At 61.7% G+C, this 57,671-nt stretch carries 49 protein-coding genes and 2 pseudogenes (1 of these 51 running past the window's edge); 16 read left to right on the forward strand and 35 right to left on the reverse strand.

Going from position 1 to position 57,671, the window contains the following annotated elements; all coding sequences use genetic code 11:
* The 13 genes and pseudogenes from E0T84_RS20970 to E0T84_RS21030 all read right to left on the reverse strand — a co-directional run.
* The coding region (locus E0T84_RS20970; protein ID WP_138745439.1) for a PPE domain-containing protein at positions 1–824 on the reverse strand (824 nt) is incomplete at its 3' end.
* Positions 821–1,867, reverse strand: coding sequence for an NlpC/P60 family protein (locus E0T84_RS32755; RefSeq protein ID WP_081285479.1), 1,047 nt, complete (start codon positions 1,865–1,867; stop codon positions 821–823). The genes E0T84_RS32755 and E0T84_RS20970, both read right to left, overlap by 4 nt.
* Before the next feature lie 22 nt (positions 1,868–1,889).
* The gene (locus E0T84_RS20980) at positions 1,890–2,231 is read right to left on the reverse strand and encodes a hypothetical protein (protein WP_064925411.1); all 342 of its coding nucleotides are present in this window, start codon (positions 2,229–2,231) and stop codon (positions 1,890–1,892) included.
* A gap of 48 nt (positions 2,232–2,279) precedes the next feature.
* A complete protein-coding gene (locus E0T84_RS20985) occupies positions 2,280–3,167 on the reverse strand; it encodes a hypothetical protein (protein WP_064925409.1) in 888 nt (295 codons plus the stop codon).
* Between the two features lie 11 nt (positions 3,168–3,178).
* Positions 3,179–3,487, reverse strand: a complete 309-nt coding sequence (locus E0T84_RS20990) for a hypothetical protein (protein WP_064925407.1) — start codon at positions 3,485–3,487, stop codon at positions 3,179–3,181.
* Between the two features lie 86 nt (positions 3,488–3,573).
* Complete coding sequence (locus E0T84_RS20995) at positions 3,574–5,961, reverse strand: hypothetical protein (RefSeq protein ID WP_138745440.1); 2,388 nt, start codon at positions 5,959–5,961, stop codon at positions 3,574–3,576.
* Positions 5,962–5,989: 28 nt separating this feature from the next.
* On the reverse strand, positions 5,990–7,015 hold the full coding sequence (locus E0T84_RS21000; RefSeq protein WP_131813062.1) for a hypothetical protein: 1,026 nt from the start codon (positions 7,013–7,015) through the stop codon (positions 5,990–5,992).
* 306 nt (positions 7,016–7,321) lie between these two features.
* Complete coding sequence (locus tag E0T84_RS21005; protein ID WP_064925402.1) at positions 7,322–7,819, reverse strand: hypothetical protein; 498 nt, start codon at positions 7,817–7,819, stop codon at positions 7,322–7,324.
* Positions 7,816–8,682 carry a hypothetical protein gene (locus tag E0T84_RS21010; RefSeq protein WP_064925400.1) on the reverse strand — a complete coding sequence of 289 codons (867 nt, stop codon included), beginning with the start codon at positions 8,680–8,682 and terminating at the stop codon, positions 7,816–7,818. The genes E0T84_RS21005 and E0T84_RS21010 overlap by 4 nt, the downstream gene beginning before the upstream one ends.
* Complete coding sequence (locus E0T84_RS21015) at positions 8,682–9,194, reverse strand: GNAT family N-acetyltransferase (RefSeq protein ID WP_064925398.1); 513 nt, start codon at positions 9,192–9,194, stop codon at positions 8,682–8,684. Before E0T84_RS21015 ends, E0T84_RS21010 begins: the two co-directional genes overlap by 1 nt.
* A pseudogene (locus E0T84_RS21020) lies at positions 9,191–9,496 on the reverse strand (DUF1778 domain-containing protein); the annotation flags it as partial. The gene E0T84_RS21015 and the pseudogene E0T84_RS21020, both read right to left, overlap by 4 nt.
* A gap of 167 nt (positions 9,497–9,663) precedes the next feature.
* Positions 9,664–10,008: a hypothetical protein gene (locus E0T84_RS21025; protein ID WP_138745441.1), complete on the reverse strand. Its 345-nt coding sequence runs from the start codon at positions 10,006–10,008 to the stop codon at positions 9,664–9,666.
* Positions 10,009–10,221: 213 nt separating this feature from the next.
* Positions 10,222–11,595 carry a hypothetical protein gene (locus tag E0T84_RS21030; protein WP_064925393.1) on the reverse strand — a complete coding sequence of 458 codons (1,374 nt, stop codon included), beginning with the start codon at positions 11,593–11,595 and terminating at the stop codon, positions 10,222–10,224.
* A 423-nt stretch (positions 11,596–12,018) separates the two neighbouring features.
* Between E0T84_RS21030 and E0T84_RS21035 the strand changes: the two genes are divergently transcribed.
* From E0T84_RS21035 to E0T84_RS21045, 3 genes are all read left to right on the forward strand, one after another.
* Positions 12,019–12,576: a type IV toxin-antitoxin system AbiEi family antitoxin domain-containing protein gene (locus E0T84_RS21035; protein WP_064925419.1), complete on the forward strand. Its 558-nt coding sequence runs from the start codon at positions 12,019–12,021 to the stop codon at positions 12,574–12,576.
* Entirely contained in the window at positions 12,573–13,424 is an 852-nt protein-coding gene (locus E0T84_RS21040; protein ID WP_207548660.1) for a nucleotidyl transferase AbiEii/AbiGii toxin family protein, read from the forward strand. Before E0T84_RS21035 ends, E0T84_RS21040 begins: the two co-directional genes overlap by 4 nt.
* 206 nt (positions 13,425–13,630) lie before the next feature.
* The gene (locus E0T84_RS21045; RefSeq protein WP_064925391.1) at positions 13,631–15,304 is read left to right on the forward strand and encodes a hypothetical protein; all 1,674 of its coding nucleotides are present in this window, start codon (positions 13,631–13,633) and stop codon (positions 15,302–15,304) included.
* An 18-nt stretch (positions 15,305–15,322) separates the two neighbouring features.
* Here the strand turns inward: E0T84_RS21045 and E0T84_RS21050 are convergent, their stop codons facing one another.
* Positions 15,323–15,652 carry a hypothetical protein gene (locus tag E0T84_RS21050; RefSeq protein WP_131813061.1) on the reverse strand — a complete coding sequence of 110 codons (330 nt, stop codon included), beginning with the start codon at positions 15,650–15,652 and terminating at the stop codon, positions 15,323–15,325.
* A 235-nt stretch (positions 15,653–15,887) separates the two neighbouring features.
* Between E0T84_RS21050 and E0T84_RS21055 the strand changes: the two genes are divergently transcribed.
* Positions 15,888–16,784 (forward strand): FtsK/SpoIIIE domain-containing protein, encoded by an 897-nt coding sequence (locus E0T84_RS21055; RefSeq protein ID WP_131813060.1) that lies wholly within the window; start codon positions 15,888–15,890, stop codon positions 16,782–16,784.
* A gap of 403 nt (positions 16,785–17,187) precedes the next feature.
* Here E0T84_RS21055 and E0T84_RS21065 read toward each other — a convergent pair whose 3' ends face one another.
* Positions 17,188–17,988 carry a hypothetical protein gene (locus E0T84_RS21065; RefSeq protein WP_064925385.1) on the reverse strand — a complete coding sequence of 267 codons (801 nt, stop codon included), beginning with the start codon at positions 17,986–17,988 and terminating at the stop codon, positions 17,188–17,190.
* Positions 17,989–18,121: 133 nt separating this feature from the next.
* On the opposite strand from E0T84_RS21065, the gene E0T84_RS21070 reads away from it, so the two are divergent.
* Entirely contained in the window at positions 18,122–18,613 is a 492-nt protein-coding gene (locus E0T84_RS21070; protein WP_064925383.1) for a hypothetical protein, read from the forward strand.
* A 46-nt stretch (positions 18,614–18,659) separates the two neighbouring features.
* Here the strand turns inward: E0T84_RS21070 and E0T84_RS21075 are convergent.
* Positions 18,660–19,169 (reverse strand): annotated as a pseudogene (locus tag E0T84_RS21075) (exonuclease domain-containing protein); the annotation flags it as partial.
* 165 nt (positions 19,170–19,334) lie between these two features.
* Entirely contained in the window at positions 19,335–19,544 is a 210-nt protein-coding gene (locus E0T84_RS21080) for a hypothetical protein (protein ID WP_064925380.1), read from the reverse strand.
* A 252-nt stretch (positions 19,545–19,796) separates the two neighbouring features.
* Here E0T84_RS21080 and E0T84_RS21085 point away from each other — a divergent pair, with 252 nt between their 5' ends.
* Positions 19,797–20,216, forward strand: coding sequence for a histone-like nucleoid-structuring protein Lsr2 (locus E0T84_RS21085; protein ID WP_064925378.1), 420 nt, complete (start codon positions 19,797–19,799; stop codon positions 20,214–20,216).
* 416 nt (positions 20,217–20,632) lie between these two features.
* Here the strand turns inward: E0T84_RS21085 and E0T84_RS21090 are convergent, their stop codons facing one another.
* The 11 genes from E0T84_RS21090 to E0T84_RS21140 all read right to left on the reverse strand — a co-directional run bounded on the left by E0T84_RS21090 (position 20,633) and on the right by E0T84_RS21140 (position 37,054).
* The gene (locus tag E0T84_RS21090; RefSeq protein ID WP_064925376.1) at positions 20,633–21,154 is read right to left on the reverse strand and encodes a hypothetical protein; all 522 of its coding nucleotides are present in this window, start codon (positions 21,152–21,154) and stop codon (positions 20,633–20,635) included.
* Positions 21,155–21,181: 27 nt separating this feature from the next.
* Complete coding sequence (locus tag E0T84_RS21095) at positions 21,182–21,469, reverse strand: DUF4031 domain-containing protein (RefSeq protein WP_064925374.1); 288 nt, start codon at positions 21,467–21,469, stop codon at positions 21,182–21,184.
* A gap of 31 nt (positions 21,470–21,500) precedes the next feature.
* Complete coding sequence (locus E0T84_RS21100) at positions 21,501–24,683, reverse strand: FtsK/SpoIIIE domain-containing protein (RefSeq protein ID WP_138745442.1); 3,183 nt, start codon at positions 24,681–24,683, stop codon at positions 21,501–21,503.
* Between the two features lie 143 nt (positions 24,684–24,826).
* Entirely contained in the window at positions 24,827–25,447 is a 621-nt protein-coding gene (locus E0T84_RS21105; protein ID WP_131813059.1) for a hypothetical protein, read from the reverse strand.
* 26 nt (positions 25,448–25,473) lie between these two features.
* A complete protein-coding gene (locus E0T84_RS21110; protein WP_064925368.1) occupies positions 25,474–27,060 on the reverse strand; it encodes a hypothetical protein in 1,587 nt (528 codons plus the stop codon).
* 2 nt (positions 27,061–27,062) lie between these two features.
* On the reverse strand, positions 27,063–28,436 hold the full coding sequence (gene mycP / locus E0T84_RS21115; RefSeq protein WP_064925366.1) for a type VII secretion-associated serine protease mycosin: 1,374 nt from the start codon (positions 28,434–28,436) through the stop codon (positions 27,063–27,065).
* Positions 28,437–28,450: 14 nt separating this feature from the next.
* The gene (gene eccD, locus E0T84_RS21120; protein WP_064925364.1) at positions 28,451–29,935 is read right to left on the reverse strand and encodes a type VII secretion integral membrane protein EccD; all 1,485 of its coding nucleotides are present in this window, start codon (positions 29,933–29,935) and stop codon (positions 28,451–28,453) included.
* Between the two features lie 2 nt (positions 29,936–29,937).
* Positions 29,938–30,525 carry a hypothetical protein gene (locus E0T84_RS21125; protein WP_064925362.1) on the reverse strand — a complete coding sequence of 196 codons (588 nt, stop codon included), beginning with the start codon at positions 30,523–30,525 and terminating at the stop codon, positions 29,938–29,940.
* A gap of 20 nt (positions 30,526–30,545) precedes the next feature.
* Entirely contained in the window at positions 30,546–31,706 is a 1,161-nt protein-coding gene (locus E0T84_RS21130; protein WP_064925360.1) for an AAA family ATPase, read from the reverse strand.
* A gap of 346 nt (positions 31,707–32,052) precedes the next feature.
* The gene (locus E0T84_RS21135; protein WP_048895757.1) at positions 32,053–34,074 is read right to left on the reverse strand and encodes a hypothetical protein; all 2,022 of its coding nucleotides are present in this window, start codon (positions 34,072–34,074) and stop codon (positions 32,053–32,055) included.
* A complete protein-coding gene (locus tag E0T84_RS21140; RefSeq protein ID WP_165608876.1) occupies positions 34,064–37,054 on the reverse strand; it encodes an ATP-binding protein in 2,991 nt (996 codons plus the stop codon). Before E0T84_RS21140 ends, E0T84_RS21135 begins: the two co-directional genes overlap by 11 nt.
* A gap of 565 nt (positions 37,055–37,619) precedes the next feature.
* On the opposite strand from E0T84_RS21140, the gene E0T84_RS21145 reads away from it, so the two are divergent.
* Positions 37,620–38,387, forward strand: a complete 768-nt coding sequence (locus tag E0T84_RS21145; RefSeq protein WP_064925356.1) for a hypothetical protein — start codon at positions 37,620–37,622, stop codon at positions 38,385–38,387.
* Here E0T84_RS21145 and E0T84_RS21150 read toward each other — a convergent pair.
* A complete protein-coding gene (locus E0T84_RS21150; protein WP_064925354.1) occupies positions 38,374–39,270 on the reverse strand; it encodes a hypothetical protein in 897 nt (298 codons plus the stop codon). The two genes, E0T84_RS21145 and E0T84_RS21150, sit on opposite strands and share 14 nt — an antisense overlap.
* Before the next feature lie 31 nt (positions 39,271–39,301).
* On the opposite strand from E0T84_RS21150, the gene E0T84_RS31890 reads away from it, so the two are divergent.
* From E0T84_RS31890 to E0T84_RS21165, 4 genes are read left to right on the forward strand one after another with little or no spacing between them, the layout of a single operon-like run.
* Complete coding sequence (locus tag E0T84_RS31890) at positions 39,302–40,729, forward strand: hypothetical protein (RefSeq protein WP_165608875.1); 1,428 nt, start codon at positions 39,302–39,304, stop codon at positions 40,727–40,729.
* Between the two features lie 58 nt (positions 40,730–40,787).
* Complete coding sequence (locus tag E0T84_RS21155; protein ID WP_064925349.1) at positions 40,788–42,557, forward strand: AAA family ATPase; 1,770 nt, start codon at positions 40,788–40,790, stop codon at positions 42,555–42,557.
* A gap of 11 nt (positions 42,558–42,568) precedes the next feature.
* A complete protein-coding gene (gene eccB / locus E0T84_RS21160) occupies positions 42,569–44,035 on the forward strand; it encodes a type VII secretion protein EccB (RefSeq protein ID WP_165608874.1) in 1,467 nt (488 codons plus the stop codon).
* Between the two features lie 38 nt (positions 44,036–44,073).
* A complete protein-coding gene (locus tag E0T84_RS21165; protein WP_064925345.1) occupies positions 44,074–45,177 on the forward strand; it encodes a hypothetical protein in 1,104 nt (367 codons plus the stop codon).
* Positions 45,178–45,800: 623 nt separating this feature from the next.
* Here the strand turns inward: E0T84_RS21165 and E0T84_RS21170 are convergent.
* The 4 genes from E0T84_RS21170 to E0T84_RS21185 form a co-directional block, all read right to left on the reverse strand.
* The gene (locus E0T84_RS21170) at positions 45,801–46,223 is read right to left on the reverse strand and encodes a hypothetical protein (RefSeq protein WP_064925344.1); all 423 of its coding nucleotides are present in this window, start codon (positions 46,221–46,223) and stop codon (positions 45,801–45,803) included.
* A gap of 403 nt (positions 46,224–46,626) precedes the next feature.
* Entirely contained in the window at positions 46,627–47,334 is a 708-nt protein-coding gene (locus E0T84_RS21175; protein WP_064925342.1) for a hypothetical protein, read from the reverse strand.
* Positions 47,335–47,347: 13 nt separating this feature from the next.
* On the reverse strand, positions 47,348–48,283 hold the full coding sequence (locus E0T84_RS21180) for a ParA family protein (RefSeq protein WP_064925340.1): 936 nt from the start codon (positions 48,281–48,283) through the stop codon (positions 47,348–47,350).
* Between the two features lie 2,323 nt (positions 48,284–50,606).
* Entirely contained in the window at positions 50,607–51,125 is a 519-nt protein-coding gene (locus tag E0T84_RS21185) for a transglycosylase SLT domain-containing protein (RefSeq protein ID WP_249383701.1), read from the reverse strand.
* A gap of 40 nt (positions 51,126–51,165) precedes the next feature.
* Here E0T84_RS21185 and E0T84_RS32395 point away from each other — a divergent pair, with 40 nt between their 5' ends.
* Positions 51,166–51,312: a hypothetical protein gene (locus E0T84_RS32395; RefSeq protein WP_249383702.1), complete on the forward strand. Its 147-nt coding sequence runs from the start codon at positions 51,166–51,168 to the stop codon at positions 51,310–51,312.
* A gap of 298 nt (positions 51,313–51,610) precedes the next feature.
* Here E0T84_RS32395 and E0T84_RS21190 read toward each other — a convergent pair whose 3' ends face one another.
* Together E0T84_RS21190 and E0T84_RS21195 are read right to left on the reverse strand one after the other, a co-directional pair.
* A complete protein-coding gene (locus E0T84_RS21190) occupies positions 51,611–53,668 on the reverse strand; it encodes a hypothetical protein (RefSeq protein ID WP_131813056.1) in 2,058 nt (685 codons plus the stop codon).
* A 159-nt stretch (positions 53,669–53,827) separates the two neighbouring features.
* Complete coding sequence (locus E0T84_RS21195) at positions 53,828–54,118, reverse strand: hypothetical protein (protein ID WP_064925330.1); 291 nt, start codon at positions 54,116–54,118, stop codon at positions 53,828–53,830.
* A gap of 205 nt (positions 54,119–54,323) precedes the next feature.
* Between E0T84_RS21195 and E0T84_RS21200 the strand changes: the two genes are divergently transcribed.
* The 4 genes in view from E0T84_RS21200 to E0T84_RS21215 are tightly spaced (at most 13 nt apart) and all read left to right on the forward strand, a layout consistent with a single transcriptional unit that may run on beyond the window.
* Positions 54,324–54,713 (forward strand): hypothetical protein, encoded by a 390-nt coding sequence (locus E0T84_RS21200; RefSeq protein WP_138745444.1) that lies wholly within the window; start codon positions 54,324–54,326, stop codon positions 54,711–54,713.
* Complete coding sequence (locus E0T84_RS21205) at positions 54,710–55,411, forward strand: hypothetical protein (RefSeq protein WP_138745445.1); 702 nt, start codon at positions 54,710–54,712, stop codon at positions 55,409–55,411. The genes E0T84_RS21200 and E0T84_RS21205 overlap by 4 nt, the downstream gene beginning before the upstream one ends.
* A complete protein-coding gene (locus E0T84_RS21210; protein WP_064925325.1) occupies positions 55,408–57,444 on the forward strand; it encodes a type IV secretion system DNA-binding domain-containing protein in 2,037 nt (678 codons plus the stop codon). The genes E0T84_RS21205 and E0T84_RS21210 overlap by 4 nt, the downstream gene beginning before the upstream one ends.
* Positions 57,445–57,457: 13 nt before the next feature.
* Positions 57,458–57,671, forward strand: the 5' end (the start) of a protein-coding gene (locus tag E0T84_RS21215; protein WP_371726189.1) for an NUDIX hydrolase. 254 nt of this gene lie beyond the right edge of the window; only the first 214 of its 468 coding nucleotides appear in the window; it begins with the start codon at positions 57,458–57,460; its stop codon lies off the right edge, out of view.

Below are 57,671 nucleotides of genomic sequence, written 5' to 3' on the forward strand. Positions count from 1 at the left end.
CCGCCGCTCACCGCGGCGAAAGGACTGTAGGAGCTGAGCATGTCGTTCCCGCTGCCCGAACCCATACCGTTGCCCATGCTGTTGAAACTCGACATCAACTGCTGCGCCATCTGCTGGGGACCAGAGAATGCTTGCTGAAACGGCTGCAGTAGTTGCTGGGGCGCTGACATCGCCTGCTGCATCGGCTGCATGAACTGGGACGGGTCCATCGACTGCTGGTTGGCCACCGAGCCAGGGGTGTTCTGCGCCATGCTCGATACGGCTTGCTGTGCAGCATCCAGTGCCGGTTCGGCCGGATTGACCAACGGTGGCGGCGGCGGCTTGGGCACCGGGGCTGAGGCTGTAATCACTTGTGCGTCATACAGACTCATAAGTGAGGCATTCTGGACCTGGTGCTCCACATACTCGGTGTCGAGGAACGTGATCACCGGGGTGTTGATGCCCATGAAGTTCGTGGCGACCGCTGTGGCCTGGGAGATTCGGTTCTGGATCGACTTCGCCGATGGGACCATGGACCCGCGCGTCGACGAGTAGGAAGCGGCGACCACCGCAGCCGCAGCGGCCAGGCGTGTGCATTCAGCCACCATGGCCTGCAGCCACCCGCTGTATTCGGTGATTTTCGCCTGGCGGGCAGCCACAGTCAGCCCCGGCCACAACGCATCCATGGCACCGGTGTGGGCCAGCAGCACTCCTTCCTGGATCTCGAAGTTCGCCGCCAGGGCCGTGAATGCGCCGGCCGCGGCCAGATATGTCGCGGGGCCCAGTCCGGCCTCCATGCGCCCAGCATTGATTTCAGGCGGGTAGGTCGCCCAAGGCTCGGTCACGCTGCCTCCGAAAGGTAGCGCCGGAACTCCGTGCCCGGGGCCACCGGCCGCACCCGCACCTTCTCACCGGACTGCGGCGCTTCAGCGACCATTCCGTCACCAAGGTAGAGCTGAACGTGCGTTGGCCCTCCGCCACCAGAAAACGCTGACGGAGGAAACGCCAAATCCATTGCCCGAGGCGAAGAAACAGGCGACCCCCCGGCATACTGCGACTGCGAGGTCGACGACCCCAACACATCGCTCCCAGTCACCTGGAAATAGCCCCACCGGGTGTACCCCGAGCAATCCACACCCTGCTTCTTCCAGTCACCATGGGCATCGGCAGCTCCGCCGCCGTCGCGAATACCCTGGGAGGGACCTGGGTCTCCCCCATGCCCCCCGCCCCACGCGTAGTCCACAGCCCCAGACGTCTGTGACACGAACGAATCGAGGCGCGATTTCAGGTCTGTCGGCGTACCCGGACTATCGGTTATCGACCCCACCGCACCCATCGGCGTGGCTGATCCGCCGCCGGGAAAACCCCCTCCAGCGGGCAACCCACCACCGCCGAGCATCGATGTCAGCGGCGACAAAAACTGCTGCGGCAACGATTGCGCCGACGACACCGCCGACTGCAAAGGTTGCATCAAACCTGACGCCGCCTGCATCGGCGCATTCGCCATCCCCGGCACAGGCATATTTGATTTGAACGCATCCAACGGCGATCCACCCCCAAGGGCGGACCCTTTCCCGCCACCAGAAAATCCGTTGGGACTGCCACCGCTCTTACCAGAACTGCCCTCGCCACCTAGTTTCGTAAAAGCGTTGGCAGACTTGCCGTCCCCATCAACGATGTCACGGGCCCCGGTTAGCGAATTTGAAACTGTCCCCTTGCCGTGCGCCTGAGCATTCGAAGCATGCCCGTTCGAAGAATCGACAAAACCGTCCATCCCAGAGCGACCAGGACCAGTCCCCGGCGGCGCCGGCGTTTCCGCAACTCCACCGAGCCGACCCAGGTTCCCATTTACTACCGGCGAATCAACAGTTGTATCAGGACTAGTCATGCCAGATCGTCCTCATTCACGCTCAGGTAGCGGTGCCGTATGAAAAGTTCATCGACGAATCCGCCTCGTCCTCATCCACACCACGAGCGTGTTCTTCGAGCACGTTGGCCAGCCTCAATAGCTCCGCTTTGACCGCCTGCCCCTTGGTGTGCGCATCGTGGACACCGGCCTCCAGCGCCGACGCGGTATCGGCGTAAATACCCGCCGGAGCACCATCAAGGGTGTTCAGCGAAGCTTCCCGCCGATAGGTCTGCAACAGGTCGTCCTGTTCGCCGAGAAACTCGGTCACCTCTGAATCGGCGATATCACGCAGCTTTTGAACAGTGGCCCGCAATTGCCCTAGATCAACGGAAGTGTCCACCATGGGACTATCCTATCCGCCGCAAACCACCAACCTGTCGCTTAAAAAGGTTCAGGCAATTTTTGCGCGCTGTTGATAATGCGCAACAAATTCGGCGATCTCTTTCTCCCACCGGCCCGCCGTCGCCGGCATATACGTGACGTGGCAGTTGCCATCCAGCCGCCAACTCGGCACGCTCAACACCGCACCACCGTCGAGCTCCACCAGCCCGATCGCAGCGTCCTTCGACTCGACTCTCCGGTCATGCGACCACACCGAGACACACACTTGCGCGGCGGCCAACGGCTCCTGGGCCAACAAATCGAGCAACCGTCGACCCCGCTCGGCCCCCACCCCGGCGTCACTGAGAACTCCCGACGCGGCCTCAAGCCCATCAGGCTCGCCGGCTCCCACCCGCACCCGCGACACCGCCGTCAACGCGGGCAGGCCAACCGTCACTTCCTGCAGGCCGCCATACGGCCGCCCAGGAGAAAGCGCCTCCCACAGCAACCGCGCCGCCTGCACGACCGGGTCGGCATGTGCACAATCCACACCGGACAGCGACACACATCCCCGGTACTGCACAGCAGCCGAAACCACCTCATCGGTGACCGCCACAACAAACTTGGCCTGAGGAATCACCACAGACGTCGCCTCGGCCAGCTCACGCCACTGCGGAGCAACATCATCAACAGATACGCTGCGCCGCACAGCATCGCGATATAGCAACACAGTGCCGAACAACTTCACCGCGGGCGCCGCGAACGCCTCCAATACTGGGCGCCTGGACTCCTCCAGCACCAGCTCCCCGGCCCGTTCGACAGCGACACCGGTGTTCAACAAGTCACTCCGCAGCTGATCATCAAGAGCACTGCCACCGGTGACGGCGCCCAGCACTGCCGGGAACGGCGGCACCAAACCCACACGGTGCAGGTAGTCCCAGTGCACCGCGGTAAACATGGCCGACCCGCCTACGCGACAGCGAACGGCGTCGCCGCCGCCACATCGGTGGCCACACCACCAAGCTTGTTCGACTGCGACACCGACAGATAGGCCAGCAGGTTGGCCCCCGATGCCTGGCACAACGCGTCGAGCTCGGCGATCTGCGCCTGCATCGCGGTGGTGGCCGTAGCCGAAGCCAACTCCATTCCCGGCGGGACCACCGAATGCGCGATACCTGTCTGCGCCAAGTTCGACGCCATGTTAGCCAGGTTGAAGCCCTGCAACGCCGAGAGCAACCCCTCGATTTCGCCGACACCCAAGAGTCCGAAGTCCATCATCACTCCATTCTAAAGCGACTGAATAGCCGAACACTCCACTAAAGCAGCAAATTCTACCTGCCAAACATGCCCGTAAACAGCAAACATCACGCCGCAGCGCCCTGCGCCGATGGCAACGTCTGGCGCCGCAAGTACTGCGCGTACCACGACGCCCGATCTAAATCGCCAGCCAGCAGGGCTTCACGCGCAGACGAATACAAGAACCCAGCAATACGCTGATCGTATCCACGCGGCGAAGACCGCAGCACCGCCTCACCGGTGTCCGACCACCGCGAAGCGAACATCGACGCCGACTCCAACCGAGCCTGCCCCTCACGCCGCAACCGGATCGTCGGCAACCGCCAATGCCGCTCCGCCACACCCAACAAATATCTGATCTGATCCTCAGTGAACGTCTCAGTCTGCAACGAATACGCCGGGGCAGTCTCACGCGGCGGCGTGTACAGATACCGGATCGCCCAAGCAGCATCCATCGACATCGGAGTGAACGGCACTGCCGGGTCAGCGATTTCACGATTCCGCGTGAAAGCACACACGTGCTTGATCATCGACCGGTTCAGCCAAGGATGCCGATCAATCCCCGCAAGCAGCTTCGCAACGGTGTCCGCATTCCCGGCCCACTCAGACCGAAACCGCTCACCAAGATTGAAGTTGTGCAACAAAATCGACGCCTTCGGAATAGTGATATCCGCCGGCATGATCGACAGGTCATCACCCGTCGCGATCGCCACCGCGACAACAACACCATCATCAAGCAACGCCGTCGCAACCGAAGCAGGCCAACCAATTTCACGCATCTGCGTCACAATCGACGCGGTATTCAAAATCGTGATCCGCTGCTCCACCGGCAGCTGCGCAAGCCGATCAGGCGCTGCAGCCGAGACCGCCAACATCGCCGGCGGCCCCAGCAAGTTCAACACCCCCGCAGGAACCGACCCCAAACTCGCCGGAACCGGAGCGACACCCGCCACCACCGGCGGAGCACCCACAGGCGCAGGAGCCGGAGCAGGAGCCGGCGACACTGGCGCAGCAGGCGCAACAGCTGGTGCGGCCGGCCCGCCAGTCGGCGGCACCGCAGAAGAAGAACCCGGCGCACCCGGCGCCGAACTCACCGGACCCGACCCCACCGCGCCAGGCGTCGACGGAACCACCACAGACCCCGCATTCGGCGAAAACGCCAGGGGCGCACCGTAACCTGCCCCGCCAACAGTGGCTGCCGCAGTGCTGATCGGCTGCGCCACCGCAGGTACCGCAGCCGCGGGACTTCCGGCCAAGCCACTGACACCACTAGCCGCCGAACCCAACCCATTGACCACACCACTAGCAGCCGGGGCGCCCGCAAGCTCGGTCATCGCCACCGAAGGACCACCAGCCGGACGCGCAGAAGCCACCGGAGCGGCCGGCGAAGGACCAGACGCCACCGACGGATTGCTCACCGGCACAGCACCTACAGCCCCACCACCAGTACCGCCACCCTGATTGCTGCCGCCCTGGCCGCTCTCCGACGACGACAAGTCGCCACCACCGTGGCTGCCACCAGAATTCTCCGACGACGCAGCCAACAGATCCTTCACCGAATCATCCGACAGAAACGTCGACTCCTTACCACCCAGATTCTGAGCCATATCCATCGCCTTGGACGCCAACTCCTGCCCCGGCAACTGCGACCCCATACCCCCACCAGCTGGCGCCCCACCGGCAGGCGCCGGCATCTGCTGCGGCATACCGCCCATCAAGGCGCCAGGATTAATGGGACTTGCGGCATTTGAAAGCTGCTCTGCACCAGCACCATTGGCAGCATCCACACCCGACCCGCTACCTGCTTCGAGCGCGTCTGCACCGGGAGGGGACCCGAAACTCTCTGCCGCCGCATCCTTCTCTCCAGAAAACGACGCCGCAACTGCATCAGGTGCACCACCACGACCTCCGCCAGTTCCGCTGGTCTCCGCGAGGAATTGCTCGTGTAGTGCGCCGAGTGATGTTTCGGCGTCGGTCATGGACTTCTCGAGTTGGTCGTTGAGTGAGGCGATGTCTTCGCGGGTTTTGGTTTTGGTGTCGTCGATCTTCTTCTGGTATTCCTTCTGGGTTTCGGCGTTGGCCAGGATTTTCAGGTTCTCCCAGACCCCGATCTTGGCCGAGGCCATGCTGCATGCGGTGTTGATGTTGTTCTTGCACGTCAGTATCTGCATTCCGAGCGATGCGAAAGTCTCGGCGAGCTTCTGGCAGAACTGCTCGCCGGCATCGTGGCTTTTTGAGAGTTTGGAGAACTCTTCGCGGGTGGCATCGGCGAGCATGCCCTGGAAGTGTTCGTCACCCAATCCTGTGATGGCGCTTGTGTATTCCGAGGACATTAGGTTGTGGTGCAGGACCAGCTCGCCCATGGACGCGGCGGAGGTGGCGAACTTCTCTTCACTGTCTGTGGGGAAGTTGTCCTGGATGAGGTTGTACGGGTCGGGTACTTTCTCGACGGCCATCGGGTTTTGTCCTTGTCTCCCAGGGGTTTTACTTCGGGAATGCGAAAAGTGGAGGGTTGGGCACGAACCCGTCAGGCATCTTCGCGCCGACCGCCGAGTCAGGCATGAAGTGCTGATTGTCGATGTAGGCGTGGCTGGCGTTCACTACATACACGCCGTTGTCCAGGCGCAGCGACATGACACCCACAGTCCCGATGCGGCCAGAGCCGTAATCGGCGGACCACACCGGCGTTCCGGGAAAAGCGTCACCGATCGAGTCCGCCCACTGCGGGTTTTTCGGCTCAATTCCGACGTAGTTTTCGCGGACCCATTTCACGTCGCCGCATTCGGTAGCGAATCCGATGGTCTGCGCGACCGGCCAGCACCATGTCTGCCCGTGGTCTTGCGCATCCAGAATCCGCTCGGGCGGGAACCCAGCCGCCGCTATCGACTGGTTTCCGACGAGCGAGGTGGCCGGGGCCGGCCACGTCTTTGTGTTCGCCGTGAATTCTGCGAGATCAGGGAACGGTGCGGGGTCTGTGGCGTTGTATACGTACTCCGCCGGGTACTGGTTGTCGGTGATCCTGCCGATCTCCACCCGGGTCGTCTTCAGCTCCCCGGACTCGGTCAACTTCGTGACGTCGACGAAGACCGGTGCGTTCTCTTCGCCACGCGCGCAATGTCCGGCGGTGAGGTAGTAGCGGATCCCGCCCACACCAACGAGCGGAAACCCGGCAGTGCAGCGGGCCGGGTCCGGCCCGGATCCCACGTAGATTGGCACTCCTCCGGCCAACGCATTGACCGGGGCCGCCTTGTCCGTCGACAGCGGCGGCCCGTGGTACTCGACGCCGCTGTCCTCCGGTGCTGTCGACTTCACTGCGTGCGCGTCGTCGACAGTGGTCGTACAACCGCTCAACGCAAGAGCAGCGGCCGTAGCCGCCACCAAACTCTTCGCAAAGCGCCCGCGAATCCCCCTGGCTTTTACCATGCTTCCAAGGCTAAAGCACTGGTAAGCGCCATAGTCCGCTAAAACGTGTTCGCTGGCATTCAATGAAATACGCCCCGAAGCGGGCATAGAGCGCGAGCGTGCCTTAGCCAAACGCGCATAGCTGCGACCCGACTCCCAGCTAGCGCGCCCACTCGCACGCTACGCATCTGTTTGCCACAAATTGATAGCCAGGCAGCACGAGTGATCTCTGCCTGCAGCCGAGCAAGTGCGTCCGGCTCGATCTGATCGGAGTTCGCGGCGCTTCAGCGCGCTGAGCTTGCCAGGATGGTTGCCGAGCACCGCCGCATCAAGGCCGGGCCGAGACCGGGGTGGAGCAGATCGCCGCAGCTGGGTTCCCCGTGTCGCCACGGGTGACAGTCCCTCACTGGCGCGTCAGTCTTGAATGCGGTACGGCACGCCGTCAACGTAGGAGCGGAACCGACTGCCCCCTTCGAGGTCGTCGACGATGCCGGCCACCGCGACATCGAGGCGGGTCACGTCGAGGCCGTCGTTGCCACCGCCCAGGGGAAGGTAGGCGCGCCCACCGTCGGCACCGAGGTAGTTCACTCGATGAATGAGCGCGCCAGCCCAAAAGATGTCGGCGTTCTCGACGGTGAAGCGCTTGTCGGGGAACGTTGCCCACTCGAATTTCAGGTCCTCGTTGCGCCACCGGGTGCCCTTGACCTCCGGCATCCCGTAGGCCATGGTCAGGTTGACGTCGGCGGTGTAGACAGCGACCACTCGGTGGCTGTCCACCGAGACCTGTTCGCCGCCATCGCGATCCGTGGATACCTCGAACCGGTAGCGGTAGGTCACCCCTGCGGGTTCCACCTTCACCCACTCGGCTGCGCTCGAGTTCTCGATCCGGTCCCGCAGTTGGTAGAGGTTCACTCCCTGGTCCCATCCCTTTCCTTCGTGCTGCTGTTTTCACAGTCGCGTTTATGTGCCGAGAGCAGGTAGCTGACGGCCTCGACAACATCCGGGCCGATCTCGTTCATCGCTTCGCCGACGACCAGCCACTGCGGTGCGCCGTCTTGGTCGACGTACCGAAACACCTGTTCGAACGCAAAGACCGGCTTCAGCGTCACCTCTGTCTTCCCTGGGGCGGTGGGTCGGGCGAACTCGACTCGTGCCAATATCGATCCCTTGGCGACGACGCCCCGGTTCACGGTGGAGATCACACCGCCGGGCGGTTCCGGATCAACAGTGACACCGCCCATGTCGACCTGGCTGTTGGCCACGATGTTGAGCAGCTGGTGCTTGTCGGTGTTCGACAGGAACTGCAGGATGTGCAGCGGATGCAGCGTGCCGGTGCCCACGGCGTTGAACGGTTGGCTGCTCTTGAGTACGTCGAACACCTCCGGCCCGTACCAGTCGCGGCGAGCCTTCGCCCACTTGGCGTAGCTCTGCTCGGTCGAACGCAACGCAAACGCCACCTCGGTCGGTCTCTTCTCCTGAATGTGCGCGGGGGTGATCGCCCACACGGCGTGATCCAGCGCTGCGCGCAGGTTGTGGATGAAGTCCCCCAGGAGCAGCGCGGACTCGGTGTAGTCGAGATCGGACTCCAGCACCCACTCCGCCCACGCCGTGCGGGAGGTGTACTCATCGCTGTTGTCGCGCCGGCGGTACTGCCGCTCGGTCGCCTGCTGCTCGGCAAGGACGTCAACCAGCCGATCGCGGATCGCGAAACCGTGTTCGAGCTTGCGGAACGCCGACCGCCCCAGCAACTCCGTGTCGATGGTCTCCTCGGCCATCAGAGTCCACCACTGCGGTCGATCAGTGCGCGGGCATCTTTGATCAACAGCAGCAGGTGCAGCGGGTCGGTCGGTGAGGGCTCGAAATCGAAGTGCGTGTAAAACGCCCGGGCCTGCTCATGCAGCGCGTGAACCAGCAGTGCCCGCACCCCGATGATCTCCGCAGCCGCCACCGCGCGGGCGATCGCATCCCGCAGCAGCTGCGCACCCAACCCCTTGCCCTGTTCCTTGCGGTCGATCGCCAGCCGCGACAACAAGATCACCGGCACCGGATCGGGCATGTTGCGTCGCACCCGTCCGGGTGTGCCGGCGCGCTCCACCGCCGCCGAGGCCAGTGCATAGAACCCGACGACGCGGCCGTCCCGGCGCGTCACAAAGCACCGGGAGGCGCCCTCGACGTGGTTGGCCAGAGCGCGTCCCCGCAGGTACTGGTCCAGGGTGGGCTCGCCGCTGTCGAAGTCGGCGACCGCATCGTTCTCGCTGATCGGTCGGGGCGCGCTGTAGCCGCTCACTCGTCGAAGATCGAGGGCTCCGCGAACAACTTCTCCAGTCGCGGCTTGTGTGACACCGGCCGGTCCAGCACCGAAAGAAATTCCGACCAGGCCGGTGCGTCGAGCATGAACAGCCGGCGATCGGCGAGCACGTCGCGGGCATGAGCCAGCGTCGCGGTCACCGTGAAGTTGGTCAGATCGGTCCCCTCCGCTTCGGCGGCACGACGAATCAGCGCGTCCTGATCAGCAGTCAGGCGCACCGCGAACCGCTCCGTCTTCGTAGCCATACACACCATTGTGTGCCCATCAGGCACACAATGCAACGGGGCATTGACCCGCGTCTTGACCAGCGGCGATGCAATCCATACCGCTGCCTGCTCGCTCGGTGAAGCGTTCAGGTCTTACGCCAGGCCGGTCAGCGCTTCCCAGGATCGGCGGTTGTGCTCGTGGATGGCGTGGAGCTCGCGGTCCTGGTCCATGCTGGTGGTGGTCAGTCCTCGGGGCCGGCGGACGGCGGCGGTGTTGGTCTGGATGAGTCGGGCTCTGCCAGCCAGGTCAAGATCTGGTCTGCCTTGCCGCTGTCGCGTTGGGTGAGTTCGCCCTTGGGCAGGTCGGTGCGCAGCGGAGTCGATGCGGATCCGTACATGCGGGTTGCGCCGGTGACCGCGCCGGCCGGCGCATAGCCGATGATGATCACCCGCTCTGATCGTTCGTAGATCCGGGCGTTGGATGCGACATCGCCGAACGCCTCCGACCAGCCGTGCTCGGCGGCCGTGGCCGCGATACGGTCCCGCGCCGAACGCTGCTCGCCGCTGGTCTCACTGTTGTCGCCCATGATTCCCTCCGTTGGCTATCGGGACGTTATCGGATGCTGTGCGGGCCGCCGATCGGGCCATCTTGGCCAAACTGGTGGCTGACTGACCGCGGAATGCCTCTGAACGTCGAGACAGCCGAAGGCCTCTCTCACCGGACAAGCGCGCCACGCCGGCGTCGTCGTGAGGGCGGGCGGGGTTCGACGAGGCGGAGCTTGTCCGCGCGGCCGACGTAGTCAGCGTGCTCGTCGAGACGCCGCGCTGGTGATCTCAGGAATCAGGTAGTCGACTGCCGCCGCGACGCGTACTGGCGAACCGCCGAACATTCCGGCTCGTAAGGGCGCCCAGCTTGCGCCAGCGCTCACGGCTTTGTCGAAGTACCGTCCGACCGGGCTGCCCTCGAAAGTGGGGCTCTCAGCAATAGTTTCGACGAAGCGACCGAGCCAGGGGTCAGCATAAGGGCCACCGGACAGTCGCAGGTCAGCCAAGATCATCGAGAACAGCATCTCGGCCTCATCGAACAAATCGGGGTAGCGGTGACGTCCTACGCGACCGTTCAGTGCCTCGAAGAGGAACTTCGAGAACGCAAATGGAACATGGCGGACCGGTCCGGCCGCAATCTTGCGCAGCAAGTCGTCGGGCATTTTCCCGCCGCGCGCCAGATTGGTGCGCAGCGCGACGATGTCGGCCTCTTCGGGCACTGACTCCCAAGGCCCGAGCCGCAGTATCGCCGGCACACGCTCGTCTCGCACCAACGACATACTGACTTGCGCGTCGGTCGTCAGTGCCCGCACTGCCCCGTAGTTGGCGCCGTCGATCGCCGCAATAACGCCGGCGTACATCACCAATGTTGCTGGCAAGGACGCCAGGGACTGCAGGCGTTCGTTGTAAGTTTGGACCATTTGAACTGTGCCTGCCGGTGTGCCGTGGACCGTGTCGACGATAGCGAGGCTGGTCCACTGCCACGGCTGCCCCAGCAGCGTGATCGCATCAGCCAGGGCCTTGTCATGCTCAGAGCGGCCGTGGCGGCACCCCACGCTCACGAGGTCAATCACCGAGGCGGCAACATCCTGGTAGCGCTGCGCGGTCGCCATATACTCGCGGAGCGCAGCGTCGGGCGCACGATCCTTGAAAACCCTTGGAAACTTTGAGAATTCAGCGATTGCGGTGTGCACTGCGGTCTCGGTCAGATCAGCGACAGCGATATAGTTCGGTCCTACCAGCGCACTCTTGTATCGGTCGAGGAGGTCAGCTAACGGGGCGCCGGGAGGGGCAGCGGTCACACCGTCTTCAGTCCACCGGATCCCGTAGGTGATGGCGCCGCTTGGCGAGCCGTCGGACCGGCGCGTCACGCGTCTGGGAACCCCGCACGCAGCGGCGAATTCATGCAGATCCATGTTGGGGTCGAGATGCTTGAGGACTTGAGCGGCAACCCACATGACATTGGTGCGGACGTTCTCAGTCTCTTCGGGATTCAGCTGCTTTTCGCTGCGCTTAGACGGGTTCTCGTCGTCGCGCTGATGACCGGCACGGTCCAGACGATAAGGGGAATCTGACCAGTCATGAAAGGAAATTTCGGCGGCGAACTCACGCGCAATACGGCTCAACATTCATTCCTCCTACAGGAATCCACACCACCTCCCTACGAGGCGGTACGCGACCAAGGTACGCCGATAGAGCAAGCCCTGTCCAGCAAACACGACTGGCGCGTTGACGGTGGCTGCCTCTACGGAGGGTCGATCCCCGGAACGTGGGACCAGGTCAGCACCGCTCATTTGCTCAAGCTGCTCAGCGACGAGGAGTACGAGAATGTCCGCTCCGCCGTCGAAGGCCTGGCTCAAACTCGACGTTGACGGTGTCGAGCAGCCCCGTTGCGAAGTGACAGCCCAATGGAACAAATTGTGTGCAGATACATTTATCTGTAGGCGAATCGTTCCGGCGGCAGTGTAGACCTCTATCGGAACGAACCGTACACAGGTATGATTATCTGTACGCGTTTCGTTTCTTATGTGCGACTTAAGGAGGTGAACCCCGTGGAAGCACTGACCCCGAACACCGCCAAGCTACGGGGACTGTCGCGCAGCGCGCTCTACCGCCGCGCGAACGATGGCCGGATGGACCGTATTGCACGGGGGATCTACCTCCCCGCGGAGGCGCCGGCTGCCGACTGGGACCAACTCGAAGCCGCGACCCGCCGTCCCGACGCGACGATCTGCCTGACCTCCGCTCTGGCCTACCACGAGTTGACCGACGCGATCCCCTCCACACTGGACGTCGCGATCCCGCGAGGAGCGCGCCCACCGGCCAGTACAGGTGCCATCACGTGGCACCTGTTCGATCGGGACACGTTCGAGATCGGCCGCGAGCAGATCACGATCGCGGGATCGGACCAAACGATCGGGATCTACTCCCCGGAACGCTCGATCGCCGACGCGTTCCGCCTCCGCGGCGAGGTCGGACACGAGCTGGCGCGAGACGCGCTGCGCGAATGGCTGCGCCGCGGGGGAAAGCCCGCGCGGTTGCTCGACATCGCGACCCGACTTCCGCGAGCCAAGACCCCCGCTCTGCGCGCGCTGGAGATGATGGGTTGAGCGACGGCGACGAGGTGTTCCGCCGCATCCAGTCGGCTGCCCGCTCAGCCAAGGACAAAAGCGGTCCCGTCGTGCCGACCCAGGAGTACCTGATTCGGCACGTCCTCGAATCGTTCCTGGACCGGCTCACTCGCACGCCACACGCCCGCGACTTCATCCTCAAAGGCGGAATCCTATTGGCCGCCTACGGTGTTCGCCGACCGACGAAGGACGCCGACGCCAACGCCATCAACGCCGACGTCACCGCCGACCACCTCATCGACGTGGTCCGCGACATCGCCGCTGTCGCCGTCGACGACGGAGTCAACTTCGACATCGACGCGATCACCGTCCAGGACATCCGCGAACAAGCCGAATACCCCGGCTTGCGCGTGCGGGTTCCCGCGACGATCGGGCCGTGGAAAGGCGGGGCACTGTGGGATGTTTCCACCGGTGACCCGATCGTGCCGGCGCCCAGGCCGGTGACTATCGAACGAATTCTTGGCGACCCGATCACGTTACTCGGCTACGCCGCTGAGACCAGCTTGGCCGAGAAAGGAGTGACGATTCTCGAGCGCGGCATTACCAGCACCCGCTGGCGCGACTACGTCGACATCGTCACACTAGGCCGGGCGGGCTTCGACGACGCAGAACTTCTCCGCGCGGCCCGGGCCGTCGCGCGCTACCGAGGAGTCGTGCTCGGTCCAGTTGCGCCGCTCCTGGAGGGCTACTCCGCCGTGGGACAGGCGAAGTGGGCCGCGTGGCGGCGCAAGGAGGGCATCGAGTCCCTCTGCGAGGAGAACCTCGATGACCAGGCCGCGTTGGTCGCATCCTTTCTCGACCCGGTCTTCTCCCTCGGCCCCGGGTAACTGACCGAAGCCGCGGTCACAACCAGATAGTCCCGCGTCTGACACGGCGGACCGCCTGAGCCGTGCGCGGATGCGTGTCACTCTCCCGCCTCGAAGCCACGGACATAGGCTCCAACAAACCGATCCGCCGCGGTGTGGGCACATTGTCGACACACGTTCGTCGACAATGCTTGCTCTTACACGGACCGCGGCGTTAGCGTGACGTTATGCGCAAGCCCGCGTTCCTGAAATCTGGCAACTCTTCGTCCCAGGTTGGCGAGACCAGCACCGTCGAACCGTTAGCACCTGACGAGTACTGGCGGGAATTGACTCGGTGGTTCGAGCCGCGGTTGTCGGCTCGGAAGTTCGGCGCACTGGTCGGGTTGACGGAGGCCAGTGTCCGGCAGAACCTCGCCCGCGGCACAGCGGGATTCCCTCAGCCGATGAACCGGGGATGGCGCAACGAATGGTCGGAGGCCCAGGCCTTCGAGCTGATCCGCAGCCGCAAGCCGCGTCGTGGCCGTCGCACCGTCGACGGGATTCCACGGCTATACCACGACGGTAACGGTCTGGGTCCTGCAGAATTTGTTGCGGCCGAGGTGATTACGCTGCTCGATCAGCGCGACCGTCCTCGTGAATGGGTGATCCATCGCTGGCAGCCGGCCGACGACCGCGGCGTCGTGGCGGTGGCCTATGTCGAACCTGACTATCCCGAATCGTGGTGGGCGCTGCGTCTACTCGCAGAGCTCGGGGGCGTGAGCGCGGTCGCAGTGATCACCGATCACGAGGACCGCACCTCAGTGTCCACGGTGATGCAGGGCCAGATCGTCGTTGCCGAACCTGGCCCAGACGGGGTGCCGGTGGCCCGGACGGTCGGCTGGTTCGACTTGGCCCATCTGCTGCGCGTGAATATCCCGTGGTGGCCGTACGGCTTGCGGGATCTGGACGCGATGGCAGCGTGGCGTCCCGGCGCGGCCGCACAGGCGGTCAGACCGCGCACTGAGTGGTATGACGAACAGATCCTGTCCCGACTCGTTCCCGAGGGGCCCTCCCCAATCGCAGCGGAGTGCCGCCGTCTGGTTCAGATCCTCAACCGGCGGATCGAATCGCGGATCTACACCGCCGACGACGTGGACATCCCCGGCGATGTCATGCGCCCCGGTATCACGCAAGCGGCGTTTCCTCGGTATGCCATGCACGAGGTCCCCGCAGCACCGGAGCATCACGAGTTGGCGACACTGTTCTCGGTGAGGGTACCCAGCGTGGCCGCCCGGTTGGCCGCCCGCGATCTGTTGCGACGAAACCCCGACATCCGTCAGTACGTGGACTACACGATCCGCTCTGAGCCCGATCGCGGGCCGTTGGCCACCGAGTGGGTCGACCAGCTAGAACCCCTTGCGGAGGATCCGCAGACTCTGGGAGCGACGTTCGCCGAGATCATGTTGTCGGGCTCGGACGATCACCAGTTGACGTGGTGGACATCTCGACAGGACCCCAATTGCTGGGTGATCAAGACCGCTGATGGGGTCGTGTATGCGACGGTCGGAACGAAGGTGCCCGCGACGGGACATCTCAGGGAATTTGAACTGCAGGTCGGCCGAGGCCGCGCGGCGTACTTCCGTGACAGCGCTGGCGTGGTGTGGCCGATGCCTCCGCGCGGCTTCGCCTACCACAATTGTGGGTACAACGGCACAGGGCCGATCGAGCTGGCTGAGGCGGTGACCGTGTTGCGCAAGGAGGCGGCAGTTGATCTGGTCGCTCTCAAGAAGCCGCCTCTGGTGTCGGGTACACCTCTGCTGAAGCGGATCGTAGAGACAACGTCGCCGTTGGTGGTCTTCGCTGCCGAACTCGACGAGTTACTACCGCTTCACCAACAGCGGCCCCGCCAGGAATCCGACTAGAAGCCGGCGGGTCATTCATCACTCATTGCGCGGCGGGGACGGCCAGCCTTCAGCGCCGGCGGCGGCAGCGGCCTCGCGGGTCGTGATGAACGTGCCGAAATGCCCGCCACCCAAGTTGCCCCACCCGGGGTCGATTTCGCCGCGGCCAAAGGCATCAATCAGCGCGTTGGCGTCCTTCGCAAGATGGGCATGGTCGCAGTTGGCGCCGTCGTTCACGTAAAGGGTTGCGCCGTTGACGCGGTGACAGATCAGAGAGGCGCAGACCGTCCCCGGGGTTGGGACCTGTGGACGCTCATTCCAAGGGCGGACAGCGGCCCGTACCTCATTTTCAAGTGCCACTTCGACCATCTCCTTTTGTCAGGTTGAGCCACTGATCGGTTCCCGCTGTAACGGTAGCGCCAGGCGGCGACATCACGTGCTGAAGCCACCGCGAGGCCGGAGCAGTATCAGCACATATTGACGACATCCCGGATGGCTGGGTTCCGAACGCAGCTTTGGTGCTGGCGCTCGTGTCATTGCTGGGTTCTACTGTTCCGGTTAGGTTCCCGAGTTCTGCTCGGGTAGGTGATTGAGGGGGTAAGTCGTGACCAGTCAACGAAGTCGAGATGAAGACAACAAGGCGCCGGGGTTTTTTAAGCTGCACGGGTTGGAGGGGCCGGAGTTTGATCTAGCGGCTCGCTGGGCGGCACATGATGGTCCGGGTGGGGATATGAGTGTTCCGATCGGATTTGATGCCAAGGGGGCGGTCGTCGCGCTCGACTTTTCTCGGTGGACAAGCCTTGATGATCACGTTCTGGTGGTCGGGGCACCTGGCGCCGGTACGACTACGCTATTGCGGACGCTTGCGCTCTCGCTGTGTATCACCCAGCACCCTTCGCGCGCTGGAATTCTCGCTGTGGAAGGTAAGTCGGGCAAGCAGGAATACGCTGAGCTGGGTTCAAAACTCCCCCATTGCCTAGGCCATGTCACATTTTCCGATGATTGTCGTGAATGGACGGCGCGTCGGCTGACCCAAGCTCTGGCGGGACAGGTTGATCGACGGGAGAGGTTCCTGCAGGCCACGGGCATGACCAGCATTGAGGGTTATCGAAATGCACTGAGAGCCAGCCAGGTTGATGATCCGGATCGGACTGACGCGCCCGAAGTGCTCGTCCTGGTCGACAATTTGTCATGGCTGCATGGCAAGGACTTCGATCAGGCGGTTCGCCTTCTTGCCGCTCACGGTCACCGTCTTGGGCTGCGGATGGTGGTCGGTGCCCCATACCAGCTATGGGAATCGTTGGAACCTACCGGTTATTTCGATAGCTTCACGGCCAGGGTCGCGCTGGGCTTGCCCCAGCGGCAGGCTGCGGCCGTACTCGGCACCGATGTTCCCGATGATCTTGGTTCGCCCGGGGATGCCTACGTCAGATGGCTTGGCGCACAGCCGATCCGTGTCATGATCCCGACCGCTGACACGCCAGTTGCGAAAGCGCTTTGAGCCTTGAAGGTCTCAGGTGGATGAGTGGGTCTCGCGTTCTCGCCGACGCCGTTTCCGGCGCTGCGGCGGCGCCGGGTGACGGCATCGCGTTCAGCTTGCCTTCCGGAGCCTGACAACGTCGTGGTGAGCACATCCGATGCGATCGGCCGCTTCAGCGACTGAGAGATCGAGGTTGAGTAGTACTTGCATTTCATCCAAGGAGAATGTTGGTTCGGCGTCCCACGGTGCCTCGTCCCACCCCGCGTCATCGAAGCCTGAAAACAACTCGCCGCTCATGATGGACCCCCGCGAAAAGCATTGCTAATAAAGGATGTAGGCGCCCCGCTGCAGTACTAGATCATACAGGCAGAGCGCCTATCCTTCTGCCGGATCTTTGCGGGAGACGACAATGTCCAGGGAATGGTCACTGCCCCGCAGGCCAGTGCCACGGCCCTTGGGCGCGGAACGGCACCCACGAGTTCTCATCGATAGACAGGTGCGTCTCGCCGCCGTCCATCCGTCGCAGTGCGCCGTCGGTAGACAAGACGCGACACCAATCGTCGACCGAGCCGAATTCGTACTGGAGCTGCGGGTCTGGCACGAAATCACCGACGTCGATGTCGCGCCACCGCTTTTTGGCCCACCCGAGTCCAAACGATTCTGTGTCAGGCCATGGATCGTCTATACCGCGCTCTCGGCCGCGGCCGGCAAGCTCGGCAGCGGTGAACACGTTGACATAACCGAGATCGGCTAGCCGTTCACGAATTGTCCTCTCGAAATCACTGATCGCACCGTCGAGCAGGAATCCCCGCAGTGCGACGTTGACTGCCCACCATAGGGTGTCGAATGCTGGTCTTGCGATCCTGCGTGCTTCAAGTAGGTCGAACAGCGCCAGGGCGTAGGAAGCGAACCATCGCACAGCCGTGTCAGGGCGTGATTCCCATGTCCAGGCCAGGACTTTTCCCAGGCTGTCGCCTGCGTTTCGGTAGCCGTTGCGTTCAGCCTCGGTGACAAGCCAGGCTGCTTTCTCGGATACGACCGCGACCCTGATCGCTGGCTCGACATCGTTGGTGACGACTAGCGCATCCGGTGGAACGATATGCGCGGCGACAGTGCGGTCCCGAATTACGTGAGAAGTCCGCCCCTCACCCGCCGCGTCCAAGATGGCCGGCAATGTCGAACGGGCTTCCGTGGAAGAGAACAGACGATATTGGTCTATCCGCATGCCTGGCACCGTACCATCATTCGTACGGTTTTACGTACGAATGATGGTACCAATAGGGCGCGGCACCCGGCGACGAAACCCTCCCTGGGTACTGTATTAGTACTATTTCAGTACCTTGCCGATTGGAGGCTGCATGCCCGCTATCAACCTCGACTTCACCGATGACGACTACGAATGTGTCCGCGGCGCCGCAGAACGAGAACGACTGCCGATCAAATCGTTCGCCCGAGCAGCAGTCCTGGCACGCACACTCCCTTCCCCGACGTCGTGGACGCTGGTCACCTCATCCGCAGAAGCGATCACCGAGATCAGCGACGCCGCCCAGGCTGTGATGAAGCTTCGCCGCGGAACAACCTCCGAGGACGGCACTTACCGTTCAAACGGGTGCCTATGGCTGCATCTCACGACGCCAGCGGCGGTCATCGCATACCCGACCGCTCACTACACGGACGCCGGCCGCTTCCAGTTTGTGCTCGACCGCCACGGCGTCGCAACTGTCCTCGAGGATTGGTTTGACGACGGCCTGACCTGGTCGGCCGGCGACACATCGGGCCAATGGGCAGCGCATCAGCGCGCCATTGCCCTCGGTAGCCATCGCCTCGGAATACCCGTCGATCGAACCTGAACAATCAAACGCTCGCCAACCTCGGATATCGCCGCTCTCAGCGGGGTTATGCAGAGGCGAAGGCGTGCAGCTGGCCAGGGGTGGTGATTCCGAGCGCTCGGGCCCGGCCGAGCAGTTCGTGAAGTACTTCGGCGGTGGCGCGGGCATCGTCGAGAGCGCGATGGGTCGGCACGTTGCTCACGCCAAGCAGCTCAGCCAGGGCGCGCAGGGCGACCGTCGGCGCTTCGTCGCGAGTGAACAGTTTGCGTGCCAGCCGTACGGTGCAGATGGGCATGGCATTGGGCCAGGGGATGTGGTGGGCGGCGGCGGCCGCGGTCAGGAATCCAAGGTCGAACTCGGCGTTGTGTGCGACGAGGACGGCGCCGCGCGCGAACTCCAGGAACGCGGGCAGGGCTTCGCTGACCTCTGTGGCGCCGTCGACCATGTCTTGGGTGATACCGGTGAGTTTCACAATCTCGGGCGGGATGGGCTGTTGGGGATCGACCATGGTAGACATCTCGTCGACGACGATGCCGGCGTGATGCCGCACTGCCCCGATTTCGATGATGGCGTCGCGGGTGGGATCTTCGCCGCAGTTTCGAGATCGACGATGACGAACGTTGCGGTCTCCAGCGAGAGCTGGGCGGGGCCGGTTGTGCGTGTGGTGTCCACGGTTTCGATCAACTCCGTTCTCAACCGCCTAGCGTCAAGGTCCGTCTCCGATTGCGACGATGTTGTGGTTTCAGGAGACATTCTCGAAGCGGTCGGCCGTTTCGGCATCAAACGAGGTTGAGTATCCGCCTGGACGGATATGGGCAGTGATGCTCGGACCGTGACGTTCGGCGCGGCCGCCAGACATGGGCGGCGCGATCGATGAGACCGTGAGGTCGTAGTCTTTGCCTTTCTCGCGGATCTTGTCGCCCACCTTCAGCTGCCATACGTTGACCGCCATCGTGTCTCCTTCGAAGCTGGAATCCTCAGAGGCACAATCAGTTCAGATGCGCCTACTCCTTTAGAAGCGTACAGCGGGTGCCCCTGCCTCTATTTGCGTAACGGAAAGGTGCCCGCAGTGCCGGGTGTAGTGGCGTCGCGAATTGGGTCGAAGCGGCAAGGTGGTCGTTTCCGGGTCCCAAACGCTGCGCTTTGCAGACCTATAGGGTTGACTGCTTGACTGCCAGCAGCGAATCGATCTGGAAGGGAACTCGTGGGAAAAATTGTCACGGTGGAGTATGAGGACGACCTCGGCGCAGGGCCGATAGAGGCCGACGATGTTGACATTGTTGAGTTTTCGTATCGCGGCAACGAATACACACTGGTCCTCACCGCCGACAATGGCGCACAGTTCAACAAGGACATGGCGCGCTATATCACCGCGGCGAAACAGGCTGCGAAACAAGCGCTGGCGCGTGAGGCTCCCGCAGCACGGCGCCCGAAGTCCCGGTCGCAGCGGCAATCGGCCAAGCCGAAGCCGGTGCCGCGACGTAGGGCCAGTTCGCGTAGAGCTCCTGCCGAGCCGTCGAGCACCGAGGTCCGCGAATGGGCTGCGGCGAACGGCCACCGCGTGGCGCGTCGCGGGCGGGTCCCTGCTGCGGTGATGGCTGCCTACAAGGCCGCCGCTCACTGAGCGTGCGCGCGATTTGCCGACGATTGGTAGCCGCCGGTTACCTTCTGCCGGCGGGAATTCATCCAAATCCAAACCATGTCCATTTTCCTTAGCCTCCGGAGATGGGCGCCCAGGTGCACCGCGACACCTCAGGGTCCTTGTAGGGAACACGCCGTCGCCGTCGATTTGACTCCAGCCTTCCTGATGCCGGATGAGATCCACATGAAGATCGGGCCGCAATGGAAGCTGGACGCGAATCCGTTGTCCTGCTTTGAAGTTCATTCCATTCTCCCTATGTCGGATCGGTACTGTGCGCGGGAGCCTCGCACAGTGGCCATTGATCACAGCTGTGGCCGTACGCGTTCTCGTGCGCGGGCTGGCCACAATGACAGATGCGCAGTGCTGCAACGCTCGTTGGCTGAGTCATCGTGATCTCCTTACGTCAAGCAGGCGGGATGATCAGGCGGTAGCTGGGACGCCACGAGCAGCAGATTGCAGGCGGTGTCATCCCAGTCATCATCGACCTGGTACTCGCCACGCGGCAGATCCTCGTAGCCATCGGGCAGTTCGTAGTCGCCCCAGGCGACGATGCAGCCGGTGTACGGGACCGTCCAGCCGTGCCCGTAGCGCCAGGTGTGCTCGACGCCGTGGAAATCGAATTCCTCGCGGTCATACCAGGGTGCGTAGTCGGCCTCGGTCTCTCCCAAGCAGGACGGACCGTCTTCGCCGCCACAGTCGCAGTCGTAGGGCCCGCAGTCAGCTCTCTTGCCCTCAACCTCGTGCGACTCACGGCATTCGATCCAGCCACCGCATCTGTTGGTCACCATGCATTTGGTGTCGTAACTGCGACTGTCGACGTGCTCGGGGAACACGTACTCGCCCGCGTCAAGCTTGGCCTGTTCGATGTGGTCGAGGGTGATGACCAACATGTGCCTGCACACGATCTGGTCGTTGCTCATGCGCGTTTCCTTTCGCCGATAAGCGGGTCAATCGGTCAGCATGGCTTCGCGTTTGCGGCGCAACAGGTCCATCGACTCTCGGCTCATGTAGCCGATGGGTACCGCGCCGAGCTTCAGAGCAAGCTGACGCTTTGGCTCGGTAACGTCGTAGTGAGAGGTTGGCGTTCCTTGCTTCTGGTGCCACGCCCGGCGTAATCCGAGCTTGGCTGCGAAGGCGTGTAACTCGTCGTCGGTGTCGGCCATCAGGTGTGACCACACGGCGTTCAGCCGCCCCACCTGAGCCGGTCGTTGCATGTCGTCGATGTAAACGGTCATCGGTCGCTCTGTTCGCCGATTGTTCGCGTCTCTACGGGCGTTTGAGGCCGTTGAAGTGTGCTACCTGGATCACCGGGGGGCTGCCGTTGGCGGCTGGGGGAACTAGATCTGAGATCAGGTAGCCGCGGCCGGGCATCAGGAAGTTCTCTGGGCGGACATCGCGGATCTTGATTCTGTCGTCGCCACAGGCCAGCGAGAGGATGTGCGCCCGTACTTCGTCGAGGGCGGCGATCGGTGACGCCGTGCGCGCGCTATCGGCGTTGTATCCGCGGTGGGTTGCGGTGGCGATGACACGGATGTCGACGCGGGTTCTGAGTCTGATGATCTCGGCGAGCAGGCTGGCTGCTTTTGGTGAGGGTCCTTGGTTGTCGCGGTATCCGTCGATGTTGTCGACGAGGACGAACAGTGTGGGTCCGTCGAAGAAGGTTTGTTGTTCTTCGACGGTTTCGTCGATGTCTGTGCCGGTTTGTGCCCGGCGGTTGGCTTCGTTGAGTACTGCTCTGAGGATGCGTTGGGTGTCTTCGCGGTCGCCGTAGGCACCTAGGTAGTGCTCGCGTTCGAGGAATCGACGTTCGCGGGCCAGTCCTCCGCGCTCGTCGAGGATGATGATTTTGGCTTCGTGGGGTGCGAACGATCCAAGGATGCCGGCGATGATTGTGCGGAGCAATGTTGTTCGCCCTGACTGCGGTCGGCCCAGGACGAGTGAGTGGGGGCTGTAGAGCATAGGGTGCGGATTCCATGGGAGTCCGGCGATGGTCATGTCTACGTTGTTGAGGCCCAGGGGGATCTCGATGTTGCGTTGTGGGCGGCCGGGCAGTGGCGTCTTGCGCATCTGGGTTCGGCGCCATGCGGGCCATATCTGTTGGAATGGCAGGTCGGTAGGTAGAGGCTTGAGGACGGGGATCCGTTGGTCTGGTGTGGCGGCCTGACTGATTTGTGCGCAGAGCTGGCTGATGTCGTCGCTGTAGTCGCGGGCTTCGAGGTGTTCGATCTCGGCGACGGTGGGTTCTGGGATGTCTTGGGTTACGGGGACGGCGAAACGTGCCTTGAGAACGTCGTGTTTCTTGTTTCCGTTGTGTGTGCGGGGTGACAGAGTGAGTCCTGGCTGGCTGACGGGGTATGCCTTGAGGATCTTCTTTGCTTCGGTGCCGGCATCCGGTAGGTTCTCGGCGCCTCGCAGGTAGAACGGGCTCACTGCTTTCTGGGCGACCTGGGGTAGGTCCATGGCGGAGTTGTCGGTTGTGATGGCGAAGTGCACGCCGAATGACGGGCCGGCTTCGATGAGGCTGCCTAGGCCGTTGACCCAGCCGAAGGTCGCTTGGTCTTGTTTGAGTTCGTTTTGCAGTGAGATCCAACCGTCGATCGCGACGAACAGGTAGCCGTAGGGGTCGGCTGGTTGGGGGTTGTTCTCGCGCCATTGGAGATATTCTGCGGTCGAGGTCAGCGAGTGTGTCGCGAAGAGTCTTGAACGCAAGGTGAATACGCGTTGGATCTCCGAGAAGATGCGTTCACGCATATCGGTGTTTCCGCGGTTGGCGTATCCGGCGACATTGGGTAGATCACGGGTCAAAGCGAGACGGCCACCTTGATCGACGATCACCCAGGACAGCATCCGTGGTGCGTGACGCAGCGCCGAGGTGACGATCATCGTGGTGAGTGCAATCGAGCGGCCTGACTTGGCGGTGCCCGAGATGATCACGCTACCTGCGTTGGTGGTGAAATCGGTGCTCAACAGCGACTGACTGTGATCCATGGGGTGATCGACAATCCCGAGCGGGAACATCAGGTCGGTCAGGCTGGATGCCGGCTGCAATGCACCGAAGGCCTTGAGCTGGTACAGAGTTACCGTTTTGCGCAAAGGCGGCGTCCACATGTCGTGCAGGTCGACGTCGACCGGGACTGAAAGCTTCTTGATGAGAAGCGAAATTTCTGATCTGTCAGTGCGGATCTGGCCGTCGTTGGTGGAACCAGCGTTGGAAGGCGTTGGTGCCGTCGATGACGTGTCATCGGCGCTGTCCCATTCGTTGGCAAGAGTGAAGGTGCTCAGCGAGCCGGACGGAGCTGGTCCGGTACTGGCTTTAGGTGCACCGGGTTTGCGGTACTCGGCGAGGTTGTTGGCCGCACGCAGATGAACGGGGTCACTTCCGGAGAACTTCCAGAAAATGTGTCCGCCTTTGACGTAGTTCTTCACGCGCTGCTTCACAACGTTGTCCTCGGCCGCCTCGTCGCCGATGACGATGCGGGACAGACTGGGACTGTTGACGACCAGAGAGCTTTTGAAGTTCATCTCCGCCCACAGCGGGGGCTGGGCCTGCAGGAACTGCAGTTCCTGTGACGCCAACTGAATCCACACACCGCAGGAGCGGCCCTGTTTGACGATGTAGGTGAAGACTTTGGAGAATTCACTGCCGTAGTGGTCATTGAAGATCGACGCTTCGTCGATCAGCACGATCAGGATGGGCAGTGGCTTGAGTTCGTTGCGATACTTCGGCATTTCGCGGAACTGCAGGTATTTTCCTGCGTCCGGCAACCCGATGCCGAGACGGTGCTGCTCAGCAGCGAGCAATCGCTTGCGTCGCTCGATTTCACCGAGCAGTGTCGCCGCGAGGCGGTCGAGGATCTCAGGATCGCCTGTGTCGTTGACCATTCCGCGTATATGAGGAATGGTGTGGAACCCGAGAAATGATGCCTCGCCTTTGAAGTCAATGATCATGAAGTTGACTTTGTCCGGCGGATGCCAAGCGCAGGTGGACAGCACGAAGTTTTCCAGCCAGATCGATTTTCCGGATCCAGACTGCCCCTGGTACGCGCCGTGGACGCCTTCGCCGCCGTAGTTGCCTGAGCCCAGGTCACGTATATACGGTGTGCCGGTTGGTGTGCCGTCACGGTACAGAGTGCCCAGTGGGACCTCCATACGCGGATCGAATCTACGCTCTTTCCAAAGCGTTTCAGGTGAAAAGCTATCGAGGTCGTCAATGCCCAGGAGTTCCGACAAACGCAGGTCGCGATTGTTCTCCGACAGTGCTTCGGTGTCGAGAATGACCTCACCGGGGTTGGCTTCGCGGTATCGGGCCATTCTCCGAGCGAACGCCTCTGCGGCATCGCGTGACATCTCGTCAACGGCTGCGACTTCCGATTGTGGTGGTGCAGTGAGAATTCCCTGCTTGTTCACGACCAGGTATCGCGTTTTGTCTGAATCCAATGCCGAGGTCATAGAACGCTCCGTGTCGGGTGATGTCACATCAATAGCGGCAGATCTTTTCCCAAGTCTAAGTGCCGGATCGCGCCTCGAGTCCGCTTGCGCCCACACGCTCAACAGCAGAAAAAGTCTCTGAGGCCGAGCAGAGATGCGTGGTGCTACGGGGAGATGCTTTTGGCTTTTTCCTCTTTGTCTCGGCGACGGCACTCGTCATAGACCTCCACAGCAAGTCCTTGTGCCTGCTTTTTGTCGGTAACTACGGGGCCACCACTGGCGAGATCGATCGCAGTGGATCTCGCGGCTACCAGAAAGGGTGTGTAATCGGTTTGGGGGTCGACGCTTTGGGCGATCTCGATGTCAGACGCTGTGGGGCGGATCATGTGGTCACGCAGATAGCTGTCCCATTCTTGCCAGGCCGGTTGCCAAAGGTCCTGCACGTGGCTCCACCGATAGAGCAGGTAGGCCGAGGCAGGCATGATTGTTGCGTTTGGTGGTATCTCGGTGATGATCTTCTGCGCTTCGGGGGTGAAGCGCCCATCGACCACAGCTGTTGAGCCTGAGAGGCACTCAGCGCGGTGGGCCGGCAAGTTGGGTGCTCCGCCGCGAAGGTAGGCCGCGAGCTGGCGCGCAGCGTCAAGGGGGGCGGTGACGGTGTATATCGCCGCCAATGCCACTAGCGCTGCGGCGAAGGGTATTGCCACCGATAGAAGCAATTTGAACCGCAGTACGACGAACAGTCGTACAGCCGCGCCGCGGCCCAACCGCAGTGCCAGGGTCAAGGGGTTGAGTGTGGCGAGGAGCCGATTCATCGGCGGGCGAACGCTTGTGCCAGAAGCGCTTTTTCTGCGGAGTTGAACTCCCACCGGACTTTCACGTCGTTGTCACCGGTGCGTACGTGCAGGATGCCCGGGGTTGAGCTGGCGTCGATGAGGTAACGCGGACGCTGTTCGATCGGGTATTCGGTCCACACGATGCGCACCGGCGCGGTTGTGTGATGCTCGTCGCCGAGCGAGGTGATGGTGATGTCCGGGCGTTCGTGTGTGCTGATGCCCGCGTGGCGCAGCCCGCGAGCTATGTGGCCCAACTCGGGGGTGCGCACGTCGAGACGCAGACCGAGAGTGGCGGACCTGACTAGCAGTAGTTCTATGGCTTGGCGTGAGCCGATGATCCACAGTGGTTCGTCGCAGGCGACGGTGGTGTCGAGCCATACGCGTTTGGCGCCGTCGAGGGTGTAGCCCAGGTAGATGCCGACGCCCCCGGGGGTTGTGCGTGCTGTGGTGACGGCGTCAACGGGCACGATGGCCTTGGGTACTGCAGTAACGGGTGGGGGCACAGCCAGGGGCAGTGCCGTGGTCGCGATCGCCGCGTGCTGGCCGTACTCCCTGCGCAGACCGCTAGCTTCGGCGAGATCGACGGTGTCGAGGCGTTCTACGCGATTGCAGTAGAACCGTTCGACGTGGTCGGTGCTGGGCCCGGCCGGGGTCATCCTGGTGATGCTCGCGCACACTTCGGTGGTGGCCCGCAGCCAGTCACCGTGGGTGCGATCGGTGGCTTTTGCAGTGGGGGTGAAGGAGACCAGGTGCGGGGCGCCTTTACCGGCGTGTGCGAAACCCTCTTCCGCGATTGCGTCCGCGCCGAGTAGCGCGGTGATGTGTCGGTGTAGTTGCGCTGCTTGGGATTTAGATAGTTTGCGCGCAATGAATCCTTGTAGGGCGATTGCTCTGTGCGCGCGCGAGGAGGCGATCTGCAGGGTGCGGGCCATGCCGGACGCCAGTGTTGCGCGGGGATCTGAGTAGGTGTCGATTTGGCGGGCGGCAATGCTGTTGGCCGACGTGGCTGTGTCCAGCGTGACCCGTAGATAGGTGCGCCCGTAGGCGATGGCGTTGATCGGTCCGGTGGTGGTGAAGGCGACCTTGGCCAGGTCGTTTTGGTGAGCGTAGGTGTAGCCGATCGTGACACAGGTGAGGTCGTGGAGTTGGATGTCGAATTGGCGCAGTTCGTGGCGGATCGGATCGAGGTCAAGCGTTGGCGATGACCACGCGTCGTTTTCGTCGAGGATGTTGGCGGAGAAGGGTTTCGGTGTGACCTCGATGAGGACGCTGGCGTGTCCGGTGGTGTGGTCCCACAGGATTGCGGTGTTGTTGTGGGAGAGGATCTGAGTCAGTCGCGGTATGCGTTGTGTGCAGCTGCGCCGGTGGGTTATCCAGCCTCCGACGGTCCGGTCTCGGTAGGTGATGATCAGCGCCGCCAGCCAGGCGAGAGCTGCGGTGGCGGTGATGTAGCTGGTGTAGGGCCAGTGTGTAGTTGCGGTGAGTGTGAAGTGTAAGGCTGTCGCTGCGGCCACGACGGTGAGCGCTTTGCCTACGGTGGGGGTTGTCAGTCCGAAGTGCATTGCTATTTCGCTTTCTTGCGGCGTGCCAGTCCGATGATGTAGGCCGCGGCCAGCACGACAGCGGCCACGGCGATCGCAGCGATAGCTATGGTGCGTGCCAGGGTGTCCGGAGCCGGCGGGGGCGCGTAGGGCTCGGCCGCTTTGGGCGGGATCCCCGCCGCGACGATCGGACCTGGGTCGAGCTTGTTGGTCAGCGCTGCGACCGGGTCAGCAACGCCTGAACCCATGATGTTGGTGATGGTGTTCGCTGGGCTGTGAGCTGTGCGTTTGATCCGAGCGATGACCTGGTTGGCGGTCAGTTGCGGGTGTAGCTCCCGGATGAGCGCGGCCAGACCGGACACGTAGGCCGCTGCATAGCTGGTTCCGTTGACCGGGACCGGGTTGCCGTCTTGGACTAGAGCATTGACAAGCGCTCCGGGTTGCGGCTCGGTGGGGTCTAGGGAAGCGATTTCGGCAGCAGGAGCAGCGACACCAACCCAGGGGCCTGGCATGGAGTTGGCATAGGGATCGCCGGTGAGGTTGGTTCCACCCACCGAGAGCACGAATGCTTCGAAATACGATGGTATTGAAACTGATTGGGCTTGTGTCCAGTTGCGTGGATCGGCTGGCTCATTCGGGTTGTATTCAGGGTTTGGCTTGCAGGTGCTGCCCCCGGTGTTGCCGGCGGCCGCGACGATGACCACGTTCTTCACCACGGCCGCGTAGTAGAGTGCGCCGGCCAAGGTGCGCAGGTCTGGTAGGTGTCCTGCGTCCACGCAGGCTGTGAGCGACATGTTGATGACGGTGGCGCCCAGGTTGGCTGCGTGGACGATCGATTTGGCCAGGGTGAGCAGGTTGGCCGCGCTCTTGTCCGCGGGTGTGAGGTTTTGAGTCTCAGGTGTGTTGTCCACGGTGTATTGGCCTGAAGTCTGCCGGATTGACAAGATCGTGGCACCGGGCGCGATGCCCACGAAACCGTCGTTGACCGAGGGTTGGCCGGCGATAATTCCGGCGACGAGGGTGCCGTGGTGGTCACAGTCCTGCAGGCCGTCGGTCGTTCCGACGTAGTCCCCCCCTGGAATCAGGTTGGGAAGTCGGGTGACGCGTTGCACTCCGGAATCGATGACGGCGACGATCTGTCCGTCGCCGCGGGCGAAGGTGTGCAGCTGCGCGGTGTTGAACGCCTCTTGGGCTGGAATGGTCTCGAACTGGGAGTTTTCCAGGATCGCTGACTGCCCGCATTCGTGAGTTTGCTTCATCGGGTATACCGGCGCGGGGTCGGTGTCGGGTGGGGCGATGTCGGCGGCGGGGTCGAAGGTCCAGGGGGTGGTCGCTTCGGCTAGCCCCGGTGCACACAGTGTGAGTGCCACCAGTACCGCTGTGGCGGCGGCAAGCATTCTCTTCACGTGAGTCACCAGGCCCGGAAGATGCTGAACAGACCCATGAACGAGTAGCCAAGGATGGCGTAAGGCACGAAATACACCCACCATTCGACGATGTCGATCACGCGCTTGATGCTGTTGCTGTTAAGCGAAACCTGGCGGATTGAGACAATGACGGTCAGAGCAGCCGTCAGGGTCAGTGCCGCGATGATGATGGCCACATTGAGCTGCAGGCCGTCGGTGGCCACTGAACCGGCCGCAAACGCGATGACCGTGGCTGTCGCAGCGATCCAGTAGGCGGTTTGCAGCAGCGCGTCGCCACTGCACAGACCGCGGAACATCAGTGCGGTAGCGACAAGCACGATGAAAATAGCGGTGAGCCACCATGATCCGTGTGGATACAGACCGACAAAGAAGGCTGATCCGGCGATGACCGTGCAGAATCCGATGGTGACCGCCAAGATCGCGTAGCGCGAGGCCGCGACTCGCTCTTTTTGATGGAAGATCGAATCGAGGGTTTCGTCCTTGCTCGTCATCAACGGGAGCTTGGATACGTCGCCTTTGAGGTTCTTGATGTAGGACTCACCGTTGGCCGCGATGTAGGGCAGGTTGATCTTTGCCAGGCCCAGCGCGATTTGGGATGAGAACGCCAATGCCAACAGCCCCAGTGCCATGGATTGGGCCGCGATCACCATATGTGGCCAGCTGTAGGCGCATGACAGCAGCGGTGCCACCGCCGCCAGTATCGCGGCCGAGGCGACAGTTACGTGCACTAGTGGATAGCGTTTTGTGGCCGCATAGATGATCACTGAGAGCGTGGCCAGCACCACAGACACCAAGATGATCGTATAGACCGACAGTGCTCGCGGTATCGCCGTCGCTGCTGCGCCGGCGATCAGTCCGTATCCCAGCCAAAAGCCCCAGCGCGGTACTGATGCCGTTTGGGGATCGTCGCCGTAGTCGCAGACGAAGGTGATGGCAAAAACCAGCGCTGCGACGGCAGTCAGACCCCCGACGATGCTGTATCGGGCCAATGCCGGCAGTTGGGGGTTCTGCGCGACGTAGGTAACCAGGCCCGTCACGGCCACGGCGGCGCATACCAACAGTGCGACGCTCGACAGGGGCCGAGAGTATCGCTCCGACCAGGCCGCAAACTGGGATGTCTGCAGTTTGGCGATGAACTCGGCGTGGTCGTCGATCAACTCCGGGTAGACCTCTGTGGGGTTACCTTTGCGGAGATATATCCGGTCGCCAGAACGTATTCCGGCGTCATCGAGAGTGCCGTCGGCTGGAATCGCCTGTCCACCGAAGCGTTCCAAGTGCCAGGCGACGGTGCGCTCGGCGAAGTAGCTGGTGTCGCGGCTGGTCTTACTCAAGGTGTTGCGGCAGTAGGCGACCAGGTCCGACATAAACGCCGAGACAGTGGTGTGCAATGGCAATGTCATGTCGATGGAGTGACGTGGGATGGTCACTGACACGTTCACTTTGTCTTCATCGTTGATCGTCGTTGACATTGTCAGTGGGCTTTCTGTTCGGTACCGGCGCGGCTGAGTTGTTTGCGTCTGACCGGTGGGGCTTCAAACCCCATTTTTTCGAGGGCTTTTCGGGTGACGATCCGCTCGGCGAGCACTTTGTCGTATTCGTCCCTGTACTCGCTGTCGGCGTTGGCGAGATCGTCACCAAGTTCAGCCAACGCTGCCGACTCCTGTTCGCGCAGGGATGCGATTTCTGCTTCGAGCTCGCTGGTCTGGTCGTGTAGAAGTCCATTGTATTGCTGCTGCACACGCAAGCGTTCGTTCTCATTCAGTTGTTTGGCATTGCGGCGCAGTTCTTTTGCCTTAGCGTCTGCTTCGGCCAAGATCTTGGCTGCCTGCTCTGACGCATCAGCACGACGCAGTTTGGATTCCTCGGCGAGTTGTTTGAGGGCGTGTGTCTTCTGGGCCTTGACGTCCTCACGGACGTTGCGCAGTTTCTCTGTGGCGACGGTGATCTGGTCTTGTATCGGCCCCAGTGGTCCCAGGGTGGCCGATCGAATCTCGTCGCGGCGGCCGACAGCGGCACCCAGTCGGTCACGCACTTCGTGCATATACGCTTCGATGTCCATCTTCGCTCCCTTTGGTGTGTTCAGTGCTGGGCAGTGCGGTCGGGAAGTTTGTCCATCAGCAGCGCTGCGGCCCGCTCGAATTGCCGCCTGGTGTCCTTGCGCAGCAGGGACAGGTTGATCTCTCCCCCAGTGGCCAGATGTGGATCCAGCGGGATGTCGACCAAGCAGGTCGATGGATCGTTCTGCGGCGATAGTTCCCGCACGAGTACGTTTTTGGTGGCGTCGACGTCGATGACGACTTCATTGCCCGGGGCTGCGTCGTTCCACAGGAGCACCGTCCGGGTGAGCAGGTACTTGTAGTCGGAGTCGCGCAGAAGGTCGATGAAGCGTTTGACGTTGTCGATGCTGACCGAGTTCGGTGTCGTGACCAGCACTACCGCGTGTGCTGATCGGATTGCTGGCCAGAATGTCGGTACGCGACGGTCTGGGCTCATGTCGATCAGGTTGACCATGTACTCCCTGTGCAGTGCACCCAGGATTGTGTCGAACTCGTCTGCGGCGAGTTCGTAGTCTTGGTAGTGCTGGGCAGCCACGAGAGCTTGAAGGCCTGCGGGGTTGGAGTACAGCTGAACCTGGATCTCACTGCCCGAGAGCTTGCGGGTGCTGACCGAACGCAGAAATAGCCGAGTGTCGGACGTGACAGCGCGGTTCTGTTCGACAGGCATCCGCCTGCGAAGCGAGCCATCTGTGGCGCTGTCGAATGCGACGACGTCACTGACATCGCGGTGGTGAGCCAGTGTCGATCCCATCGCGATCGTTGACGTTGACTTTCCTACTCCGCCTTTGAGGCTGACGAAGACGACGTTTTGCGGGTAGGCCAACTTCCGCTTCATGCGCAGCACGTCGCGGTCGTAGTCGAGCTCACGTGCCGATTTGGACAGCTTGATGCCGATCTTGGCCAGCCCACCGCGCCAACCCTGCTTCGGGCCGGTACGTTCGGCGGCTGCGGTAGACCAGGCTGTCTCGTCGGGTCCTTGCGGGGCGGACTCTGCGACTGCTGGCGGCCAGGCCGCCTCGTCGCCTTGAGTGGGAGCCGGGATCGGAGGGTAGAACTGATTGGGGTTGTTGGGGTAGCCGGATGGAACGGCGTGAGAGCTCGGCGCCGGGATCCGGTGCCGGCCGTCTGCGGGCTGGCGAAACTCCGCGCTGTCCCACCGGCCAGGATCTGCGTCGATCTGCATGGGCGGGGGGAAAGGTGCTCGCACCTGTTCTGCAGGTGGTGGCGGAGGCACCGGGGCCCCCCGGTTATTGCGCGCGACAGGCATGTTGATCTCTGTTCTCTCCCATGGGTCGACGTGCGGGTTGGCATGCGCCTGCCGGAGGAAAGCTGGGTCCTCGAATTCGGGAGCAGGCGGCACGTTTGACCACGGCGCCTGTGACTGATGAGGGGGTCCGCCATTTCCATTGAGCTCAGGCCCGCCGTTGTGCGGGTTGGCATTGTGCGGTTCGTTCGTCGATCCGGTGCTGGGGGTTGGGTCGGTGGGGTCTGTATGTTGGGCCATCGTTGATCTCCTCGGATTGAGCGGTTCAGCTGTGAAATTCAGTAACCCAGTTGCCGGATTCATCAACACCTGAGGTGAAAAACGTTGTACTGGCGGGTAATAACGCGCGTGAATCAAAGGTTCCCTCCCAGCCCATGGCTCGCATGATGATCTCCATGTACGAAATGCGCGCCAGGTATGTCGCTGATGTCGACGTGGGATCGAGGGGCTCAAGCGGGTTGCCTCGTGGGTCCGACAGTGTCGAAACTGTCTGTTGTCCTTGGCTGTCGAAGTCTGGGCTGCTCAGGAGTTGCGGGGATGAGGTGGACGCGACGAGGTCGCTGGCGTCTTGTCTTAGGCGTGCGCGCCAGCGTTGGCGGGCGTCGATGAGGTGCGGGTTGCTCTGTGGCGGCGAGACGGCGGCGGTGTCGGCTGCCGCGGTTGTCGAGTGTCCTGGGAGGGTTGCGTTGTCGGAGGACGGAGAGTCGGGGTGGGGGAAGTTCTGCGGCGAGGGAAGCTGGGGGTGCTGCGGAGCGCTTGCAAGCTGGGGCCGGTGTGAGCTCCGCGGTGTGAGCCGATTCAGAATCGATTGCACTTTGGTCATCACTGGTGGGGCGAGAGGTTGGCCGGCGTGGTCACCGATGGTGTTCACCACGGCCATTGCACCGTGAGTCTGTGGGGTGTCGGAGATTGCGCCCGGCGTTGCTGCTGCGACGCTGGTTGATCCTGCGGCGGGGCTGCCTGCTGTGCTCGACAGAAGTTTGTCGTTTGCCATTTGTTTGACCTGCTCGCGTGTTTGGTTGGCCCATTGCGATCCTCGTTGCCGCGCAGTGGAGATCATTCGATCCAGGGCCGTAGCTTGAGGGTTCAAACCACCGGGGAACGCAAGTGACCACCACCGCGACGAGGGGTCCTGTGCGTTCGGGGTGGCGTTGGTTGCCGATTTCAGCAGCCAGTTGCGAATCGGGCCGAACTGCTTTTCGAGCGCCCACACGAAGGTGGTGAGCACGTAATAGGCCGCTACCAAGACGGCGAAATGCACCAGTGTGGAATCTGTGATTGCTTCGGCGATCTCCACCGCTGCTGGCGGTCCCAGTCGCGCCAGGGTGACGATCCCTGAGGCGATGAGCAGGTTCGCCACGGCCGAGACCATGAATCGCATGAATTCGTCGAGGGGTCGGTCTTGCCACGGGGATGCGGCCGCCATAGCGGCAGCCGCGGCGAACCGCACGATCGCCAGGATCAGATGGGTAGCGAAGGTGATGACGACAACCACACCGAACCGGAAAAAGATGAACACCGGGATCAGCGCCAGCAGCGTCATCACGAAAGTAGTTCCGACGCTTTGCGATGCTTGGATCTGTTCGGGATCCAAGCACGACATCGGTTCCCCGAGCTCAACGAGTCTGGCCCATTGTTTGGCGCACTCAGGGGACAGTTGTGAGCCGTAGTTGAGCATCCAGGTCAGCGGCCGCAGGAAATTGGTCAGCACAGAGCTGTCGGTTCCATCGACTACGACATCACCCACCTCGGTTGCCGGCGGCTGCGTAGCCTGGGTGGGAGTCGTGCCGGCGATGGCAGCGGCGTCGTCGGTGAAGCCTCCCAAAAGCCTGACCCAACCGGTGAGAACATTTCGCAGGGTCCCGGCCGGGTTGTAGAGCAGCGCGAGGATGAGAACGTACATGCCCAGCGACGCCACAGTGCGCTGAGCCATCGCCTTGAGCGCCTCGTCGGTGTTGCGAGCTCGGATTGCGATGACGAGTAGTGCAGCAAGGAACACCGCCGCCAGAAGCACGGTCGGCGAGATGAACGCAAAGATTGCGCCTGTGACTGTGGTCCAGGCTTTTTCGATGGGAGTTAGCCAGCCCCCTGGATTGATTGCGAAATCCAGCAGCTGCGAGGAGTAGGCCGACGGGATGATGACGAACAGGTACATGATGTCGCTGGTGAACCAGGCGAAGAATTCACCTGGCCCCCATCCGCCATCCAGGAAGAGTCGGTAATGCGCGACCTTTGCACCGTTGCGGTCAATGAGGTTAAGGGGGGCCAGGACCCAGTTAGCCCACACGGTGGCGGCCTTCGGTGTTGGCCGACTCCAAATCGTCGACGCGCAGGATTTTGTCCGGCCTGGTGTCCGCAGCGGTCACGCGTTTGGGAATGAACGGCAGGAAGGTTTGCATCTTGCCCACGCGTGCCCCGTCGTACCACAACAGTTCGCCTTCGCGGCCGGGCCGAACCTGATTGGGGCGTTCAGGGTCGTCGCCGATCGGTGAGAGCTCGTGCGCAATCAGCTTCAGTGCTCGCGGTGTCGGCGGGACGTGAACTTTGGCTAGCGCAGGGATAGCGTTCTCAGTAGAGCGTTGGCGGAAGCTCCCCCGTTTTGTCACCAAGTCCAGGCTGTCGCCAAGGTCTTGGGCTGTCTGGGTGCCGACCAGCACGATGTTCTTAAATTTGCGCCCCTTCTTGTTGGTGTCGGACAGGATGTTGCGCTTGATGATCGGCGCGTCGTAGGAGTGGGCCTCGTCGAGCGTGAAGAGGTTGACTCGCTGCGATCGGTCGAAGTAGAACTTGGCCAGCGCGGCGATCGTGGTGAAAACAGCCGTGGCCATGCGGCTGCTTGTCGCGGTGGCGGTCTCCCCGTCGCGGAGAAGGTATTGGCGGGTGTTGAACACTACGAAACGCGACTGGCTGGCGTTGAATGCCGGCAGATCTTTGACTTTTCCGCTGTCTACGTCAACTGGGTCGAGCAAGCAGGCAGCTCCGGGAAGTGCCTTGATGGCGTTGAATGCTCGGCGCAGCTGGACGGCGACTTCATCACTTTGGTGCGCGATGTGTTCGAAAACCTGGCGGGTCGTTCGCAGTCCGGGGGCAGTGCTGAGCGGACTGTAGTGCACTTCCCGATAGGCGGGTGCGATGACGGTAGCCAGCCGCTCGTACTCGCTGGAGTTGAGTTCCACACCGAGCAGCGGGCACCACGTGTCCAGCCACGCTGGGGTTGCTTCTTCGGCCGGAAGACATTTCAGCAGATCCAGCGAGACCTTGGGCGCCATGAGGTCAACAGGAATCGAGTCAGGGAACTCCGCTGCGAAGACCACCATCTCGCCAACTGGGTCGATAGACCACACTTCCCCGAGTAGATCGTGGACGGCGCCGCTGAGCACCTTGATGAACTCCGATTTGCCGACGCCTTGCTCCCCGAAAAGCAGAATGGAGCCGTCTCCGCCGGCAGTGGGATTGATCAGATCGTTGTACACAACCTGGCCGAGTGAGTTCTCCTTGTTCACTCCGATCGGCCAGCCGTAGGGATCACCCAGTGTTTGGCGTCGAAGCGGCATGACCGCGCCCAGCAGTGCAGGGGTGAGGCTGAGTCGCGTGTCTTCGATCAGGCCGGTGGCTGCGGTGCACGGAAGCATCGCCTGCCACAGCTCGACCTGTGAGCCGACGTGTCGATACAGCTGGAAGCTGTCGTCGCTGCCATCTTCGGTGGAAGCCATCTCGTCGATGACTCGTTGAACCTTGTGATCAAGAGCCCGGTGGTTGGCTGCGCCGAAAACGAAACTGAGGTGAACGTTGGCCAGCATGTTCTCGCTGCTGGCAGGGCGGTACAGGTTTCGAAGCTGCGCGTCTTTCTCGGCATATTCAACAGCGTCGAACTCCGACCGTGACAGTGCCTCGTCGTCAGCATCGTTGCGTCGCTGTGCCTTTGCGAGCACTTTGGCTGCTTTGCGTCCAGGTAACGGTGTGAAGGTCACGCGGATCACGACATCGGCATCGAGGCCGTGGAAGCCGTCAACGATCCCGGTCATTTTCTGAATCGCGTAGGAACCTTGAATGGATGGCCCCGACGCCAGAGTCAGCATTGTCTGGTAGGTGGTGTATCCGTCGGGCAAGTCGGCAGTTCGCCGGCCCGGAGTGTGCACTGCGACGCTGCTCTCCCGGCGCAGAGACCGATACCGGTGCACAATCCCGTCGCGGAAAACTCGCCGCAGCCTTTTGGGGTCGCCCGAAGATTGTTTGGCGCAACTCTCGACGAACATATCGGTCACGGAGTCAGCCTCGTGGCCAGTCGTGAGTGTCACGTGGCGGAAGTTGTTGTTTCCCGGGACCATCGACGGGGTTCTCGTCCTGGCTGGCATCACGGGTACAGTGGAGCCACTCAACCCCAACGTGCTCGCACGTTCCAGCAGCCAATCTAGGTCGCCAGGATTCGTGCGAGCGGCCCGGAACTCGGGCGGTATCGCTTCCCAGATCTGCCGTTCGCGTGATTGGACTTCTTGGGTGTCCACGCCGGCCTGCGTGCTGGCGAGCCCAACCGAGTCCAGGACGCGCTCATAGAGTTTCAGGTCGACCGAGCCGACTTTCATTCCCAGCCAGAACGGGCGTTCGAAACTGTTGCGCTCCCCCGTTTTGTACATGTTGTTGAAGTAGTTCAATCCCTCATTCGCGGCGCGGTACCACGTCTTCTCATACTGAGCCCAGTTGGGAACGTGATCGATGCAGCGACGGGTCAAGACTTCTGCGGGCACCTTGACCTTGACGCCACGCGCATACACCTCGCTGATGAAGCCGAGACCTGCAAGCTTTGCGAACAGGCGTGCGTTTGCGCGTTGCCCTGACTCCACCGAATCGATGTCGTGCCTGGTGAAGTTGATTCCCTCAACGAGGTAGTTCACCCATGCGTCGCCGTTTTTCAGGATCACAATGTTGCCGTGTCGGGCGGCTATCGGTGACGGCCATTTCCGCTCGTTTGACCATTCGGGATTCTTGAGACGCCTGCGCAGAAGTCCCAACTGTGTTCCTTCCCTTAATGCGACGCCCGGACGGGGGGGTGCCATTGTTGTCAGCCAATGTGCGGTGACTAGTGCGGCTGCGACCGCAATGCCGCATACGGTCCATCCGGCCAGTGTGTGGTCGATGTTGGTAAGAACGAACATCGCGGCAAATCCACTTAGGCCGATGGAGCCAGTGAAGGCTCCGATGCGGGTTCCAAGCACTGACCATTCGAACGGCGGCCGTTGTCGTGCGGTGAAGAACCAGATCCGCCGCATTGATTTCCTTCCCATCGAGCACGTCAGAACAATCGTCGCATGCTGTTCGGGGCGTCAGTCCGCTTAAAGCCAACTGCCGGGTGCGCGGTTTACGGATTTTCTTGATCTGCCTGGACTGCGAGATGCGAACCAGGCGATGTTTCAGTTTCGGAATCGTGTAGTCAGTGGGCTACTGCGCCCGGCCGTGGGCGGCCGTGGGCGGCGAACCTCTGGCACTCAAATAGCGTTCGGATGAAGTCACGCTTGGGTCTGACTGCGCCCAAACATGCCCTGCCCCTTGGGGGTTCCACTCCAGGGTTCTGCGTCCCCAATTGCCGGCCCAAGGTAGGTCGCCGCAGTCTTGCGGCGGTCCATCCTCAAAACGCGCCCACCTGCGATATTGCGATCTTCACTGGTCGCTTCGATGGTCACTTCCGGCCCAATTGTGACCTCATGCACGCCCCAATTCTTACTTTGTGACCGCCCCAAAAGTGCCTTAGGAAGCAGCTTTGGACAATCATCTGTAAGCGGACGGGTCGACTTCCGGGGCACTTACAATCACTGGGTAACAGCCCTCGGGTTCGGCTTGGATCAGGAGCGTTTTTTGGAGGCTTACCTCTACTCTCAGGACAACGGTGACACGCCGCTGTCTTTAACTGAGGCGCTGATTGATCTCTCTGATCTGACCAACCGCGGAGTGCTCAATCAGAACAGCTCGGTCTGGATCAGTGCGCATTCACCAAAGCCCGACATGTGGATGCTCAACGATCGCTCCAGCTACGCCTACATTCATCAGTCGCGGACACCCGGTTATGTGCGAATCAATAAGGCTGGAATCCGGTGGGCGCCAGACTGGGATTCGACAATCAGCAACCCATCTCTGACTTTGTCGACAAAAGACATTTCGGTTTCGGATGAGGATGATGTCAGTATCACGCTGATTGTGAAACATCGAATTCAGGGACAGTCTCTTACGGTGATCAAGCCTGATGGCACGAAGGGCAAGCTGTCTGGAGGCTCCTACACCTTCGGTGGGTTCACCGTGATCGACCTACTTGCCTACGAACCGCGTCCGCTTCCCGAAGCGGATAGCTACGAACGGTCGCATGCTGCGCATATGGGCGCGCATCACATCCTGCGCAGCGTCCCAAAGAGTAAGCGGCGGGAGCTTTCTCGCTATATCGACGCTATGCGGTTTCCCTTGAGCGAGAGCGATATGGAGGCGTTGCAAGAAGTTCATCGACAGATGCGCCAGATTTCGTCCTCGTTTGTGTCCAACCTTCGGGCCCGGTTTGCAGAGCGTGGCGCACCAGAGGATCTATTGGCGATCGGACGGACGGCTAGCGATGAATGATCTTGCCTACATCGACAGTCTCCAGGATCGCGCTGACTGCCCATTGGTGTTGATCAGTGACCGCCAGCCGCAGCGGGATCTGCATGGTGTACCAAGTCTTTTCAGATGCTCCCCCGCGGACGGTAACCAACACGTCGGCGGTGGCGCCAGGAGCGGGCTCTACCGGAAGAGCCTCTTTGGAGAGGATGGTCTGCACGGTTGCCGACGTGAACGGACTCGACGCCAACGGCTTCTCTTCTTTCGGAAAGCTCCCCGTTACATAGCGGCCCATGTCCAGGCTGGAGCCCGGAACAAAGTAGGCGGTCGCAAAGTTGGCAACGGTTTTCCCGAGCGCGCTGCCTACATCGACTGCGTTGGCGTAGCCCGGCCCAACCTGCATGGAGCGGACCTCCGGATTTCTAAACCGCGGGAGCGCGGTCGCCTTGTAGGCCCCACCGGAAGACAGAACGTTGACGACCACGTTTCCGAACTGCACCACTCCAGATCCCGGAGCGGAGTATCCCACCTCAACTTCCACTTCCCATTCAGCCGAATCTGGCTCTTCGGCTACGCGGTTGATTGTGTTGACGTTCGTACTCGTCACATTCCAGGGCTCCTCCGCAAGGAGAACCGCGCGCGGGTCGACCACCATGGAGGCCAGCGTTTTCCGGCTCTGCTCCCCCACCCCAGTGAGGCTCAGCCTCACCACCCGGTCGGCAAAAATCGCAATTTGAGCGGTCGTTGTGTTGAGCCCGATGTAGCTGGAGGTAGGCATGGGCTGCTTGGAATGCGAATTCCATGCAGCCCAGCCGGCGACACCCAACGCGACAGGCCCGCACAGTACAAAGATGGCGAAAATCAGCCCCGCGTAACGGTTTCGGCTGGGGTCCAGGAATTTGAGCATAAGAGAATTTTACTGCCGTCAGGAGAGCCAAGTGTCGCGTGAAGACTTCCGCATCCCGCGGATTCAATTGCCTCAACTCGGATCCGCCGTGCCGGCAGAACCCCCCTTAGATGAACAGGGAACAGTCCGCAAAGCAGACGACCATCATGACCGTTTTCGACGGTTTCTCGCTACCGGCGATGGTTTGGATCAGCTAGTTGACGCCGTCGAGCGCGACACGGTCGGCAGCGACGGCAGAACTCCAGCCCAGCGCGCCGCCGAGGCTGAGCAGGCTCATCAGGAGTTAGTGCAGAGCCGATATGCCGTTGATGCGCCTGTCTCCACCGTTGCGTCAAATGCGCGCAATCTCTTCGACGACGATGAGTTCCCCGATTGCGATGGTGAGGCACGGCCACTTCAACATGGTGATCCGTCTGCCCCCTCGTCAGCTGGACCGGCGGACGCCGCAGTCGCTGACCACGAACCGCTTTCTGGTTTTCCTCCACCCCCGCCGCGTCAGCAATCACCTGAAGATGATCCCGAGAATGACGGGTTCTCCGGTGCGCAGCCTGCCGACGATGACGACACCGAGGAACTCCGCCACGATTACAGCGGCGGCGCTGATCTCGATGACGGCGGCCCGGCCCCTGCTGCCTCTGACAGTGGTGGCGATGATGGGGTGCCGCCTCCTGGTTCACTGTGGGAAAGCACCCATGGATCGGATTCAGATAGCTACGACCCCGGGTCGATCATTGTTGATCCCGAACCCGATCGAGCGGACCCGGGGGTGATCGCCCAGTGGTTCACGGATCGATATCAGCGGCTTTGGGTACCCCTCGGGATCGTTCAGAAGGTGGTCGCCGTGGGCGTTGTTGTCGCGCTGACGTTCTGGGGCGGTCATCTGTTGTTCAGTTCTGGCGGCACCGCACCAGAGGTGACGGCGGCTGATCCAATCGTCGACACGGCCGCCCCGCCTGCAGGACCGGCAGCTGCGCCGCTGCCTCCCGACGGTGTTGAGGCACCGGGATGCCCAGCGCGGTCACAGCCGGCGGCCAATGCCTTCGACGGGAAATCGGAGACCGCCTGGACGTGTGTGCGCGCCTTCAACACCGATTTGCAGACGGTCATCATCACCTACTCCCAGCCGGTCGTAGTGTGCTCGATTTTCGTCATTCCCGGCTTTGAGCACGTCGACAACAACGGACGCAACGCATGGAATGAACATCGGATCGTCACCCGCATCATGTGGCGCGTCGGTGGACAGACGTTTCCCCAGGACATCGATCCGTCAGCACATACGGGTGCAACGGTCCAAATTCCCTGTGTCGCGACCCAAGTCGTCACCGGGAAGATTTTTCAGACCGTTCCTCCCCCTCCAGTTGAGGGGGACAATGGACCTAGCGATGAGGACATCAACTCCACGTTCGCCATATCGACGATCACCATCAACGGATATCCCGCAGGCGGGGTGCCCCGGTAGCCGACTCCATCACAAAACAGTTCAGATCCGTTCCGGAAAGCGAGAAGCGAGCACAATCATGACAGAACTGCTGACGCGCTTGGCAGGCGCAATCAGATTCATCAACGATGGTGATTCGGTCAACGCTGAAGCAACCCTGCGTTATTGCGCATCGCTTGACCCCACGCAATGCGACGTGTGGATCACGTTTGCTGCGGCCCGCGGAGGAGTAGTGGACCATGATCTGCTCCACCGAATCGTGTCAACGAAGAACACGTTCGACATGTGCTTTACACAACTTGACTTTGAGTACATGCAGGTCATCCTCGACAGACATCCTCACCTTCCGTTGGGTTTCGCCGGTCTGCGGGCGCCGTTGACGACCCTTGCTGGTATCGACCTGGCTCACTCAGCGTCACTCGTCCTCGACAAGCAGTACAGCCAGGCCGAGTCTGCGCTTTCCCGGATTCACGATGAATCTGCCTACTTGCTTCGGGCGTGGTTGTACCACATGACTTCCCGGTTTCCTGACGTGCTACGGGAAGCGGCACATGTTGTCAGCTCGTCAGCGGAGGTCACAGCGCTGTATGCGCGTTTGCTTACCGGCATCGCGCACGCTCATTTGGGCAACTTCAACGCTTCTCGCGATCACCTGGTCGGACTATTGCCGACCGAAGCGGGTCTTGTTGATGCCGAGGCCGCTGCCGAGGCGGCGTACTGGATCGCGCTGACGTGGCGAGAGGAAGACGACCAGCAGTCTTCTGCCCAGTACCTGCAGCGCGCATTGTCGCTGTCGCCGCAACCCCGCTTCCAGAAGGCCTTGGACGACACGAGTATACGGATCCGCGTTACGCGTTCGGAGCTCATCGAGCGACGCACTGAGCCGTGGGATGTCGCGACCGAGCCGACTCTGGCAGAAGCCCAGTCGCAGGAGATGGCGACCAAACGCGGCGGAATGCTCGAGGAGGGGTTGGCCGAGTTGGACGCCCTCGTTGGCATGGATTCGCTCAAGTCTGCGATTAGGAAGCACTGCAACTATGTGCGCGGGCTGAAGCTGCGTGAGGCTCGTGGGCTGAGGGCCAGTAAGGCCTCCACACACTTAGCGTTTACAGGGCCCCCGGGAACTGGCAAGACAACGGTCGCCAAAGTGGTCGCGAAGATTTACGCGGGGTTGGGGATCATCGCGAGCGACAAGTTTGTCTCGACCAGCCGTGCTGATTTCGTCGGCGAGTACTCAGGGCATACCGCGCCGAAAACGAAGGCCAAACTTGAAGAATCGCTCGACGGTGTGCTGTTTATCGACGAGGCGTACATGCTGGTTGCCGACACTGGCACGGCCGGTTCGAAAGATTCGTTCGGCGCCGAGGCCGTGACAGAGATCCTGGCGTTCATGGAGAACAACCGTGATCGGGTCGTGGTGATCATCGCCGGCTATGCCGATGACATCGACCGCCTGTTGGAAACCAACGAAGGATGGTCATCGCGGTTTACCACCCGGTTCGACTTCACCTCGTACACCATCGAGGAATTGATTGCGCTTGCTCAATTGTGGTGCCAGACCGAAGAGTACGTGCTGTCAGAGGAGGCTGTGGAGTTCCTGCGATCAACATCGAAGGCGCTTTACGCCGACCACGGCACGTCTGGTCATCGCGTTATCGATGAGCTTGGCAACGGTCGATTCATCCGAAATCTGATGGAGGCCGCCTCAGCGAATGCTCTCGACGAGACGATGGGTGACTGCCTAGGCGACGATGTCGATGACCAGGCGTTGCAGACGCTCACAGTGTCTGCCGTGCAGGATGCGTTCAACGTGTTGACACGAAAGGCGCTCGGGGGGAAGGCAGCCTAATGCGTTTTCTGGTGACCAAACCTCAGCTGTGGGGAACGCGGTGGCAGACCGCTCGGGTCGAGAAAGCAATGATTCGTCGCGACACCAAGGACTTGGAAACCCCACACCGCAACCAGTCCATGGCGATCTGGAGTGGGGCGGCAGCCATGGTGCTGCTGTGTGTCGTCGGGTTCATTGTTGCCAAGATCAGTCCCCAGTCCAACCAACGTGACGCCAAGTTCATCGTGACGGCTTCGGGCAGCCCGTACATCGAGTACGCCGGGTCGTTGCACCCAGTGCTCAACCTGGCCTCTGCCCGACTAATCCTGGGGTCCCCGCAGACCGCCAAACCGGTCAAGGACTCCGTGCTGGATACTCGACCACGCGGCCAAACGATGGGGATCCTCCACGGCGCGGAGATGCTGACCCCGCGCGAGGACGACACAGCCCGTTGGACGGTCTGTGACGCTCACAGCGCCTCGCTTTCGTTGACCACCAACCAATCTGTCAAGACGACGCTTATCGCCGGTGTGAGCGACCTCAGAGGGCAAAAAGAGTTGGCAGCGCCGACGGCTGTAGCGATGCGCGACCCTGACACACCTGGCCAGGTGTGGGTGTTGTGGGGCAATCGGCGCGCGACCGTCAGTGGTGAGGACAAAGCGGCTCAGACCGTATTGGGACTGACCCCGGCCGTCATGGGCAAAGCTGCGCCGATCTCGCGAGGGCTGCTCAACGCGATCACACCCGCTCCCCCGATCACTGCGCCGTTTATCGCCGACCGCGGACAGCCCAGTAGTGCTGTTGCAGGGATGAAGAATGGTGACATCGTGCGATCGAAGACGGTGTCAGGTAGCGATGTGTTCACCGTTGTTTACGGCGACGGTGTCCAAGAGGTCCCCGAGTTTGTCGCTGATCTGCTTTCGGCGGCAGGTTCGGCGGTGACGACGACTCCGGCCGCGGACCTGCTGAAAGCTCCGCGCGTGCAGCATGTCGATGTTGACGCCTTTCCTTCGCAGGCGCCGGTATATGTTCAGTCGCCGGTGATCTGTTGGACATGGTCTCGTGGGGCCACTGATGCCGCCGCGGCAACCAAACTGACTATCGGGGACCAACTTCCCATCGCGCCAGACGATGCGTCGCAGATCGTCCCGCTGCTTGAGGCGACCGGAATCGAGCAGGCCGAACAGGCTTTCACCGCTCCTGGGAAAGGCTGGTATGTGCGGGTCACCGGCGAGAATCGGACCTCTGAGGCACGTGAGCAACTGCTGTGGATCGATGACAAGGGTGTTCGGTATGCGATCGGGCTCGAGGGCAACAGTTACGACGCGACCGTCGAGGCCCTGGGGATCAACCACAAGCCGCCACTTCTCATTCCATGGAGTATCGCCAAGCTCTACGGGCAGGGGCCCACGTTGTCCAAGTCCGATGCGCTGGTCTTGCATGAGAATTCGGGTCCAGATCTGCGTCAAAAAGCCGCCCCAAAGCCCGATAACAAGTGATCTGACGGGAGAATTTCGTGACCAGTCCGATTAGCCCGGTGCCCCGGGTTCCGATCAAATTCGGCACGAAGGTCAACGGAGAAGAGGTCTCCGTTCAGGTGAATCCGCCGGGCAAGCTCAAGAAGCAGCCGCCGGCGCCGATGAGTCGAACGATCCTTATCCGATTCATCATTGCCCTGGTGCTCTGCGTTATCGGAGTGATGATCTTTCTCGGTGTGCGCCAGTTCAATCCAATAATGCTCATGAGCATGTTCGGCATCATCGGCATGATCGGCGCGATCGGCGGTGGTGGCCACCTGTTCGGCGGCAACAACCCGCAAGGTGAGCTGAGCATCGAATGCCAGGACTACGCCGTTCATTTGCGCGAGCAGCGCAGCAACGCCCACGCACTGGGCCGGCACATCCATGACACCCAGACAGCCATTTACCCCCATCCCGCCACGCTGGAGGGCCGGTGCGGAGAAAGCACGCAGATGTGGACCACGGCTCCTCCCGGGGAGGCTCAGATATCCACCGGACTCAATGACCGCGAGCTGGCTGAATCAGCGCAAACGAATCCCTGGGGAACCGCCCGCGTGGGCGTTGGATATCGGCGAATGGACCCCTACATCAAGCCCACAGCCAATGATGCGCCTGAGACATACGAGCCCGTCCAGGCCGCGGCGTACATGAGGTTCATTCGCACCCACAACGTCATCCCCGAGTGCCCCATCGGGGTGGATATCTTCGCGAAACCATTCATCGTGTGCGCTGGCGACCCCGACAAGCTGCTCGGGGTCGCCAGGGCCATGGTCTGCTCTCTGGCAGACAACCATGCCCCTCGGCATCTGCAGGTGGGGATCATCACCGAAGAGGTCCAGGAATGGGAATGGATGAAGTGGCTCCCCCACTGCCGCGACATTTCCCGGCGCGACAAGAATGGGCCTGCCCGATTGCACTGGCCGACAGTTTCTGACTACGCCCGCGATCAAGCCAATCTGATCCAGAACTCCGCCCCGCACAGCGCAAATCGCGACAATCTCGGAGGCAAGCCCTACCGAGTGATCTTCGTCGACACACCAGGGCACACACCTGATGTTCCCACCGGGATCACCGGCGCTGGACTCGCTGACCACACGTTCATCTACGTGCGCCACGGTTGAGATTTGTGCGACAGGCGAGCTCGCCTTCGTACCACTCCGCCTCATGCCAGTCCGTGGACCGTCGGGGGCGCGCTAATGACCGCATTAGGCATCTCAGGTTGGTCCGATTCGGGCGGTTGGCCGACCTGGAGATGCCGGGATCGGTTGGGGCGGACGAACACTGAGTTGGTGGAACCGACGTTCGCCGCACACGCGGTTGCCGGTCGGTCGTGGCCGAGGGATTGGCCGAAATCGCCCCCGAAGGTGCGTTTGGGGCGGCCTCGAAGTCGATATTGGGGACGCTCGCTAGGTCGCAATTGGGCCGTAGAAGGGCGTTCTGATCGCGCCTAAAGCTCGTAAAACCGCAGGTGGGCGGTCTTATAGGTCGGCCCCACCGAGCAGTCTCACTTGGGCGAGTTGGGGCGGCGTTTGGGGGCGAAGGGTTTAGCAGTCGAGCGGCGCATGAGGAACTCGAATTTGGGTATCTGGTCGGGTCGAACTGGCGTTGTTTTTCGAACGAGCGACAGGCCCGTCGATGCAAGCTATCGCAGTTCCCTGTATCAGAGCGCCGAGCTCCTGCTCCCCAGCTATGGGCAGGCGGGGACTGCGCGCAATAGGCGGCTATCGCACGCTGTGGTTCTTCATTACTGCCTGGCGACTGATGGCGGTTTGAAGTGTTCGTTTCCGAGGCCGGTGAGAGTCGTGTCCACCGCAGCGCTTTGCACTGTCCATTCGTATCGGCCCTCGGCGTCGAACTGCGCCCGCGCGTGCGGCAGGGTGTCGAATGCGACCGATTCGTTCTCGTACGGGCCGAGCATCGGGATGACCGTGTGACCGTCAGTGGCGGTGATGTACGCCCTCTGCGATGGTTGCTGGCGGTCTTGACTGCTACCTGCCAGCCATCCGATGACTGCAGCAGTCAGTGCGCAGATGAAGATGGCCGCGGCCAGATGTGTGATGACCAGTCCCGGTTGCGATCCAGCCCCAGCGAACCCCTGCAAGACACCGCCGATGCATCCGGCGCCAGCGGCGAAGACTGTGAGCATCACAGCCGGCAGATATTTCATGCGGATGTCCCCTCCCTCTCGATGGCGATCGGGTACGTGCCTCTGTTGACGGCAGTGCCGCCGGATCGCCACCGCCGGGTCGAGTGCGTGCGTGGCATCGCTCTTGTTGGCAGGGTTGCATGGCAGATCACACCGAAAGTGGCGTGGTGTTGCGCGGCAGGGTCCCGATTCCCGGTTTTCGGGCAAACAGAACCGCCCACACGCTCGACAAATGCGCTAGCAGGCCCGTAGGCGCACGAACGTCGCTCCCCCGATGTAGTCCACGCCGATCGCGTTTCACACCGCTGCAGCGGCGCCCTGAGGGGCGGATTTAGGACATCAGTGCCGTTGACTGCTGAATATCGCCAGGCCACGAAGAACTCCGAGACATTGCAGCGTCGCGGGACCAGGGAGATCAGATCATTCAAGATGCAACGCCCTCACCGGTGTCGGCGGCTTTCTTGGACCGAGCGGGGCCGCGCCGCCGCTTGAAGTACAAGGTCAGTGCCTCATCGACAAGAGCACTGCGTGACGGCGCACCCCACTCCGGGACTAGCTGCTCGTCGATCGTCTTTGCGTCAGTGGCGTTGAGTCCAGTCAGGGCGATCTTGGCCGGCGGAGCGGTGTGGCGACGGCGCTGGCGGACAACCGGCTGGCGGGTGAACAAGCTTCCCGGCGCTTTCTCTGCGGTGTCCGCTTGCTTCCAGTGACGGGCCAGCTCCTCTTGGCCGGCATCGATGGCGTCGAGGACGATCTGGCCGTATGTGCGGGCCTTGGCCGGGTTCTTCTTCTTTTCAGCCAAGTTCAGATTACGGAGCTTGGCCTGGTTGTCGGCCGAGATTTCCGCGGTCGGGTTACCTTCACCATCACGATCGACAGTCTTGGTCACGCGCGGGGCCCGCGGGGTGACGACGCGTTGCACCTTCTCCCCCGCCGATTGGTTGCCCTCTCCCGAAATCGGCGACGCTGGAGTTTCGACTGGTGCAAGCGTCTGCGCCGATGCCGGCGGCGCAACGGCCGTAGGGGTGGGCGTGGACTCTGCCTGCCCTGCCCGGTTCCCGACCCCGACCCTCGGCATGAACTCGTCCAGGTCGTCATCGTAGGCAGATTCGTCAAAGACACTCTTAGCCATAGGACTCTCCTATTTATTCCTGGGTTCCCGCTACCGACGCTGCCGACCGCTCTTTGACACGCCGCAGAACCTCGCCCCTGAGCTTCAGGAAATCCTCGGCGACCGCGCCCGGGTCTTTGGCCCAGAGCCGGTCAGTGGCGCCCGCCTTGTTCCGGTTACGAAGAGCGGTCAGTAGGCCCGCCTTCTGCTCTTCGCTGGGTTTGGCAAGTTCCTGGGCAGTAAGGTGCCGCTCTCGCATGTCAATGGCCAGCGCCGGGGAGCTGCGGATCGTCGCTTGGAACGGTTCGACCTCCGACCCGAGCATCTCCTTGATCTGGTTGAAGACGTGCGGGAGCCGCACCGAGGCGTTGGGGTTGACGTCGAAGAGTACAACGCCGATCAGGGCGATCTGCGATCCATAGCGCTTGGCACGGCGGTAACTGGCGGCGAGCTGGCGGACACCGTTAAGGGAGGCCCCATCTTCCTTGGTCGGCACGACCAAGTTGCGGCAGACCTGCAGGAGCGCGATGAGGAGCACTTTGTCGCCATGCCCGGAGTCAACAAGGATGATCTCGTACGGTTCGCGTTCACACAGCTCAGCGAGTCCGGCTTGCAAATTTTCAGCCAGGTCGACCGTTTCAGTTGCCGAGGCGACAGCAGTGGACACCTGACCGATCGCGGGACCGCCCATCAAAATGTCGAGGTTTGGACGGATATTTCTGTAAGGCTCGAGTTTCACCCCACCGCCCAGGCCGTATTGCAGGACGATGGCGAGGTTCCGGCCCTTGTCCGACTGGTCTTCGGGGACTCCGAGGTCATCCACGGTGAGGTTTCCCTGCTGGTCCGCATCGATGACCAGCACCTTTCTGCCGGTACGGGCAATCGCGACCCCGAGGTTCGCGACGGTTGTGGTCTTACCGTTGCCACCCTTCTGCGTGGCGAAGAGCACGGTCTCTGGGAGCTCTATCATGCGTTTGATACTAGCTCAGCATACGGATCGCTGTCCACGCCACGCAGACGATAGAGATACGTTTGTTACATCCCTTCGCCATACGTATCCCAATACGCCTCTACACCCACTTCACCAGTCGTAACGGCACTCGCCTGTACATACGCTCCAACATGGGCATGGGAGCCCGCTTCTGCAAGCGCATAGCTATCGCCATAAACACCCAGTAGCCCATCCGCGTCACCATTCCACTGACCATCGGTGTTACTTCCCGCATGAGCGACCAGATGACGGCACATATAGGGATATGCCTCACCATTCGTTCTTCATCCTGGATCGCCATCCGATTCTCCATGCAGACTGCCACTCGATTCCCATCCAGTGATGCCATGCCGCTTATGACTGGTCTCTCGTCAGCGGTACCCGTTCGGCTGTCAGTCCCATTAGGATCGTGCGTTGCGATCCGTTGCTGAAACCCCTTAGCTCTCGGCGTCTGTAACCGTATCCGACTACGGTTAGCTATACGCTTATCGTCACGGCTGAGCACGGGTTATCCCTCCCCTAACTGCAGCTAGTTCGACATTCACATGCACTTTCGTGAGAGATGCCGACTGGTTAGCCATATCGCTAGATATCTGGTTACCCGGCTGATTAGCGGATTCCATGTAGCCGCCAGGACACCGATGGGGGAGTGGAGTTGGTGCCACATTGGACCTCAGAACGACCTCCGCGTGCAGACGTGCATGCACAAGCGGCTCAGCAGCGACATCATTGCTGCTCAGAACCATTTTCTTCCCGCGCTGCACTCGTCGAACATAAACCTGACTGGAACAACGATGCCGTAGCGACACGGAAGCCGCAGCGTGCAGACTCCGAACCTCGCGCTACTCACGGCGGCAGAGTTTCTAGGCTCCAAGGCAAGCGGGCATCGAGTACTCGGAAAGTTCGTCTGATGTATCGCTCTGGGGCCCGAGCATCGATTGGGCTGGCATGGGGTTGCTCAAAAGTCTTGGTGGGTGATCTACCGGCGCTTGCGATGTGCGGGTCTCCGCTGCTCACGGAGACACCCAGTCAGGGTATAGGGCAATACTTCTGCCACGATCTGAACACCGCAGGCAGCAGATATCGGCAGTATCGAGTCGGGCAGCGCGCAGTGTTTTCGGCTCAGTTGTGTGCGCATGCCTACGACACAAGTAGTTCACGACGGCGAGTGTTTCGATCGCTATGGCACCGAAGATGCGCGGATGACATGACAACGGTTGGTCCGCCGATGTGGGCAACAGCTTCGAGAAGGCTCGCCACAACGAAGAGTTCTACGGACGACCGATTCGTCCTGCGATTGAACTCGCCATCTGGCAAATCGATTGGCAAGCTAAGCGCGGACAAACAGTCCCGGCGCCAGGCACATGCCTGTTCCAACGCGTAACTACTGGCCGCGCTCCACCCGTCGCATGGCGTGGAAACAGGGCAGCGCATCCGGGCATATCGCGGGCCCAAGACAGCCAGCAGTCGCCCTTGCCGAGCTGCGCCAAGTCACGTCAACACGATTCGAGCACTCCGCATCGCCCGCCTGTCCCTCGGCGGCGCTTCCGAACCCCACCGTGGCAGCCGGCGGAGCGAAACTAAGCCTGACACGGTGGTGGGGGAGGGCGGGGGCCTGGCGACCTCCAAAACACGCCGACCTGCGGATATAGCATCAGGGCGCGAGGGGGCAGAAACCCCTCTCAGCCGCAATGGTCCCTGGTTTGCCCCCTACGCCACTCGCGGCCCTCTCAGCACCAGGCACATTAACCGGGCCGCGTTTGCGCCTCCATGGACTCGCCAGCGCATTTAACGAGGTCGCAGCGCCGCCCGGTCAGGACCCATAGCCGAGACGGCAGGAATAGAACGGGCGGATAGCTACCTGCGTAGTGACAACGTTCGCTGCCGGCACGATCCCCGGAATACTTCTCTAACTCGCCCTGCGGTTCCGCCAGTCGGCGAGCCGTCGCCTGCGCGCGACTCTTTATCGCGTCCAGCACCTGTTCGCCGAGAGCTGCGATGACGTGGCTTGCTGGCGAGCGGAGTTCGCGCACCAGCGGCCAACTTCGCGTCAGGATCCGTTCATACCGAACCGTGCTGATCTTGTGCGGCTAGCGTGACAAGGCGACAAGGCTCGGAAAGTGGCTATCTGGCTATCTGTGCCCGTGGTCGGCAGTGGGGTGCAAAACTGCCCCTGGACGCGCCTTCAAGCGATTGACCCCTGCTTTCAGACCCCTCCGCCAGGAGTGGTGTCAGAACTGTCTCTAGGTGGCGTCACCTGATAGCGGTGATGCCTGGCTGGGGGACTCGGGCCGGATTGAGTTCAGTACCCGGTGTAGCCATTGGCGTGGCGGCGGGTTTCGAAGCGATCGAAATTTGCGCCGGCGTGGGGTTCAACGTCGTACTCGTCCATGACGTAGCGCATCGATGCAGCGATGTTGGCGACGGGGTCGAAGATGTTGTCGCTGGTACCCGCGACGTGGTGGCCTTTGAATGTTCCTGGCACGACCTGGCATAGGCCTCGTGCAGCGTTGGCTGGGCCGCCGTCGGATGCCGTGGATCCGCTCAGGTTGACGTCCTTGACGCCTTGGATGATGTCGGCGTTGTTGCCGCTTTCGTGCTCGATCATGAATCGGTATAGCGCGTGCCATTTCGCTCGAACGACCTTGTCAGCGGGTATACCCGCGGCGTCGGCAGCCTTGTCGATCGCGACTCGAAGTTCGGCGGGGGAGAGTACCCCTTTTCCCGTCTTAGCCAGCTTCGCCTCGGAAAGTGGCTGCTTGGCGCCGGATCCGACATGATGCCCGGCTTCCATGGCCTGGGTGGCCGATTGCGGCGTCACCCCGGCATTGGACAGGAGTGAGGCTAGCGCCTGTGGGGAGATGGGCCGCATTGATGCTGGGATCGCCGTTGGGCTGGCGGCCGGGGTGGCCGGCGCCGGCATTGCGGCCGGTGGCGCAGCGGGCATTGCCGCCGGTGCGGGACTGCCGTACGCGGCCGGGGACGGGCTTGCTCCCGTCGGCATTTGACCAGGTGACCCTTTGAATTTCCCGGCCGATTGTTTGTCGGCGTCGGTGATATCCGTGACGCCTTTGGCGGACTTGTCCAGAGTCTTCTTCGAATCGTCTAGCTCGGTTTTCGTCTTGTCTGTGTGCTTTGCCAAAGCGTCGTCGATGTCGTCGAGGCCAGTGCTCGGCGCGGGCCCAGTAGCTCGGGTTTGGGCATCGCTAACCCCTTGGCGGCTAGATTCGAACGCGCCCTTCGAGTTGGGGTCAATGGTGGTGTCGGGGCTTGTCATCGGCTATTCCCGCATGCGCTCAAGAATGGTCACTGGCGGTGCGGTTGCGGGAATGGCTGACTCACCGTGTTGGGAGTTGTCTGGCCTTGTGGCTCACCGGATTCGGTGACTGGTGGGATGTCTGCGGTTCCGACCGAGGGCGGTGAACTGGAGAGTGCTCCTTGACCGACCGGTGAAGCGGTCGGGTCCACTACAGGCGTTCCTGGTTCGGGCATTTGAAAGATTCCGTCGTTGGGGCCCACGGGGTTGATGACCTCGTCAACGGGCTTGGTTTCACCTTGTTCGTTGACGGCTTCACCGTTTCCGAGGTAGTAGGCCATGTCGGCGCCGTTGTTGCTGACGATCACCGCGCCGGGCTCGGCCTTAGTGATGGAGTCGACCGACTGGCCGATCGGTTGGCCGACCGGGGGAATGGTGTAGCCATTGTCCGCAAGGGACTGGGTGATCGGGATGCCCGGCCCTGATTGAGCCGCTTCCACGCTTTGCCTGATCGCCGCAGCCATCCGAGCAGAATCGAACACGTAGTCCTTGTTGCCGATGCGGACTGTCCGATCGGCGCCTGGTGGTGGTGTCGCTGCGGCGGGAGGAGCTCCTGGCGTTCCGGGAACTGCGGCGAGCGTGTCGGTGTGGTTCTGGGGATCGTCGGGGTTGTCTCCCTTGTGGTCGTCTCCGCCGTTGTCGGTCTTGTCCTTGGGGTCTTTGTCTTCGGGGTCTTTGTGGTCGTCGAGGGGCTGTTGGTCGGCCATCGGGTTCATGCCGGCGTCCGGTGTCATCGGCCCTGCCGAGGGCATGGGGGGAATCGAGGGCATCGGCATGCCCCCACCACCGGGAATGCTCGGCGCCGACAACGGGGGAATCGACGACAGCAGGCCGTCCAACGGTGATTTCGTATCGCCATTAGTTGGTGTTTGCGGCACTGCGGCAGTCGGCGCAGGCTCAGCGGCCGAGGGTGCGGCAGGGGAAGGCTGTGCAGACGGGCCGGTGCGGTTGACCGATGACACCGGGGTGGTAGTGCCAGCGCCGTTGGGTGCGGTGGTGGGAACCGACCAGTTCGAGAACGCGGCGGAGACCCCTGCATTGTGCTTGGTTATTTCCCCCGCGGCGGCTTTCGCCGAAACGATACTGTCGTCCATTTTCGCAACGTTGACATGATTCGCTGTGAAAGGGATGAGCCCGCTAGTGCTGTTTGCAATTTCCGCGCGGTTGCCATTGTTTATTTCGCGGAATTTTTGATAGAATTCGTTCGCTTTCGTTGTAACCCCATTGACGGCGGACGCCGCACCAGGAGCGACCGTGTCTCGGTATTCATCTAATGCATCGGCCAATGGTCCGAGTTTCCCCGGAATTGACGACACCAAGTTTCCGGACGAGTCTGCCGTAAGCGAATTCGAAAGGTTTCTGATTGAGTCGGCGATTGAGCTTGCCTTAGGTCCGAGCTTGTTAATCGCAGATACCGTGGCCTTGAAGTCCGGCGTCGTCTCGATCGTTGGACTGGACGGCCAGACGTCGTCTGGAGGGTAGTTGAATGCCGCCGAGTTGGTCTGGGTCATGCCTTGATCGATTTTCTCGATCTGAGGATCGCGGTTGCCGTCGGCGGTCAGTGGCAGAAACTGCGTGCGCGGAGGACTGGGCGGCGCATCTCCGTCAGGGGGAAATCCCACACCGCCGATGCAGGAGATCAGCCCGTTGACGAGACTGCGGCTGTCCTTGTCAAACAGCCATGTAGCTGCGAGCACCACCGTTCCCACTACGGGCAGCGGCGCCAGCGCGACGCGTCCGAGGGTCATCATTCCGGCCTTGGCGAATGCTCGCGGGGCCTCTTTTGCAGCCGCCGTGGCCACCGCGCGGCCCGCTGCGGCAGCACCCCTGCTGACTGCTTGCCGACCAGCCATGCTCGGAGCCTTTTTCGTCGCTCGGAACAGATCGAGGTAGGACTCTGATCGGGCAGCCCTCAGCTTTGCTTCAAGAGCCGGCGATCGTTTCGTTGCGGCGACGAGGCCGGCGTAGCCTCCCATCGCCGTGCCGGGCAGCAGAAGCGCCTGGCTCATGTCGATGGCATTCGGCTCGGTCAGCGTGCGTGCAGTCAACGTCGGCGGGGTGGCTGCCGTCGGCGCCTGAGCCGCGGCGGCCAAGCCATTACCTGGCGACGGTGACGGTGACGGAGGTTCGGCCGGGGATGTCATTGCCTTGGCGCCTCTCGGAGTGTTTTCGCGTTATTCGGTGGTCAGTTGCGACAATTCAGCCGCTTAGTTCACAGTTTCGCCGATGCGGCCGGCGGCGCCGCCAAATTTGTTGTTTACGAACATCATGACGACGCCAGCAACAATTACAGACCCGACACCCAGCAACGCAATCGCTTTCACTTTATCTGATTCGTCTTTTTGCTTATCACGCATAACATTGCCCGCGACAACGAGGAAAATAATGCCAACGATCACGCCCAGCCAAGTGTTGATTGTGCTGGCCGCCCACGCACTCGATGATTGTCCGTAGGCGACAATAACTTCTCGCGTGGCGGCGATATTCAGACTTCCCATTAGCGGACCTTTCATCCTTTATATCGACTAGGGTAACAGTCACCAGAGGTCATCAGTCCGCTTAAAGAAAGGTGGTAAAGACATGCAACCGATCCTCGTGCGGATGGAACTCGGGCCCGTTGGCGGGCCAATGCCGAACTTTGCGGTCGTTGTGGATGAGTTTGTCCGCAAGGCTAAGGACGCTGGCATCGGGGCGAGGCCTGCGATGAAAGTCACCGATGTGCTCGAGTGGCCTGAGAAGTGGGAGGTCTCCGCCGGGACCGAGGGCTACGTTGCGTTGCTCGGCACCACCACTGATCGTGTGGACGCGGTCGACGTGCTCTCGTCGATCACAGTCTCGGTACCTGCGGTGATCGGCGCTAAGGTGCTCAGCCCCGCCGAGGTCGACGAGTTCCATGAGCAGGCTCGCCGTATCGTCGAGCGCCGCAAGCAGCAGCAGAACCGAAGCGCCGGCAGACATGCCTCTGCTCCCAGGGCCAGCTCGGGCGCGGCGCCAACCAGCGCTGGCCCTGACGAGCATCCTTTCGAGTTGGCGCTGAGCACACCTGAGGAGGTCAGGAAAACTCCGTTGGACATCTTGAGCTTGGTGCGGTGATGCTCCGTAAGGCATTCACCGCCGCGGCGCTGGCGATGTCGTCATGGGTGGGGCTGGCACCGGTATGCACGGCGGACACTCCGGGTGTGCGCCTACAGCCTGGGGTGTCGATCTATGTTGTCAACCGGGACACCCAGATTCAGTCGACGTGCACTCTCGGGTGGTTGGTGGTCTCGCCGACGGGACAGCTTCAGGCATTGACTGCTGGTCACTGCCGCACTGGGCCGGAAATCGCTGTTCGCGATCCTGCGACCGGCGACGCCTACGAGGCTGCCAGCTGGGTTGATTCCCGCAATTCCGGACACGACACGGTGCTCCACGGTACCGACATTGCGACGGTCGCCATCTCGACCGATCTAGGCCACAGCGTGTCCACCCGCGATGGCATCAGCGCCGCGGGAGTTTCGACCGCCCAGGACCTGCTGGATGATCCGCCCATCCGCGTCTGTAAGCGCGGTGGGCAAACTGGTGTCAGCTGTGGAGCGTTGGTCGCGGTCAGCGATGATCGTGTCGCGTTTCGCGCCGCGGTCGATCATGGCGATTCCGGCGGGCCTGTGTGGGCGGTATCGGGTACCGGGGACGTCACGGCCGTTGCGGTCGTCGTTGGCCAGTCCGACGACGACCCCTCGGTGACGGTGGGTCAGCTGATCAATCCTTGGCTTGTGCGCTGGGGTTGCAAGCTTGGTGTTGCCGCGTGATTGCGATTGCCGGGCTGGTCGGGGCTTGGGTGCTCAGTTGCTACTCGAACGCGTTCTCGTCGCTGTGGTGCCGGTTCGGGATGCTCTCGCCTGCCGGCCAAACCCATCTGTTCAGCCTGCCGTGGTCGTATCCGGCGGTCGGGTGGACACTCGAGACGCTTCTGGTGGATGCCGCTGCGCTGGCCGCGGTGTGTGTGCTGGCTCACGCGATCAGTGAATACGAAACGCAGACGGTCACTACCGAGGACGGCCGCAAACACACGCAGCGCACCTTCGCAAGTGCCCGTGCGGTTCACGTTCACATCAACACCCTCGGTGCCGCGAGCGTCGCTGCAGGCCTGGGAGTCGGGTTGCAGTTCGGTTGGGGCAGGACTTTCGCTGTGCCGCTGGTACTGCTCGGTTTTGTGGTGCTCGCTGTCGAGTCGGGTCGACGAGTTCCGACGCCGCCAGGGCCTGACGGCGCAGATGTCAGCATCAGCGAAGCGCATTTTGAGGGGTTGGCCGAACCGATAGATCTGGCTTCGCTGCCCCCGCAGTTCCTCCAGCGCGGGGCACTTCACGAAGACCTTCGTCGCTTGATACGGCTGGCCGCCGCCAAGTTCCCGTACAAGCTGGCGCTCGATATCGCTGCAACCGAGTTCGAGAACGGTGGCAATGGTGCGCACAGGCTGGTGTCGTGGGGTTTCCGGTGTGTTGAGCCAGGGTTCCTCACCGATACCGCTGTTCAGCAAAAACTCCAGACCACCTTCCTCAAGGGCGCCGGGGGTATTTGGACATTCCGATTCGACCCCCGCAGCGACACCTTCGGCGCGTCACGCAAATCTGGCATCCCGAAGCTGTGCTTTTCCCCGATGTGGCCGGTGATCTCCTCGGTCGCCGAGGCTCGCAAACGCTACATCGGATGGGAAGTCAAGCTCGGCGTAGCAGCCAGCGGCGTTGTCGGCGTGTGCATGGAGGCGATGGCTCATATCAAGGTGATCGGCGAGACCGGCGCGGGCAAGTCTGTTGCGATTCGCAGTTGGCTCGAACAGTTCCGCGCGATGGGTTGGATGCTGATCTTGGCCGACGGCAAAGGTGCTGACTATGCCGGCTACTTCGCGCCACACCCTGAGGATCACAACCTGCCTGTCCCGGGGACGGTGGCTGTAGGGCTCGGTTCGACAACTCGCGGAATGGCCTACGTCGGAGCGATCGTGTTGGCGTACCAGATCCTGCAGGAACGCCAGGAAGGCTCCCTGCAGGACAAGATCGACAACCCCGAGACCTGGAACTCGTTCACACCAGTACTGCTGGTGATGGATGAGATCAAGGGCATGCGGATGAAATGGAGAAACGCGCTCGGCAAGGACGGCGCCGCGGCAATCGAAGACATGGTCACCGAGATCACCTCACTCGGTCGCGAACTGCGGGTCCATGTCATGGTCATTTCCCAGGATGCACGCGACACCTCAGTCCCAGGCGTGTGGTGCTCCAACCTCCCTTTGACGATTTCGCTGGGCAAGCCCAACGACATGACCGTGGACAAGGGCTTTGAAGATTCAGTGCGGCCCAAGGTGCGCATGATCCGCGAGTCGATGGACCCAAAGCACAAAGGGCGCTGCCTGGTCGCATCCGTCCATCCTGACACGGGCGCCGCGGATGCCACCGAATATCAGGGTTACCTCGGCTACAGCCCCGGCGAGCATTGGAACAATCCGAAACTGCCGCCAGATACCGAGAAGCATTGGGCGCCTTTTAAAGAACAAGTTTCTGACCGTGTTCCGCGCCTCTACACTCGCCAGTGGTTCAAAATCGACGAGAAATCTGAGGCTCAGGTGACAGCGGAAGAGAACGGTAAGCCTGACTGCGGGTATATCGATTTCGACCTATTTACCGTTGAGGAGATTCAGCGCATGGAACGTGTCGCTCTCGACATAAGGGATTCGAGCGGAAAAATTGTTCCCAGCCCCGATATGGAGAAATACGATCCGGCCAGCCCCAGGTATGTGTGTCGACCGACGAGGCGTCGACGCAAACTCGTCGCGGAGATCTAGAAGGGGAACTGGTGTGAGCACTGTGGATCTGGGCGCAGGCCTGGCGAATTCCTTCATCTGCGCACCTAACGGGTTTTCGGTCAGCGTTGCCGGTGTCGTTGTCGATGGAGACAACGTTCTGATCACGCAGCGTGCAGACAACGGGAACTGGGAGCCGCCAGGGGGGATTCTGGAGCGCGGGGAGACCTTCGTTGAGGGAGTTACGCGCGAAGTTCTCGAAGAGACCG

Origin of the sequence: Mycobacterium sp. DBP42 (assembly GCF_005924235.1) — a bacterium.
GTDB lineage: Bacteria > Actinomycetota > Actinomycetes > Mycobacteriales > Mycobacteriaceae > Mycobacterium > Mycobacterium syngnathidarum.

Excerpts from the sequence above, each read along its gene's own strand:
- E0T84_RS21150 (WP_064925354.1), bottom strand. The coding sequence starts at position 39,270 with ATGCTCAAATTCCTGGACCCCAGCCGAAACCGTTACGCGGGGCTGATT.
- E0T84_RS21130 (WP_064925360.1), bottom strand. The coding sequence starts at position 31,706 with ATGCAGATCGACGCAGATCCTGGCCGGTGGGACAGCGCGGAGTTTCGC.
- E0T84_RS21175 (WP_064925342.1), bottom strand. The coding sequence starts at position 47,334 with ATGGCTAAGAGTGTCTTTGACGAATCTGCCTACGATGACGACCTGGAC.
- E0T84_RS21095 (WP_064925374.1), bottom strand. The coding sequence starts at position 21,469 with ATGACCGTTTACATCGACGACATGCAACGACCGGCTCAGGTGGGGCGG.
- E0T84_RS21195 (WP_064925330.1), bottom strand. The coding sequence starts at position 54,118 with ATGGGAAGTCTGAATATCGCCGCCACGCGAGAAGTTATTGTCGCCTAC.
- E0T84_RS32755 (WP_081285479.1), bottom strand. The coding sequence starts at position 1,867 with ATGACTAGTCCTGATACAACTGTTGATTCGCCGGTAGTAAATGGGAAC.
- E0T84_RS21065 (WP_064925385.1), bottom strand. The coding sequence starts at position 17,988 with ATGCGGATAGACCAATATCGTCTGTTCTCTTCCACGGAAGCCCGTTCG.
- E0T84_RS20995 (WP_138745440.1), bottom strand. The coding sequence starts at position 5,961 with ATGGCCGTCGAGAAAGTACCCGACCCGTACAACCTCATCCAGGACAAC.
- E0T84_RS21010 (WP_064925400.1), bottom strand. The coding sequence starts at position 8,682 with ATGGCCGAGGAGACCATCGACACGGAGTTGCTGGGGCGGTCGGCGTTC.
- E0T84_RS20990 (WP_064925407.1), bottom strand. The coding sequence starts at position 3,487 with ATGATGGACTTCGGACTCTTGGGTGTCGGCGAAATCGAGGGGTTGCTC.
- eccD (WP_064925364.1), bottom strand. The coding sequence starts at position 29,935 with ATGTCAACGACGATCAACGATGAAGACAAAGTGAACGTGTCAGTGACC.
- E0T84_RS32395 (WP_249383702.1), top strand. The coding sequence starts at position 51,166 with ATGGGCCGCATTGATGCTGGGATCGCCGTTGGGCTGGCGGCCGGGGTG.
- E0T84_RS21180 (WP_064925340.1), bottom strand. The coding sequence starts at position 48,283 with ATGATAGAGCTCCCAGAGACCGTGCTCTTCGCCACGCAGAAGGGTGGC.
- E0T84_RS21050 (WP_131813061.1), bottom strand. The coding sequence starts at position 15,652 with ATGGTCGAAGTGGCACTTGAAAATGAGGTACGGGCCGCTGTCCGCCCT.
- E0T84_RS21155 (WP_064925349.1), top strand. The coding sequence starts at position 40,788 with ATGACAGAACTGCTGACGCGCTTGGCAGGCGCAATCAGATTCATCAAC.
- E0T84_RS21025 (WP_138745441.1), bottom strand. The coding sequence starts at position 10,008 with ATGGGCGACAACAGTGAGACCAGCGGCGAGCAGCGTTCGGCGCGGGAC.
- E0T84_RS21200 (WP_138745444.1), top strand. The coding sequence starts at position 54,324 with ATGAAAGTCACCGATGTGCTCGAGTGGCCTGAGAAGTGGGAGGTCTCC.
- E0T84_RS21110 (WP_064925368.1), bottom strand. The coding sequence starts at position 27,060 with ATGCACTTCGGACTGACAACCCCCACCGTAGGCAAAGCGCTCACCGTC.
- E0T84_RS21125 (WP_064925362.1), bottom strand. The coding sequence starts at position 30,525 with ATGGACATCGAAGCGTATATGCACGAAGTGCGTGACCGACTGGGTGCC.
- E0T84_RS20985 (WP_064925409.1), bottom strand. The coding sequence starts at position 3,167 with ATGTTTACCGCGGTGCACTGGGACTACCTGCACCGTGTGGGTTTGGTG.
- E0T84_RS21170 (WP_064925344.1), bottom strand. The coding sequence starts at position 46,223 with ATGAAATATCTGCCGGCTGTGATGCTCACAGTCTTCGCCGCTGGCGCC.
- E0T84_RS21000 (WP_131813062.1), bottom strand. The coding sequence starts at position 7,015 with ATGCCCGCTTCGGGGCGTATTTCATTGAATGCCAGCGAACACGTTTTA.
- E0T84_RS21030 (WP_064925393.1), bottom strand. The coding sequence starts at position 11,595 with ATGTTGAGCCGTATTGCGCGTGAGTTCGCCGCCGAAATTTCCTTTCAT.
- E0T84_RS21045 (WP_064925391.1), top strand. The coding sequence starts at position 13,631 with ATGCGCAAGCCCGCGTTCCTGAAATCTGGCAACTCTTCGTCCCAGGTT.
- E0T84_RS21100 (WP_138745442.1), bottom strand. The coding sequence starts at position 24,683 with ATGACCTCGGCATTGGATTCAGACAAAACGCGATACCTGGTCGTGAAC.
- E0T84_RS21090 (WP_064925376.1), bottom strand. The coding sequence starts at position 21,154 with ATGAGCAACGACCAGATCGTGTGCAGGCACATGTTGGTCATCACCCTC.
- E0T84_RS21070 (WP_064925383.1), top strand. The coding sequence starts at position 18,122 with ATGCCCGCTATCAACCTCGACTTCACCGATGACGACTACGAATGTGTC.
- E0T84_RS21140 (WP_165608876.1), bottom strand. The coding sequence starts at position 37,054 with ATGCGGCGGATCTGGTTCTTCACCGCACGACAACGGCCGCCGTTCGAA.
- E0T84_RS20980 (WP_064925411.1), bottom strand. The coding sequence starts at position 2,231 with ATGGTGGACACTTCCGTTGATCTAGGGCAATTGCGGGCCACTGTTCAA.
- mycP (WP_064925366.1), bottom strand. The coding sequence starts at position 28,436 with ATGCTTGCCGCCGCCACAGCGGTACTGGTGGCACTCACACTGTGTGCA.
- E0T84_RS21080 (WP_064925380.1), bottom strand. The coding sequence starts at position 19,544 with ATGGCGGTCAACGTATGGCAGCTGAAGGTGGGCGACAAGATCCGCGAG.